Origin of the sequence: Salinigranum sp. (assembly GCF_041641895.1) — an archaeon.
GTDB lineage: Archaea > Halobacteriota > Halobacteria > Halobacteriales > Haloferacaceae > Salinigranum.
Genome location: NZ_JBEPXO010000007.1, coordinates 1 through 54,958 on the forward strand (window position 1 = coordinate 1; position 54,958 = coordinate 54,958).

A 54,958-nucleotide genomic window follows, 5' to 3' on the forward strand; every position below is an offset into this window, starting at 1 on the left:
GGCCGGCCGCCGCCGAGGAGTGCGATGGCGAGGAAGCCCGGGACGTACTCGAACGCGAGCAGGAGGGTCGGGGAGACGGCGAGCGCCGCGAGGTAGACGGCGAGGCCGAACGCGGCCACCAGACGGGTGCCGAAACCGAACAGCAGGAGGAAGCCGACGGTGATGCCGAACAGCCGAACCAGGGTGGGCGACGCCGGGGCGAACATCGGCGTGAACAGGTAGCCCGCGAACCCGGCGCCGACCAGCGGGAGGCCGACGCTCAGTCGGAGCAGCCACGGGAGGAGGTCACGGTAGCCGGCGAGCAACTGCCGTAGCAGGAGGATGTCCCGACGGACAGGGCGAACGCGGAGGTACGCGAGGAGTCCGACGACACCCACGGCGCCACCACCGGCGAGCAGCGTCGCGTTGAGCGGGTCCACGAGCGTCGAGAGCAGGAACGCCAGCGGGTCTACCTCCTCCCCACCGGGGGTGACGTACTGCACGTGTGCGCTGACGGGGGCGGCGAACAGGGCCGCACAGACCGCGGCGACGGACGCGATCACCGCTGTCCGGACCGGCCGACCTCGGAGAGAACTCATTACTCGTAGCTGAGTACCCGAGCGTCCTAAGCGACACGGCTCCTTCTCGGTCGCCGGGAAAAATCACGAACGTTCGGGCGCGTCAGACGTCGAAGACGACGTACGCCTCCCAGCCCACCTCCCCCTCTTCGAGCCGCATCTCCGAGTACGTCACCGCCTTGACGTCACGGGCGTCGACGCGGTCGAACGGGATGCCGCGAGCACGGCCCTCGACGCGCCACGGTCGGTCGGCAGCGGCGGACGCTGATTCGGCCGAATCGGGGCCGGTGACGACCGCCTCGTTGTCCGCCGGGAGGACCTCCCGGACGTCGCGCTCGTAGATGAGCTGGTCGAGGTAGTCGAACAGCAGCGCCTCCCGGGACTCGGCCTCGACGGTGAACGTCAGCCACTCGTCGTGCTCGTCGGGCGGCGGGACGTCGTCGCACATCGCCGCCGTGAGGCCGTCGCCGACGGCGGCGAACGCTCCGGACAGCGTCTCTGCCTCGGCCTCCACGGCGACGTCGGCCGTGTGGTCGCGGAGGTGGAACGTCACTCTCTCCCCTCCCGTTCGCCGGCGGGGTCACGGGTACGACCGGCCCGTTCGGCCGGGGGGCCGTCCGTCCCGTCTCGCTCTCCGGGGTCGCGGCCGGCCCGTTCGGCCGGGCGGTCGTCGGTCCGCCCGCGGGCCTCGCGGACGCGGTCCGCCTCCCGGGCGGGCCGGGTCGAGTCGGCGTCGCTGTCCCCGTCGCGTTCCCGTTCGGCGATGTCCTGCGGGCGGCCGGCGTGTGCGGGGTCGACGTCCGCACTGTACCGCGCCGTCCGGTCGTGGCCGGTCCGTCGCTCGAACGACGTCGCCCGCTCGGGCCGCGTCCGGCGGTCGACCGCCTCGTTCGCGGCGAGCGTCCGTATCTCCTCACCGGAGAGGCCGCTCTCGAGGTCGGAGTCGGCGATGGCGACGCCGCTCGTGACGATGGTCTGGACGCCCTCCTCGACGGTGAGGTCGACGTCCATCACGCGGTCGACCGGCAGGTGGACGAGGTGGCCGCCCATCACGGGGTTCGGCGCCATCGGGAGGAACATCGTCACCATCTCGTCGTGAGGCGTCGGTTCGGCGAGCGACTCGGGCGTCTCGGTCGTGACGAACCCGAGCGTGTACGACCCCTCGTGGGGGAACTCGACGAGTTTTACCTCGCGGAAGCTCTCGGTGTCCGACGAGAGGACGACGTCGGACATCTGCCGGAAGCTCTCGTAGATGGAGCCGAACCCGGGGACGCGCGTCGCCGCGCTGTCGAAGTAGTCGACGGCCCGTTCGCCGTACCGCGACCGCTCGACGACGAAACCGACCCCGACGACGCCACAGAGCACGAACGCGGGGATGGTCAGTTCGAGCAGGAGTTCGCCCGAGACGGTGACGAGACCCGGGAGGAGGGTGATGCGGTCCGAGACGGAGAAGAGGGCGGAGACGAACGCGAGGTAGCGGTAGAGCGTGTTGAACAGGAAGGCGAAGACGAGTGTCGTGACGAGCACGGGGACGACGACGGCGACCCCCGTGATGAACGACTCGCGGACGACGTCGGTCACCGAGCGGGCGGGCGTCCTCGTCTCGGACAGCGGCGCCATGTCTCGTTCTGTGTCGGGTGACTACCAAAGCGTTCCGGGACGTGGGGCGTGCGGACGTGTCGACCTGTCGGGGTGTCGACGTGTGACCGACGACGATGTCGACCGTGTGTCGTCGCGCCGCCCTCCCGACGCGAACCGACACCTCTTATTCCTCGCCTCCGAAGCCGAAGCCGTGCAACCCGTCGAACGCTCTGACCCCGACGGTGTCGACTTCGGGTGGGTGATGCAGACGACGTTCGTCGTGACCATCCTGGTCGGGTCGCCGGTCGTCGCTGTGCTGTCGACGACGACGACGCTCCCGACGTGGGGCGCGCGCGCGTCCTTCGCAGTCCGGGTCGGGGCGGTCATCTGGTTCCTGACCGCCGTCGTCGTCTACCTCTACGCCCGACGGACCAACGCCGGCGACGGTGGCGTCGGCCGACCCGACGCCGACCCGAACACCGAAGACTGAGTCTGGCCCGAAGCCGTTTTCCCCGCGTCCGCCGCACGTCCCGGTATGATCGACGAGACCATCGAGGAGATACGGGAGATGCAGACCCACAGCTCCTCGGTCGTCGCCATCAAGGCAACCCGCGCGCTCGCCGAACTCACCGAGCGGGAGTACGCCGCTATCGACGACTTCGAGCGCGCGCTCGAACACAACGTCGGCGCTCTCCGCCGGTCGAACCCCTCTCACGCCTCGCTGCACAACGCGATGCGCCGCGTTCTCGAGGAAGTCATCGGCGCGTCGACGACCGTCGAGGGCTCGATGGCCACGCTCGAGCACACCATCGAGGCCGTCGTCGAGGACATCGAACAGGGCAAGCGCGGCGCCGCCGCGAACGCCGCCGAGACGTTCGAGGCGAACGAGACGTTCCTCACCCACGACTACTCGTCGACTGTCCTCGGCGCCATCGAAACCGCCGCCGCCGACACGTCGCTGACGGCGTACGTCACCGAGGCGCGCCCCCGCTACCTCGGCCGGAAGACCGCCCGTGCCCTGGCGAAACTCGACACCGTCGACCCCCACCTCGTCATCGACGGGGCCTGCGGGCACTTCCTGCCCGAGTGTGACCGGGTCGTCATCGGCATGGACTGCATCGTCGGTGACACCCTCTACAACCGCATCGGGACGTTCCCGCTCGTCACCACGGCGAAGCAGGTGGGCGTCCCCGTCACCGTCGTCGGGTCGAGCACCAAACTCATCGACGAGTTCCGCTTCGAGAACGAGGTCAGGCCCGCGACGGAAGTGATGCTCGAACCCGCCGAGGGCATCACCGTCGAGAACCCCGCGTACGACGCGACGCCCGTCGACCTCATCGACGAAGTCGTCACCGACGAGGGCGTCCGCGAACTGTAACGACCGCCCGCCGCCCGCCGCCCGCCGCTCAGTCGCCGTCGCCCGGGAGGTCCACCCACTCGCCCCGCTCGTCAGACCGTTCGATGGCGTCCAGCACCTCCTGCACGCGGTACGCGTCGGCGAACGAGGGGTGGAACTCCCCGCCCTCGGCGACTGCCGAGAGGAACTCGTAGTTCTCGTGGACGAACGTGTGTTCCCAGCCGATGACGTGGCCCGGCGGCCACCAGTGGTCGACGTACGGGTCCGAGCCGTCCGTGACGAGGATGGTCTCGTACCCTCTCGACTCGCTGGACTTGTACTCGAGTTCGTTCAGCCGCTCGAGCGAGAACCTGAGGCTCCCCTCCGAGCCGTGTATCTCGACGGTGTGATCGTTCTTGTGCCCCGTGGCGAACCGCGAGGCCTCGAAGCTCCCCACGGCGCCGTTCTCGTACTCGGCCTGCGCCGTGTAGGCGTCGTCGACAGTCACGGGCTTCGTCTCGCCGTCGCCGGTCGGCCGCTCGTCGACGAACGTCTGCAGGTGGCCCGACACCCGGACCAGGTCGCCCGCCACGTCGCCGACGAGGAAGCGCGCGAGGTCGATCGTGTGTGCGCCCAGGTCGCCGAGCGCACCCGACCCCGCCAGTTCCTTCGAGTTCCGCCACGACCACTCCGCCTCCGGGTCGACCAGCCAGTCCTGGAGGTAGCGCCCCCGGACGTGGCGTATCTCACCGAGTTCGCCGTCCTCGACGAGTCCCTTCGCGTACCGGATGGCGGGCACGAACCGGTAGTTGAACGCACAGCCGGCGATCCGGCTCGACTGCTCGGCCGCCTCGTGCATCTCCCGGGCCGCCGACAGGGTGGGGGCGAGCGGTTTCTCACAGAAGACGTGTGCGCCCGCCTCCAGCGCCGCGATGGAGGGGTCGGCGTGGAGGTGGTTCGGTCCGAGGTTGTAGAAGACGTCCACCTCGTCGACCACGTCGCGCCAGTCCGTCGCAGTGTGGGAGAAGCCGAACCGCTCGGCCGCCGCGCTGAGCGCCGCCTCGTCGCGCCCGACGAGCGTGTGCCGCTCGACGGCGGGGGCGTCCGGGAAGAACATCGGCAGGCGCGCCAGCGCGTTCGAGTGCGCCTTCCCCATGAACCGGTAGCCGAGGACGCCGACGGTGAGTTCTTCGTTCATTATTCTGCCCAGTACGCCTCGCCGGGGGTGGTCTCGAAGACGGCGCGCTGGAGGACGTCGACGGCCTTCTCCAGCCCCTCGCGGGAGGAGGTGAGCGAGTCCTCGTGTTCGATGGAGAGGGCACCGTCGTAGCCGACCATCCGGAGGGTCGAGACGACGTCCTTCCAGTGCTCCTCGCCGTGGCCGTACCCCACGGTCCGGAAGAGCCACGACCGATCGGACTCGTCGGTGTAGGGGGTGGTGTCGAGGACGCCCTTCGTGCGCGCGTTCGCCTCGTACACTTTCGTGTCCTTCGCGTGGACGTGGTGGATGGCGTCGTGCTCACCCAGGAAGCGGATGGCCTCGGTGACGTCGATGCCCTGCCAGTAGAGGTGCGAGGGGTCGAAGTTCGCACCGACGCGCTCGTTCGTCGCCTCCCTGAGTCTGAGCAGGCCGTGTGGCTCGTAGACGAGCATGTTGGGGTGCATCTCGATGGCGACGTCGACGCCCGCCGACGCCGCGTGTTCGGCGAGGTCACTCCAGTAGTCGGTGGCGACGTCCCACTGGTACTCGTGGGCGTCGGCGTGTTCGGTCGGCCACGGCGCCGTGACCCAGTTCGGCACCTCGTCGTCCGGGCCGCCGGCGGGGAGCCCCGAGAAACACGTCACCGTGTTCACGCCGAGCGCGGCCGCCAGGTCGACCGCCTCGCGGAGTTCCTCGCGCGCCTCGTGTGCGGCGTCCTCGTCGGGGTGGAGCGGGTTGTTGTGAGTCGCGAGCGCGCTCACCCGGAGGCCGTGGTCGTCGAGCGTCGCCGACAACTCGGCGCGGGCGTCCTCGCTGTCGAGGAGGACACGTCGGTCGACGTGGTCCGCGCCGGGGTAGCCCCCGACGCCGAGTTCGACTGCGCCCACGCCGACGCCGGCGAGATACGCGAGCGCGTCGTCGAGCGACTCGCCACCGAGCGGAACGGTAAGTACACCTACGTCCATGCGCCGGGCTACTCCCGAACCGCGAATAAAATTTCCGTCGACTCAGCGGCGCAAGAACTCCGAGAGCTTCTCCCGGAAGGAGGCGTCCTGTCCGAGACGGAGGTAGTACGCGTCGCCGCCGTCCTCGTAGTAGTTGTCGATTCGCCGCCTGACCTCGAACCCGATGTGCTCGTAGAACCGGAGGGCGCTCTCGTTCGTCGATCGGGCGTGACAGGTCACTGACCGGTGGTTCTGTGCGACTTCGGCGACAAGTCGCCGGCCGAGTCCCTGTCCGCGGGCCTCGGGCGCGACGGCGAGAAAGAGGATGTAGCCGTCCCGCCGGACGGAGACGAACCCGCGGAGTTCGTCGTCGTCGAAGAGGAGGTGCGTCGTCGACCGACGGTAGGCGTCGACGAAGAAACCCCGTCGCTGTTTCAGGACGCCCTCGGCTCGTCTGATCCGCTCCTTGAGCGCCCACGCGGCCTCGACGTGCGTGGCGTCGTTGGGCCTGTCCACTCGTTTCTCGATTGTGGCACTCACTGGCGTGCACATACACGAGTCTGGAATATAACTCCACCGTCGTCGGGCGACGCGTCCCCCCGTCTCGGCCCCGGTGACGCGGAGGTGGAGACGCGTGTCCCGACTCAGAACGACTCCACCGACCGGTAGGCCGTCCCGGCACGCTCCGCCGTCGTGCGGTCGCGGGGGGAGTCGCCGACGAACACCGCACGCTCGGGCGGGACGTCGACGCCGCGGAGCGTCGCCAGCAACGGTTCGGGGTCGGGCTTCCGGGTCGCGACGGTGTCCCGGCCGACGACGCTTGCGACCCACTCGGAGAGGCCGTGCGTCTCCAGCGCGATGCGGACGCTCGCCTCGCAGTTGAGCGAGCAGACGCCCACGGGCACGTCGTGAGTCGACACCCGGTCGGCGAGCGGCAGACGGTCGGAGATTCGCGCCCCCTCGCGTTCGTGGCCGGCGATGACGGCCTCGAGTTCGTCCCGCAGGCCCGCCTCGTCGGCCAGGTCGAGCATCGCCCAGAGGTCGTAGCCGGCGGCGTCGACGCCGTGCTCGTCGAAGCGGTCGACGGCGTCGCGCGCGACGGCGTCCCAGTCGACGACGAGGCGGACGAGCGTCCCGTCGAGGTCGTAGACGACGGCGTCGTAGCTGTCGAGCGTCGGAGTGGCGGTGTCGGTCACTACGCGAGAGGAGAGGCGACGCGACCAAGAGCGCTTCGCCCCTCGACCCGCGTCGTCGTTCAGGCCGTGTCGGTCACCGCGGGGCGCCCAGTGGACGTCGCTCAGTCGACGACGCCGCGAGCGATTACCTCCTTCTGTATCTCGGAGGTGCCCTCGTAGATGGTGAGAATCTTCGCGTCACGGTAGAACCGCTCCACCGGGAAGTCGGTCGTGTAGCCGTAGCCGCCGTGGACCTGCACGGCCTCGTTGCAGACGTCGACCGCCGCCTCGCTCGCGAAGTACTTCGCCATCGACGCCTCGGTCCGGGGGTCCGCCCCGGCGTCGGCGCGTTCGGCGGCCGCTCTGACGAGTTGCCGGGAGGCGTGGACCTGCGTCGCCATGTCCGCGAGTTTGTGCCTGATGGCCTGGATGTCGGCGATGGGACTCCCGAACTGCTCGCGGTCGTTCGCGTAGGAGACGGCCTCGTCGAGCGCCGCCTGCGAGAGACCGACCGCCTGCGCCGCGATGCCGATGCGGCCACCCGTGAGGATGTGGAACGCCGCCGAGAGTCCCTTCCCCTCCTCGGTGAGACGGTTCTCCGCCGGGATTCGGACCTCGTCGAACGTCAGCCCCGTCGTGTCGGAGGCCCGGAGGCCGAGTTTGTGTTCCTTCTTGCCGACCTCGATACCGGCCGACTTGGGGACGAGGAACTGCGTGACAGACCCGGGGTCGTCCGGGTCGGTCTTGGCGAAGACGATACAGACGTCGCCGCGCTCGCCGTTCGTGATCCACTGCTTCTCGCCGTCGAGGACGTACTCGTCGCCCTCCCGCCGGGCGGTGGTCGACATCTCCGCGGGGTTCGACCCCGCACCCGGTTCCGAGAGGGCGAACATCCCGATGGGGCGACCGGCGGCCATGTCGGGCAGGTACTCCTCCTTCAGCGCCTCGGTCCCGAACTCGGCGATACAGGAGGTAGCGAGACAGTGGACCGACAGCGCCGTCGCGACGGCGAGGTGGCCGTAGGCGACTTCCTCGTTGACGACGCTGTAGGTGAGGCGGTCGGCGTCGTACCCCCCGTACGTCTCGGGGGTTGTCAGGCCGGTCAGGTCCAGTTCGGCGAGGGAGTCCCACGCGTCCTCGGGGAACGTCTCGGACGCGTCCGCCACCGCCGCCCCTGGACGGAGTTCCTCGACGGCGAACTCGCGGACGACGTCACGGACGGCTCGCTGTTCCTCGGAGAGCGAGTCCGACGCTGCAAGTGCCATACTCGGTCGACGGGGGCTGAGGAAGAAAAAGCTGCGCCGACGCGCCCCGCTCGGCCGGAGCGTCAGTCGTGTCCCTTGTACGCGTGGATGCGGTCGTACGCCGCCTGGACCAGTCGGTTCGAGAGGCGGTCGTCGATACGGGGCTCGACGCGGCCGTCGCGGATGGCGTCGACCACCGCCTCGGGTGTGAGTTCGTCCGCGTCCACCGCGGTGTAGGCCCGGCCGACCTCGAACGGGTAGTGGGCGTCGCTCCCACCGACCAGCGGCAGGTCGAGTTCGGCGGCGAGTCGCTCGACCATCTTCCGCCGGCCCGGGTGTTTGCCGTTGACCTCGACGGCATCCATCGCGGCCGTGGTGTCGGCCACCGTACTGTTCCGGTACGGGTGCGCGAGGATGGCCGCACAGCCCCGGTCGTGGGCGGCCTCGGCGACGGCCGTCGGGGTGAGCGTCCCGGGTTCTGTGCGCGTGGGCGGGTCGGGCCCGACGACGAGGACGTGCCCGCGGGTGGTGGAGACTTCGATGCCGGGGACCGAGACGACCGTCTCGTCGTCGCCGAAGGGCTGGTAGTAGTCGTGGTTCGTCAGCGCGACGCCGTCGAGGTCACGCCGGGCGGCGACTGCCTCGTGCAGGCGCGCGCCGACCGGGTCGTACCGCGTCGGCGTCCCCTTCTGCCAGTGGAAGAACCGCGTGTGGGTGTGGAGGTCGAGTGCGTACACGCGTCTCACGCCCCCCCGACGGGGTTCGGTTCGTACCCCGGGCCGACGGCGAGTCGGAGCGCCCGCGAGCGGGTCTCCAGCGAGAGGTGGCGACGCTGGAGTATCTCCCCGTCGAGGCTGAACGCGACCGGTTCGTGCCCCTTGACGTCGATGTCGAGCGAGGAGACGGTGTAGCGACTCGTGCGGTCGGTGTCCCGTTCGAGGACGTGCTCGGCGAGCGTGGTCCCGACGAGGCCGACCGAATCGGTGTCGTGGACGACGACGACGTCGAAGCGGCCGTCTTCGACGTCCGCCTGCTCGCTCCCGCCCGGGGGGAACCGACGCCCGTTGCCGACGAGGACCGCGAGCGCGCTCCCCGCCCAGACCGTCGCGTCGGTCTCGTCGTCGTACAGTTCGACCGTCACGCGGACCGAGTCGAACTCCGAGATGGTCCGCAGCGTGTTGAGGACGTACGCGACGGTTCCGAACCGGTCTTTCTGTTCCGGGTTGGTCTCGGCGCTCGCTTCGGCCGTGAGGCCACAGATACAGGAGTTGAGGAACGGGCGGTCGTCGGCGACGCCGAAGTCGACCCGTCTCCGCTCGCCGCGGTCGAGCACCTCGAACGCCTGTTCGATGCCGGTGATGCCGACGTTCCCCGCGAAGTCGTTCCCGGTCCCACAGGGGACAATCCCGACGGTGACACGGTCGAGCGCCGTCGCGCGCACGACGCCGCGGACCACTTCGTTGACCGTCCCGTCGCCGCCGGCGGCCACGACAGTCGTCGCGCCCGCCGCCGCGGCCTCCGCCGCCAGGTCGACACCGTCGCCCGCCGATTCGGTCTCGCGGACCGCGTAGCCGGCTTCGCGTGCCCGGTTCCGGACCGTCTCGGTGTGGTCGCTGTCCCCGCTCACCGGGTTGAGGACGACGACCCGTTCGTCGGCGTCGCCGCTCGGAGCCTCAGTCGACATCGTGCACTCGTCTCCCGCCCCGGACGGTGAGACCCGCCGGCGGCACGTCGGCGCAGGTGTGTCCGTTCATCCGCGGACTACGGCTCCCGGTGCTCCTGGGGGACCCGCCCGTGCGGTTCCTCGGCCATCCGCTGGTTCTTCAGGTCGAGGACGTTCCGCTCGAGCGTCTCCAGCGCCGTCGACAGCGCGTCCGCCGCGCCGTACCCCTCGGCGGTCCCGGCGACCTGTTCCTCGTCGGTGAACAGTCGGATCTGACACCGGAACAGCGACTGACCGCGGAGTTCCTCGTCGTGTTTCTGGAGGTCGACCTGCGCCTCGATGACGTCCAGTTCCTGGGCCTTCGCGGTGACGGCTTCGATGCGCTCGGCGACCGACTCGCGCTCCTCCGTTCGGAGGTATCCGGGGTTCGTCATCTGGACGTCGAGTCGGTTCGACTCGGCGACGACGAGCGCGCGGAGCACGTCCGTCTTCGACACCACGCCGACGAGGTCACCGTGGGTGTCGTCGTCGACGACGGCGAGGCCGTCGTACCCCGTCTCCAGCATCCGCTCGACCGCCGACTGCACCGGCGTCTGGGGCGTGACGGTCTCCGCGGGACGGCTCATGACGTTCTCGACCGGCAGTTCGAGCAGGTCGGGTTTCTCGCCGCCACGGTCGCCCGCCGACGGCGCGGTGGTGCTCCGGGTGACGAACTCGACGAGGTCGTCGGTCGTCGCCACGCCGACGAGGTCACCGTCGTCGAGGACCGGAAGCCGCGTGACGTCGTTCTCGCGGAGGTCGTTGACGAGTTCGCCCATCGCCGTCTTGCGATCGACCGTCACCGGGTCGGTCGTGTAGACGTCCTCGACGTCGATCACCGAGAGGTTCTCTTCGACCGTCCGGAGCAGGCTGTCGCGGGTGACGACGCCCCGGAGCGTCCCCCCCTCGACGACCGGTGCGACGGTGGTCTCGTTCTCGACGAGGAGGCGGGCCACCTCGCGGACGTCCGTCTCGGTGTCGACCTCCGGCACGCGTCGCAGCAGCGACTCGACCGCGGCGTCGTCGCTCAGTCGCGAGCGGAGCAGGTCCCGTGGATGTACCGCCCCTACCACCGTCTCGTCGGCGACCAGAACGGCGTCCGTCGTCGCCGACTCCAGTTGCGAGCGGACCCGTCCGACTCGCGTCTCTGGTTCGACTGTGTCGTACTCCTGAGTTACCATCGACTGGTCCATCAGTAGGTCACCGTCGGGGAGGACGAGGAATCAACCGTCGGCCTGCACGCGAAAGCAGTCGCAGCGGTGACCAGACATATTACCTCTCGTGACTGTACTCCCCCACGTATGCAGCGGACCGCGCTCATCGTCGCCGTCGTCGTACTCACCGCGTCACTGGCCGGGGCCCCGGGACCGGCGTCCGCCCAATCGAACGACGAACTGGTCACGTTGACCATCGAGGTGGTGAACCCCTCGTCGAACCAGCGCCTCGGGGACGTGACGCTGGTGGTGAGTTGGGACGGCGGTCAGGAGCGGGTCACGACGGCGTCGAACGGGCAGGCGCTCGTCGACGTTCCGGAGGCAGCGTCGGTCGAAATCACCACCGACGACGACCAGTACACCCGTAACGCGCCGTACCGTATCCGCGTCGCCACCGAACGGTCACACACTATCGAGGTGTCGCGCAAGGCCGACCTCGACGTCGTCGTCACCGACGCGGAGGGGACCGTCTCGGACGCGCGCGTGACGCTCGCACAGGACGGCATCGAGGTGGTCACCGGACGAACCGACGACGAGGGCCGCTACCAGTCGGGGACGGTGGCCCAGGGCGAGTACACTCTCTCGGTCGTGAAGCCCGGCTACTACCGCACCACCCGGACCGTCATCGTCGCCGGGTCGCCCGAGGAGAGGGTGTCGATAGAGCGCGGCCGAGTCGACTACGACGTCATCGTCGAGGACCCGCGGTTCGACCCCGCCGAGCCTGTCGCGGCCGCCACCGTCTCGATCGAGGGTGTGGGCGAGGTGACCACGGACGACAACGGCGCGGCGACGCCGCTGCTCCCCGTCAACAGCCGCCTCGAGGTCACCGTCTCGAAAGAGGGGTACGGGACGATCACGGAGACGGTCACGACTACCGAGAGCGAGGGCTCGCTCGTCTTCGAGCTCAGTCGCGAGCCGAGTCTGTCGCTCACCGCGGTGAACGAACGGGTCGTCGTCGGTGAGGTGGTCCCCGTCGAGGTGACGGACGCGTACGGTGACCCCGCGGCCGGCGTGACCGTCCGGCTCGACGGCGAGGCGGTCGCACAGACCGACGAGAACGGCCGCGCGACGGTCCGAATCGAGTCCGCGGGTGACCACGAACTGACGGCACGGGGCCAGGGAGTGACGTCCGAGGCCGTCTCCGTCCGCGGTGTCGGCGAGGGTGGGGAGACGGCGACTGCGGACGCACAGCGGACGGAGGCAGAGGAGACGGCGACAGGGACGACTGCCCCCGGCGACGACGCCGGTTCGTCCCCGCTCACCACGTTCGGACCGGTCGTCCTCGTGCTCCTCCTGGTCGCCGTCGGTGCTGCGTACCTCTACCAGCGGCGACGGGCCGACGCGTCGAACCCGTGGGCCGACGAGGAAGAGGAGGAAGCGGACGCCGACGCCTCCGAGACGGGCGACGACGAGGAGCAGTGGTAGTCGGCCGGTCGAGCCGCACTACTTGCTGTGTCCGTCGCCTTCGCGGAGGAACGTGACCACCTCGTCGGGGGTGGCGTCGAGTCCCCCGCCCTGCGCGAACGGCGGGCCACCGCCCCCGCCGCCGCCGAACTCCTCGGTCACCCGGTCGACGACGTCGCCCGCGTGGACACTCGCCGAGGACGCGACGACGAGGAACGGTCGCCCCTCGCCGCCGACGGCGGCGACCACCTCCTCGTCGCTCGCGACGCGCTTCGCGGCCTCGCCGACGGCGTTCGCCTCGAAGCCGTCGACGCTGCCGACGCGCCAGGCGACGCCGTCCCGGTCGACCGCCTCGAACGACCGGAGCCGACCGTCGAGGAGGTCACCGCGGACGTCCGCCAGTTCCGCCGAGAGTCGGTCGTTCTCGGCCTGGAGGGACGCGACGCTCTCCGGGAGGTCGCTCACGCCGACGCCGAGTTCGCGCGCGACGTCGAGCGCCGCGCCGTGGACCGTCGCGCGGTAGTCGATGCCGGCGTCGCCGACGGCGAACTCGACGCGGGTGAGTCCTTCGCCGGGGTTCGACCGGTCGAGCACCGAAACGGGGCCGACGACGGCCGTGTTCGAGACGTGTGTCCCACCGCAGGCGGCGACGTCCCAGCCGTCGACGGTCACGACCCTGACCGTGTCGGAGTCGGCCATCACGCCGCCCTCGGTCTTGGTGTTGAACGCGACTTCCTCCCGACTGCGAGCCTCCTCGGTGGGTATCTCTTCCCACGAGACGGCGTGGGAGTCCCAGACGGCGCGGTTGACGAGTCGTTCCAGTTCGACGAGGACCGCGTCGTCGATGTCGGTCGAGGTGGCGAAGTCGACGCGGACCTTCTCGTCGGTGATGCCGAAGCCGCCGTACCCCAGGTCGTCGAGGAGCCGTCGGCCGGCGCCGTAGAGGACGTGGCTCGCGGTGTGTGCGCGCATGCAGTACGTCCGGAACTCGTCGTCGACTGTCGCCTCGACCGTCTCGCCGACCGAGAGGGCGTCGGGAGCGGCGGCGAGCGTGTGTTCGACCCGGCCGTCTCGGGCCTGGACGTCCACCACGTCCGTCCCGGCGAGCGTCCCGCGGTCGGCCGGTTGGCCGCCACCCTCCGGGTAGAACCAGGTCCGGTCCAGCACGACGGTCGACCCCTCGACTGCCGTCACCTCGGCTTCGAACGTCCTGACGTCGGGTTCCTGTGGGGCTCGTGAGTGCACATCCGCCGTGGCACGCCGCTCGTGAAAAAGACTTCCGCCCGGGGACGAGGTGCTCGTGAGCGTCCACCGTCGGGAGGAGCGGCCACACGGCCGCCACCCGGTCGAGCGGTCAGCAGCCCGGGTCGGTCAGGTCACTCGTCGACCAGTCGGACGTCGAGTCGCTTCTCCAGCGCCCGGACGACCGACCCGCCGACGCCCGCCCGCGACGCCCGCCCCTGTTCGACGGCGAGCAGGTCGGCCTCTTCGACGTCGAGTTCCGCCGCGAGTTCGCCGAGTTGGAGCCCCTCGGCCTGTCGGGCCTCCTCCGCGATGTCGCCGTAGCCCGACACCAGGTAGGGGAGCCGGTCCTTCTCGTAGTTCGTCCCCTCCTTCTCCCAGTGCGTCGGGTCGCCTTTCTGCTTGTCGTACAGCTTCGCCGCTCGCTGTGCCGCTCGTTTCTTCCGGTTCCCCTCGAACGCGGAGTCGTCGTCCGAGTCACCGGAGCCACCTCGCTCTCGTCCCCCGCGCTGTTCACCGTGTGGTGCACAGGAGCCGCAGACGAGGAGGTTGGCGCCCGCGACGTTCGCCCGTCGCAGGTCGCCCGTCTCCTTCCCACAGAGCTCGCAGGCGTCGCCGGCGTCGCCGCCGCCACCCGAGCCTGTCGAGTATTTAGCCATAACCCCCGTACTGGTTCCAACCGTTTAAATTCGCGGACGTCCCGCCGCTCACGTCGCCGGGTTCGCGCCACGGTGGGTGTGGCCGGACCCGGCCGTGGCTCGCCGGGTAGCGTTCGGAAGGATTGTGCGTGGGTGTTGTCCGCAGAGGGACGACACCTGCATCGGTGTGGTGGTCGGTTCGACCACCCGTGCGATGCGTGGGACCGGATTTGAACCGGCGGACCCCTATGGGACAGCGCCCTCAACGCTGCGCCGTTGGCCTGGCTTGGCTACCCACGCTCGCAGTGGCGTGTGCAACACTTCGTATCCCGCCCCCGATTAAATGACTTTCCTTTCGGGGGCGGGGTGTCGGGCGTTCTCACGAGGCCGATGGTGGGGGGACTCGGGTCGGTCGATCGGTCCGTAGACGGTGGCTCCCGACACACGACGGTCGGACCGACACCGCTCGCACGAAGTCCAAACGGTTTTTTCCGCGCTCTCCTACCTCCACGACATGGAACTCCGCGCCCGTGCACGCGGTCACGTCCGCGAACTCACCGCGCTGCTGACTGTCGTCTCGCTCGCCCTCGTCTTCGGCGCGGCGCTCGGCGCCGTCCCACGGACGATTCTCCCGCGAGCGTCCGACGCCGTCTTCGCCGCCATCCCGCACGTCAACGCCGTCATCAGCACGGCCGCCATCGCCACTATCGTCCTCGGCGTCCGGGCCATCCGGACAGGTAACTGGCGGCGGCACCGGGCGTTCATGCTCGCGTCGCTCGGCCTGTTCGTCGCGTTCCTCGCGCTGTACCTCTACAAGGTGAGCATCCAGGGCCCCGCGCCGTTCCCCGGTCCCGACGTGATATATCGGTTCGTCTACCTCCCGACGCTCGCGATTCACATCGTCCTCGCCATCGTCTGTCTCCCGCTCCTCTACTACGTCGCGCTGCTCGCGCTCACCCACTCCGTCGCCGAACTCCGGAGGACGGCCCACGCGCGGTTCGGGCGTATCGCCGCGGCGCTGTGGCTCGTCTCGTTCGTCCTCGGCAACGTCGTCTACGCGATGCTGTACCTCGTCTACTGACCGTGCCCGACACGGCCGACCGTGGACGACGGGCGGCCGTCGTCAGTCGGCCGTCCTCGTCTCGGAGCCCGGGGCGGGATCCCCGGCGGCCCCGGCGTCCCAGCCGTCGGGGACGTACGGACACAGCGGGTCGCTCCCGAACGGGTCGCCCGAGTGGGCGTACGCCCGCGACCGACTGCCGCCACACCGGTCGCGGTACTCGCAGGCGCCGCACTTCCCCCGGAGGTTCGAACGGTCTCTGAGCTCCGAGAACAGGTCCGAGTCGCGGTAGAGGTCGACGACCGACTCGTCACGGACGTTCCCGGCCGACTTCGGGAGGAAGCCAGAGGGGTAGACCTCGCCGACGTGCGAGACGAACGCGAAGCCGTCCCCCGCGAGGACGCTGGGTCTGCCGCCGCGCGCCTCGTCGGGTGAGACGCCCGCGCGTTCCATCCCGACGCGTCGGAACTGCGGGGCCTCGGTCGTCTTGACGTCGAACCGCTCCTCGTCGCGCACCTCGTGGAGCCAGTCCATCACACTGTCGGCCCGCTCGGGCGCCACCGGTTCGAGGAGTCGCCCCCGGCCGACCGGGACGAGGAAGAAGACGCTCCAGCGGTCGACGCCCAGTCGGGACAGCCGGTCACGGATTCCGGGGAGTTCCCCGACGGTGTCTGCACAGACCGTCGTGTTCACCTGGAGGCCGACGCCGGCGCGCCCGGCGTCGCGAGCGGCCCGGAGCGTGTCGACGAAGCTCCCCTCCTCTCCGCGGAACCCGTCGTGGGCTTCAGGCGTGGCGCCGTCGATGCTGAGCGCCATCCGCGACAGGCCCGCGTCGGCCAGCGCCTCGACTCGCTCGCGAGTCAGCGAGGCTGTCCCGCTCGGCGTGAGCGACATCCGGAGGCCCTGGTCGGTGCCGTGGTCGACCAGGTCGACGAGGTCGGGGCGCTTCAGCGGGTCGCCGCCGGAGAGGACGACCAGTTGTCCCTTGCCGAACTCGCGCGCCTCGTCGAGGAGTCCCTTCCCCTCCGTGGTGGTGAGTTCGTCGGGGTGTCGACCGGGTTTCGCGTCCGCCCGGCAGTGGTCACACGCAAGGTCACACGCCTGCGTGACCTCCCAGATGAGCACCAGCGGTCGTTCGGACGTGTCGAACATCGCGCCTCACTCCACGACGACGGCGCCCTTCATCCCGACCGCTCGGTGGGGCGTACAGACGTACTTCACCGTCCCCGACTCCTCGAACGTGTGCGAGAAGGTGTGGCCCTCGTCGGCGACGAGTTCGCTCTCGAAGGAGCCACCCTCGTCGACGACGTTGTGCGTGCTCCCCTTCCCGGTCCACCGCCAGACGACCGTCGTGCCCGAGTCTACCCGGACCGCGGCCGGGGCGAACGCGAAGTTACCGCCGTTGCCCTCCGCGCCGACAGTCACTTGCACCTCCGACTGGCCGGTCCGGTCGACGACGCCGTCGAAGTTACCGACGTCTTCGAACCAGCCGTCGAACGAGGGCTCCGACCCCGAACCGGAGTCCGACCCCGAGTCACCGCCGTCACCGCTCGGCGTCCCCGTCGGTTCGGGAGTGCTCTCTCCCTCACCGTCGCCGGACCCACTGGTTCCACTTCCACCGGCGTCACCCTGCGGGGCCGACCCCGAACACCCGGCGAGCGCACCCGCAGCCGCGACACCGAGCGTCTTCAGCACGGTTCGGCGGTCGACGTCGACCGACGTGAGACGGTTTCGAGTCATCACCCGCGGCTTAGCGGTTCGGGGAAAAGTGCTCGCTCCCGATTTTCACGCGGTGAAAACCATCGGCACGTGTTCGTATCGGTCGGAAGAACGGGTACCCATGAACGACGGCGAGACCGTTCGCTCGCGGGTGAACGAGCCGCGACACGACGGCGTCGACGCGTGGGAGGTGTTCTTGCGGACTGACTCCGCCGAGCCGCTGACCCACGCCGGGAGCGTGACCGCACCGACCGCCGAGGCAGCACACGAACACGCCGGCGCCCTGTTCGGGGACGCCGGGACCATCTGGCTCTGTCCGACCGACGAGGTCGCCCGGTTCACGTCGCGGACACTCGACGCGGATGAACGCGCAGCGGACGAGACCGACCGGTCGACGGAGGCCACGTCATGATCTCGGTGAGCAAGTTGCTCTGTGGCGGCGTCGCCGAGGGGGACGGCCTCCGGTACGACGCGGCCGCGGAGGCGGACGTCGAGCAGATTCGCGAGGAGCGACAGCAGCGGCCCGTGGTCGTCTGGAACGTCACCAAGGGGTGTAACCTCGCCTGCCAGCACTGCTACGCCGACGCGGAGGTCGAACGGGCACCGGGTGAACTCACCACGGCGGAGGGGAAGGGGCTCCTCGACGACCTCGCCGAGTACGACGCTCCCGTCGTGCTCTTCTCGGGCGGCGAACCGCTCGTCAGAGCCGACCTCACGGAACTCGTCGCGTACGCGGCCGACCGGGGCATCCGTCCGGTCCTCTCGACGAACGGGACGCTCATCACGCCCGGGCGCGCACGAGAACTGAAGCAGGCGGGTCTCGCGTACGCCGGCGTCTCCGTCGACGGCCTCCCCGAACGCAACGACGAGTTCCGCGGCCAGGACGGGGCGTTCGAAGCCGCCGTCGACGGCATCGAGGCGTGTCTGGACGCGGGGTTGAAGACGGGGCTCCGGTACACGGTGACGGAGGCGAACCGCCCCGACCTGGAGGGGGTCGTCGACCTCCTCCACGACGTCGGCCTCGACCGCTTCTGCTTCTACCACCTCGACTACGGCGGCAGAGGCGCCGGTATCCAGGAAGTCGACCTCTCCCCCGGTCGGCGCCGCGAGGCGGTCGAAGCCGTCTGTGACCTCACCCGCGAGTACCACCGGCAGGGCGAGGAGATAGAGACGCTGCTCGTGGGCAACTACTGCGACGCCGCCTTCCTCGTCGAGTACGCCCGCGACCACCTCGGCCGCGAGCAGGCCGAACGGGTGCGTCGGTACCTCGAGGTCAACGGCGGCGACCCGACCGGCGAGCGCGTCGCCGACATCGACTATCAGGGGAACGTCCACCTCACGCAGTTCTGGCAGGGCTACTCGCTCGGCAACGTCCGAGACCGGCCGTTCGGAGCCATCTGGGACGACGAGTCGAACCCCCTCCTGTCCAGACTCCGCGAGCGCGAACAGCACCTCACCGGGCGCTGTGCCGACTGTCGGTACCAGGACGTCTGCCGCGGGGCCTCGCGATTGCGGGCGCTCGCGGTCCACGGCGACCCGTTCGCGCCCGACCCGCAGTGTTACCTGACGCCCGAGGAGCGCGGCGCCGACACCGGTGACGCGGACGCGTCGGGCCGCCGCGTCGACGCGGACTGACTGACGCCTCGCCGGCCCCATCGACCTCGTCCGCCTCCCACGCCGACCACAAGACATGTCACGCCGCCGGTCGGGTTCCCCGACGATGCCCTCCAGACGACGTCTCCTCGCGGCGGTGGCCGGGAGCCTCGCCGCCGTGGCCGGCTGTACGACGCGGACGCAACCGTCGACCGGTGAGTCGACCACCGCGTCGCCGCCGTCGACATCGACGGCGACACCGCCGTCGGTCTCGCACTCACCCACCGAACCGGGCGGAGGGTCGCCCACCGACTCGTCGACCCCCGTCGAGCACGTCGCCGTCGACGACATCGTGGTCCGCAAGGCGGCCCACTACGAGTCGGCGATGGGGTCGGGTGGCGTCCTCGCCGGCCGGGACGAACAGTACGTCGTCGCGTCGGTTCGCGGGGCGAACGAACTCGATTCGGCCACGTTCACGTTCGAGGCCGATGGTCGGTCGTGGTCGCCGGGGCTGCCCCGGACGCGGGGGGCGACGAACGTCGCCGTGGCCGGTCACGAGGGCCCACCGGTCGGACGGTGGGACCTCGGTGGGGACGGGCCCTCGGTGCTCGCGTTCACCGTCCCGTCACCGCTCTCTGCGGAGAACCCGCGGATACGGTTCGACGGAGGCCCCTCCCGCGAGGCCCGCGAGTGGCCGGTTCCCGCGGAGGAACGGAACCGACTCGCCGCTCCCGCCGCCCGGTTCGAACTCGACTCGCTGTCGGTTCCGTCGTCGGTCTCACAGGGCGACCCACTGTCGGTGTCGCTCTCGGTGACGAACGTCTCCGAGACGGCAGGGCGATTCCTCGCGGCGCTGTACTGGCCGACGGACACCATCGCGGACGACGACGAGTCCCACATTCTCGAACGGGTGGTCGACGCCGGTGAGACGGTCTCTGTGAGTCGAGACGTCGACACCGGGTACACGACGTACGAGCCGAGAACGGTGACGCTCGAAGTGCGGGGGCACGTCAGGGCCGACCGGGAGGTAGCGGTAAAGAACGTCTCGACGCCGTCGTGACGGTGCTGGGAGTACCCGGTCACCCGGCCGCGCAGTTGTTCGGGCCGAGTTCCAGCTCGAACGACTCGTCGTCGTCGACGTCCTCGCGGCCGAGGTTCGCCGCGATGATGCGCTGGTACTCGTTCGGCTGCGGCGGGAGGTCGTCGGTCACGCTTGCGACGAACGCCTCCTCCTCCATCGAGAACGCGGCGAGCGATTCGCGAAGGTCGCCGACGCGGGCGGTGTACGTCCCGTCCTCGGTGCGGGGGGTGTGCGGCCCGGCGTGGTTCGACGCGACGACCGTCTCGTCGGGCATCGACGCGACTGTCTCGAGCGTCTCGTACAGCGCCCGAGCGGCGCACTCGACGGCCGCCTCGTCGGCGTCTTCGAGGTCCGGTCGGGCGACGCTGTCGACGAACACCGAGTCTCCCGCGAGGAGGACGTCGTCGACCAGGTAGCCAGTCATCTCCGTCGTGTGCCCGGGGAGCGCCACCACGTCGACGGTCGTCCAGCCGACCCGGACCTCGTCGCCGTCGGAGAGCAGCGTCGCGTCGAACGCCAGCCCCCGTTCGTCCGCGCCCGCAGGGAGCAGTATCTCGGCATCGGTCGCCGAGGCGACGTCGCGCACGCCGCTGACGTGGTCGGCGTGGACGTGGGTGTCCGCGACGGCGACCACCTCGGCCCCTCGGTCCCGAGCGTCTGCGACGTACCGCTCCGCGAACGCCCGGAGCGGGTCGACGACCAGCGCCTCCTCGCCGGAGACGACGAGGTACGCGAGACAGCCTGAGGAGGGCCGCTCGTACTGGAGCACCGTCGCGTCGCCGCCCGCGTCGACCTCGCGAGACTCGTACAGCCGCGCCCACCCCTCCATGCCGTCGCGCAGTCCGTAGACGTCCCACCCCTCGCGGGTGAGGAACTCGGCGACGTAGAGGCTCGAGATGCCCTTCGCACAGCAGGTGACGAGCGGGCGGTCGGACTCCTTCGGAGGGACGCCCTCCGGCACCCCGCCGGCCGGGTCGTCGCCGTCGAGGAAGGCCGTGAACGGGACGTTCACGGCGTCGAGGTTCGGGTGCGTCACCTGCCACGCGGCGAAGTCCGCCGGGCGACGCGTGTCGAGCAACGTCCACTCCTCGCCCGCGTCGAGTCGCCGCTTCAACTCCGCGGCGCCGATTTCGGGCACCTCGTGTCCGAGGTCGGGGAACTGCTGGGACATGTGTGGAGTGATGGAAAAGACGCACATAATCGTTTCTCCCTCTCACTCCCCCGGGTCGACGGGCGGCCGGGACTTATTACGATCCGCCGAACACGTTCGTCGGGGCTGTCGGCGCCTGAGAAGCGGCGTGGGGGAGGTAAACCACGCCCGTGAACGGTCGACCGTGATGAAGATACGCAGACGAACCATCGCGCGCGTACTGGTCGCCGTCTTCGTGTTCAACCTCGTCGTGATGGGTGCGGGGGCGTACCTCGCGTACGAACAGGCCCCACCCATCCCCGAACGCGTCGAGGGACCCGACGGCGAGACAGTAGCCACCGGCGCGGACATCTCCGCGGGAAAGGCCGTCTTCCAGCAGGACGGCATGATGAACCACGGCTCGATACTCGGTAACGGCGCGTACTTCGGAGAGGACTACACCGCCGACGCGCTCGACCTGAAGACCGAGTACATGAAGGCGTACTACGCCCGCGAACGGTACGGGGCCGAGTACGAGTCGCTCCCGAGCGAGGAGCGTGCCGCCGTCGACAGCCTCGTCGAGAGTGACCTCGACCAGCGGTACGGCGGCGGCCCCATCGAGTACTCCGCGGCCGAGGCGTACGCGCACGAACGCGTCCGCGAGACGTACGTCGAGCGCTACCACGAGGGGGCGGCCGAACGCGGCGTCCCCGCGGGGATGATTTCCTCGGAGGAGGAGGCGCGCGACTTCGCCGACTTCGCGCTGTGGACCGCGTGGGCCGCCCACACGGAACGGCCGGGGTCGACCCACACCTACACGAACGACTGGCCGTACGCACCCGACGCGGGGAACGAACCCACTGGTGCGGCGATGACGTGGTCGGTCGTCGCGATGATTCTCCTCGTCGGTGCCGCGGGGCTGGGTATCTGGCTCTACCGCTCGGTCGACCTGCCCGAACCCGAGACGGAGCACATCGACGTCCCGCGTCCGGGTGACATCGACCTCGTGCCGAGTCAGATGGCGGCGCTGTCGTTCGTCCCCGTCGCCGCCTTGCTGTTCTGTGGGCAGGTCCTCCTCGGTGGCCTGCTCGCACACTACTACGTCGAGCGCGACGCGTTCTTCGGCCTGGGCGAACTGCTGGGCGTGAACGTCATCCAGTGGCTCCCGTTCGCCATCGCGAAGACCTGGCACATCGACCTCGGCGTGCTGTGGATTGCGACTCTCTGGCTCGGCGCGGGGCTGTTCCTCCCCGCGCTCCTGACGGGCTACGAACCCGACAACCAGGGCCGGTACGTCTACGGCCTCCTCGGTGCGCTCGTCGTAGTCGCCGTCGGCGGTCTCGCGGGCATCTGGCTGGGCGCACAGGGGTACATCGACGGCGCGCTCTGGTGGGTGCTCGGCAACGAGGGCCTCGAGTACCTCGAAGTGGGGAAGCTCTGGCAGGCCGGTCTTCTGGCCGGGTTCCTCGCGTGGGCCGTGCTCGTCGCCCGCGGCTTCAGACCCCTCCTGAAGCGGGAGGCGACCTACGGCCTCGCACACATGATTCTGTACGCCGGCGGCTCGATCGCCCTGCTGTTCGTCGCCGGCTTCCTCTACACGCCGAAGACGAACATCGTCGTCACCGAGTTCTGGCGGTGGTGGGTCGTCCACATGTGGGTCGAGGGCGCATTCGAGTTCTTCATCGTCGCCATCGTCGGCATCACCCTCGTCTCGATGAACCTCCTGAAGCGGAAGTCGGCGGAGAAGGCCGTGATGTTCGAGGCCCTGCTCGTGATGAGCACGGGCGTCATCGGCGTCTCACACCACTACTGGTGGGTGGGCCTGCCCGACCTGTGGGTGCCCATCGGGAGCGCCTTCTCGACGCTCGAACTCCTCCCGCTGGTGTTCATCCTCTTCGAGGCGCTGAACGAGTACCGCTCGCTCGTCGGACAGGGCGAGGCGTTCCCCTACACCCTCCCGTTCATGTTCATCATCGCCTCGGGTGCGTGGAACTTCGTCGGTGCGGGCGTCCTGGGCTTCTTCATCAACCTCCCCCTCGTCAACTACTACGAACACGGCACCTATCTCACCGTGGGGCACGCCCACGCCGCCATGTTCGGCGCGTTCGGCTTCCTCGCCATCGGGATGGCGACGTACATGCTCCGCATCAGTACGAGAGACTGGTCGGGCCGTCGGCTCCGGTGGGCGTTCTGGCTCTGGAACGCTGGCCTCGCGCTGATGGTGTTCGTTTCGGTGCTCCCCGTGGGGTTCCTCCAGCTGGAGACGGCGTTCACGGCGAGCTACGACGCCGCCCGGAGCCTCGCGTTCTACCAGCGCGACACCGTCCAGCTCCTCTTCTGGGCGCGCATGCCCGGTGACACCATGCTCATCGCCGGGACGCTGCTGTTCGCGTACGACGTCCTCGACAAGCTCCGCTCGCGCCGGGAGGTGACCGCGCCCGAGGACGTGCGTCTCCCCGGGCCGGCCCGGTCGTTACAGAGCGACGACTGAGGCTGCCCCCACTCCCGTTCGCTCACCCCGAGCGGTGCTCGGCGACGAGTCCGCCCAGGCCACCTCGCCCGCGGACGCGACGTGGTCGGGACGCGGCGCCTCGCCCTCGAGCACCTCGGCCGGACTCGGCACGTTCGGGTCGAGTCACCCGAGGATGGACGGCAGCACGTTCTCTTCTTCCGGCGGTCCCCGGTGTTCCCGACGCTGAGCCGGGGTACTGGCCCTCGTCGTCCCAGACGACCACCCGGGCTGTCGCGCGACTCGGCACCCGGTCGCCGTCGACGTTCACCGTCCCGCCGGGAGGCCGGTCGCCCGAACCCGAGCCGTCTCGTGAGGTCGTCTATCGTCAGCGACCCCTCTGTCGCCGATAGGCTATCTCGTGAGCTAGCACACCCCTCCACGAAAGACGTGCCAACCGATGAGAGTTACCGAGCCAATCCCCCGTTGGCGACTGGTGGCCGCCCGCGCGAGCAGAGCGGGGCGGACGCCTCGCCTCTAGTTTAAATACGCTTCCCGAACATCTACAGCGCGTTCTCACAGCGTTACAGGCTGAGCCCCGTCTTTAGTCGCTCTCTCTCCTCCTTACGAGTGTAAGGTGAAGACCGATGTCTGGAACCACTCGCCGCTCGGTCCTCGAAGCGCTCGGCCTCGGCGGCGCGGCCGCCGTCGCTGGCTGTACCGCGAACGCACCCACCGCCGCCGAGACGGAGCAACAGCGCCGGGCGATGGAGCAACAGTCGAAGCCGACGGTCGACCGGGTCGCCGCCGACCCGACCGACATCCCCGGTCCCATCCAGCGGAGTTCGCCGGAGACGGTCGAGGTCACGCTTCGCCCCGAGGAGGTGACGGCCGAAATCGAGCCCGGCGTCACGTTCGACTACATGACGTACAACGGGCAGGTCCCCGGCCCGTTCATCAGGGTCAGGCAGGGTGACACGGTCGACCTCACGTTCGAGAACCCCGCCGAGAACGCCCTGCCGCACAACGTCGACTTCCACGCCGTCGCCGGCCCCGGGGGCGGCGCGGAGGCGACGATGACGTCGCCCGGTGAGACCGCACGCCTCCGGTTCAAGGCCACCTACCCGGGTGCGTACATCTACCACTGTGCCGTCCCGAACCTCGACATGCACATCGCAGCGGGGATGTTCGGCATCATCCTCGTCGAGCCGAAGGATGGGATGCCCGCCGTCGACCAAGAACTCTACCTCGGTCAGCACGAGATATACACGGACAAGGAGGCGGGGACGGAGGGCAAGCACCGCTTCGACATGGCGGCGATGAAGAACGAGGAACCGACGTACGTCGTGATGAACGGCGAGCAGTACGCCATGACGCCCGACGTCCACGGGCCGGCGGCGACGGTGTCGACGGGCGACACCGCTCGCGTCTACTTCGTCACCGGCGGGCCGAACCTCACCTCCAGCTTCCACCCCATCGGCAACGTCTGGGAGGAACTGTACCCCGAGGGGTCGCTGACGGCCGACCCGCAGACGCACATCCAGACCAAGCCCGTCGTCCCCGGGTCGACGACTATCGCCACGATGGACTTCCCCGTCCCGGGGAGCTTCAAACTCGTCGACCACGCCCTCTCGCGGGTCGCCCGCAAGGGGTGTATGGCCATCGTGACCGCCGAGGGCCCCGAGAACCCAGAGGTGTTCGACCCGAACCCCGGCGCGTCGGGCGGCTCTGACGGGTCGGAGGCGGAGTCGGGAGGCTAACCGCACACACGTTCCGGGCCGGAGTCACGACGTCTCCGGACCGCTCGCCCGTCCGGGTCGTCGACGCCCTCGCCTCGTGTCCTGTTCGACTCGCTCTCCACCGGATGCCCGTCCCGAACAGGTTCGTGGTAACCCCGAGAGGGGCGGCGTTCGAACCTCCGGACATGCACGTCCCCGACGTCGACACCACCGGCGGGCCGCCGCTTCGCCTCCCACTCGCTCACGTCGTCGTCGGACTCGGCTTCCTGCTCGCGGGAGGCGGACTCGGTCTGCTGGTGCTCGCTGGCCGACTCGACGGTATCGCCCGACTCGCCCCGCTCCACCTCCTCCTCCTGGGGTGGGTCTGTGTCACCATCATGGGCGCGATGGAGCAGTTCGTCCCCGTCTGGTCCGGAGTCGACCTCCACTCGCGGCGACTCGCCGACGCCGCGCTCTGTCTCGTCACCGCCGGCGTCGTCGGTCTCGCCTCGGCCGCCCTGTTCGGTCGCCCGCGACTGCTCGCGTTCGGCCTCTTCGCCGTCGCCGGCCTCTGGGTCTTCGTCTACACGCTCTGCCGGACGCTCCCGTTCGGCGACGTGACCGAGCGCCACTTCGGGTACGCACTCTGTGCGCTGGCGGTCGCCGCGGGGCTCGGTGGACTCCTCGCGGTCGACTACTCGGTTCCGGTCCTGACGCGGGTCGGCCTCTCGCACGTCGCCGTCCGCTCGGCGCACGCGACGCTCGCGCTCCTCGGCGGGGTCCTGCTCACCGTCGTCGGTGCGCTCGTCCAGCTCGGGCCAATGTTCGTCGGTAGTGGTGACCTCGACGCCACCGCCCGTCGTCTCGTCCGCGTCGAGGAGGCGACGCTCCCGGCCGGCGTCGTCGCCCTCGCCGCTGGCCGAGCGGTGGCCGTCGCGTCGGTCGCCCGCCTCGGCGCCCTCTTCGTCCTCGTCGGCGTCTGCTGTCTCGGCGCGGTTCTCGTTCGGGTGTTCCTCGCCGAGTGGACCGAGCCGACCCCGACGGCGACGCGCTACGCCGTGGTCACGACGGGCCTCCTGCTGTGGGTGGTGACCGCGGGCTCGACGCTCCTCGCGGCCCCGCTGGAGACCGGAATCGTCGGCCCGCCGGCGGCCGCGTGGACGTTCGGGCTGGCGCTCGCGGCCGTCCTCGTCGGGACGCTCTACCACGTCGTCCCGTTCCTCGTCTGGGACCACCGCTACGCCGACCGTCTCGGGTACGAACCGGTGCCGATGGTCGACGACCTCTACGACCGGCGGGTCGCCCGCGTCGACTTCCTCGGACTGGTCCTCGGCGGCGCGGCGCTCGTCGCCGGTAGCGGCCTCGGACGCCACGACGTCGTCGTCTGGGGGGCCGTCGTCGGCTGCGCGGCGCTCACACTCGCGGCGCTGAACCTCGCTGGCGTCGTGTGGTCGCACGCGCCTCGCGACTGGCCGGCGACCGGTCGAGTCGGGGGCGCGAGCGAGTGAGCCTGGAGTGTAAACAGGGGGCGGTCCGGAACCGGCTCACTCCTCGTGGACGTGGACGCGGGTGACGTGGCCGCCACAGCCACACCGGTCGACGTACTCCACGGTGAGGGGACGCGTCGTCGCGTCGAGTGCGTCCCACAGGTAGTCGCGAGGGTCGCCGTGTGCCTCGTGGGTCACGAGGTTCACGTGGTAGCCCGCCCGCGTCGCCGCGACGGCCTCGCGGGCGTCCTCGATCACCCGCGCTTCGCTCTCGGCGTGTCGCTCTCCTTCGAGGTTCGCGGACCACGACCCCTCGTGGTCGGTCTCGACTGTGCGCTCGTCGGCAGGGCTGGTGTCGCTCGTCTCGGAGTGACTCATACCCCTCCTACGGTGCGCTCGCGGGTGGCTTCGACCCCGAACAGGTTCGGGGGAACCGACACCGACCTCCGGCGTCGACTGTGGACCGAGATATGAGCCGCCACGAGACCCGACTCGACGTCCGTGACCTCCCGCCCGCCCAGCGCCACGAGCGCATCCACGACGCCTTCGCCGCGCTCGACGCCGGCGAGTCGCTCGTCGTCGTGAACGACCACGACCCCGCCCCGCTGTACTACGAATTCGAGGCCGAAGTCGACACCTTCGACGGCGACGCCTACCGGGTGCGAGAGGAGGCCGAAGACCGCTTCGTCGCGACGTTCCCGAAGCGATGACCGGAACACCGAGCGGCCCGGGGAGCGTCGAACGCGGGTCGTTCGACGGATCCGGGGGGACTACCCGCCCGTTCGAGCGCGACGGGGAACCCGACGTCGTCCGCCTCCGTCTGGACGCGGGCGAGTCCGTCGCGCCGCACAGTCACCCCGAGCGACGCGTCGTCTTCTTCGTCGTCGAGGGGCGGTTCGAGGTCCGTCTCGACGACGACAGCTACCCGGTTGGAGCGGGTGACTGTCTCCGGTTCGACGGTGACGCCGAGATATCGCCGCGAGCGACCGAGGACGGACCGGCGACGGCGCTCGTGGTTCTGGCGCGGACGCGAACGTAGAGTACCGGGCGGTCACTCGCTGACGAACAGTTCGGCGACGGCCGCTTCGGTCCGGTCGCCGGCCTCGGCCGCGGCGACGGCCGGTTCGACGGCCTGAACCGCGATACGAACCGCCATCGTCGAGAGGGCGCGCCGTGCCGTCGTGTCGCCGTCGAAGGCGCGGAGTGCCCGCTCCCGTTCCGCGGCGGCCACCGCTCCCGCCCGGGTCGCGAGGAGTCGACGGAGGTCACCGCTGTCCAGTTCGCCGGCGGCATCCCTGTCACCGTCGTCGCCGTCGTCGTGGTCGGTGTCACCGTCGGGGTGAGCGCCGGACGGCACCGACGTGTCGGCGGCCGCTCGGCGGTGTGTCATGGCTTCCAGATGGCCGTGAGGACCGACGACCCCTGCTCGACCGTCGCGTACGCCGCGCCGCGTTCGTCGAGTTTCGGGAACAGATGCACCGGTTCCCGGTCGTTGACCTGCACGAGCACCTCGTCGTCACCGAGTTCGGCCAAGACACGGAGCGTCCGCGTCAGCGGTTTCGGCGGCGGTGCGGTGGCGACGTCGAGGACTGTCGCCTCGCGGTCGGTCGGGACGGGCGCTTCGAACGCCGAGAGGCTCACGTTCGCTGTCTGGGACATGTGCGAGGGATGGTGCGCCACCCACCCGACGGTTCCCCCGAACACGTTCGGTCACGGACGGGTCTCGAGGCGCCGAAGCCGGTCGTTGATGTCGTCGTGGTCACGGTGCAGCGGAGCGACACGCACTCTGACACGCTCGACGTGACCGAGCACCTCGGGCGGGACGGGCGTCTCCGCCCCGTCCCCGCGGCCGTTCCACGCACGGAACGCCGCCACGGCCAGGGTCTCCGCCTGCGGACAGAACGCCGTCGTCGGCGTGAACTCGGCGCGGAGTTCCCGGCCGTCCAGCGCGTACCGGATGCCGGCGTCGGGGTGACGGCCGTCGAGGTTCAGCCGTGCGAGGTTGTAGCCGAACGTCGCGTCGTAGACGCCCCGTGCCTCGAACGCGTCGCGAGTCCACGCGTGGACGACGGTGTGTTCCTCGCCGTTGAGCACACGCCCCGGTTCGAGAGACGGTCCCGGGTCCGGGAGGTGGTCGGGAACGAACGTCCCCGGGTCGTCGAACGTCTCGTCGGCCGTGCGGAACGGTGAGAATCCCCGCATGGGCGCGAGTAGGTCGTGGCGGCGGGAATCGACTCTCCCGAACACGTTCGTCTGTCGGGTACGACTCCCCCGTTCAGTCCGTCTCCATCTCGGGCTCCGACCGGTCGCTGATGCAGATCTCGCCCGCCCCGCTGACGGTCACCTGCCACCGCTGGTACGGGAAGGTGAGTCGTAACTCGCTCGGTGGGGGACCCGTGCGGGTGGCGAACAGCGCGTCGAGCGAGTCGGTGTCGATGGAGTACGCGAGCGGCGGGAGGTCGATGGCCGACTCCACGACCAGCGAGAGCGCCTCGGCGACGGCCACGGAGACGGACCTCCCCGACGCGGGGTCGAACTGCACACGGACCAGGACCCGCTCCGTCATCGGCGACCCCTCGGCAACCCGCCGTCAAACATCACGTGTCTGATACAACGTGGACGGTGATAAACTGATATGCTAGCCGACCGAGAGAATCTGGTTGGCCACGAGAAATTCACCGACCGGCGGTCGGGTCGTGGGGGTGGTTCGACCCGGGCGGTGACTGCGGCCCCGAGCGGGCCTACCTGTCAGAAGACGGGAATTCTCCGCCGAGCCGGCGTCAGTCGTCGGCCGGCGCCGAGTCGGCGACGACCGGACGTTCGACCGGGCGGTCGGTCTCCTCGCCGTCGATGTCGTACGGGTACTGGCCGGTGACACAGCCGAGACAGAGGTCCGCCCTGGACGACGAGAGCGCCTCGGCGACGGCGTCGATGGAGAGGTACGACAGCGAGTCGGCCCCGATCTCTTCGGCGATGTCCGCCACGGAGCGGTCAGCGGCGATGAGTTCCTCCCGGGTCGCCATGTCGATGCCCATGTAACACGGAGCGACGATGGGCGGGGCGCCGATGCGGACGTGGACCTCCTCGGCACCGGCGTCACGGAGGAGACTCACGAGCTGTCTGGACGTCGTCCCGCGGACGATGCTGTCGTCGATGATGGTGACCGAGCGGCCCTCGATGGTGCTCCGGATGGGGTTCAGCTTCAGGCGGACCGCACGCTCGCGCTCGTCCTGTGTCGGCATGATGAACGTCCGGCCGACGTAGCGGTTCTTCATCAGGCCCTCGGCGAACTCGACGTCGGCACCGTCGTCCTGTGCAGCCTCGGCGTATCCGGAGGCGAACGCCCGGCCCGAGTCGGGGACGGGCATTACGACGTCGGAGTCGACGCCGCTTTCCTCCCAGAGCTTCCGGCCGAGGGCGCGGCGTGCCTGGTAGACGAGCGTCCCGTCGATGCGCGAGTCGGGGCGGGCGAAGTAGACGTGCTCGAAGAAGCAGCTGGCGGTGTGTTCCTGCTCGACGAGCTGGAACGAGTCGTAGCCGGAGCCGTCGCTGTCGAGGAGGACGAGTTCGCCCGGGCGGACGTCCCGGACCAGTTCGCCACCCAGCGTGTCGATGGCGGCCGACTCGCTCGCGAGCACGTACCCGTCCTCGAGCTTCCCGAGACAGAGCGGGCGGTTGCCCTCGGGGTCCCGGAGGCCGAGCACGGTGTCGTCGTGCATGATGGTGAGCGAGTACGACCCGTGGATGCGGCTCATCGTCGCCTTCACCGCGCGGACGAGGTCACCTTCGAGGAGGTTTCGCGCGAGGTCGTGCGCGATGACCTCGGTGTCGCCGTCGGAGGTGAACGCGTGACCTTTCTCCGCGAGCGTGTCGCGAATCTCGTCGGCGTTGACGAGGTTGCCGTTGTGCGACAGCCCGAGCGACCCCGACTTGAACGAGACGGTGAAGGGCTGCGCACAGGACTTGTCGACGCTTCCCGCCGTCGGGTAGCGGACGTGGCCGATACCGGTGGTGCCGTTCAGCCCCGCCAGGTCGGACTCGGAGAAGGCGTCGCCGACCAGCCCCATGTCGACGTGGCTGTGCTGCTGGAACCCGTCGTGCGTGACGATGCCCGCGGACTCTTGCCCCCGGTGCTGGAGGGCGTAGAGCGAGTAGTAGATGGGCCGTGCAGCGGCTCGGTCGGCCAGCGAGAGACCGACGACCCCGCACTTCTCCGTCGGTCCCTCCGGGAGTGTGTCCCGCCCGTGTGCCATACGAGAGTGATGCCGTCCGAGCGATAAAAAGACCCGTGATTGTGCTGTATTCCCGCCTTCCCACCGGAGAGATATGCACAGATGTGTATCACTCACCGTCGTCGACACGACGCGTCCTCGTCGTCGACGCGCCACGCCGGGCGGTGTGTGAGGCGAGCGTCGAGCGAGACGACGCGGACACCGGCGGAAGCGGGACAGCCACCGACCGGTGCCGTCGCTCGGGCGGTGATGACGTGAGAACCGGGTGTGCGTCGTTCGTCGGGCCGGACGAACCGTCGGGCGTCGCGTCTGGACGTCACCGAGGCGACGACCGACAGGACGCGGTGTCGACGCTGTGTCTCAGTTGTCGCCGGCTTTCGACTGCCAGGCGTAGTCGCGGCGCTTGGCCGACTTCCCGAAGCCACAGGACGCGCAGGCCTTCTTCTTCACGTGGTAGGACTTCTCGCCGCAGCGGCGGCACTTCACGTGCGTCGTCTTGTTCTTCTTCCCTTGGCTCGGCGTTCCTGCGCCAGTCATGTTGTTATCGTCACGACGTTGTCGCCGCGTATAATCGTTGTGTCTTGCACTGCAGTCGCGTCCAGGTCGCCGTGGACGTCCGCGTCCACCTCGTCGCTCTCGAGAACCAGGTTCATGTGCTGGTCGTAGCCGGCGAGGATGCCGTGGTAGATGGTGCCGTCTTTGAGATGGACCGTGACGAGTGCGTCGAGCGACGCCTCGAGTACGTCCAGCGGTCGTCCGCTCATACTGCAACACCTTTCGCTCCCACATATAAACGTACCGTCTACGACCGACGAACGGGGGCGTACGCGGGCGTCCACCGGGACGGGACCGACCGAGCGACCAGCGAGGCCAGGTCGCCCGGGGGCGTCGTCGCCGCCGACAACCCGTGTTCTTTTAATACCCGGGCGTGTAGCCTTCAGTACCACACTCCCGCGGGTAAGTACGACGCCGGGTCGTACTGCGGGAACCACCGACCGACAGGCTGTAAGACGCCGGGGCCTGTGGCTTCCGCCACATCCGCTGGGTTTCACGCGTACGCGAACCACGCCAAGAGTCCGCGTTTCAGTGCTACCATGGAAATCGAAATCGCAACAATCGGCGGCTACGAGGAAGTCGGCCGGCAGATGACTGCCGTCCGCGCCGGTGACGACGTCGTCGTCTTCGACATGGGTCTGAACCTCTCGCAGGTTCTCATCCACGACAACGTCGAAACCGAACAGATGCACAGTCTCGACCTGATCGACATGGGCGCCATCCCCGACGACCGGGTGATGTCCGACCTCGAGGGCGACGTGAAGGCTATCGTCCCGACACACGGTCACCTCGACCACATCGGCGCCATCTCGAAGCTCGCACACCGGTACGACGCCCCCATCGTCGCGACACCCTTCACCATCGAACTCGTCCGCCAGCAGATCGAGGGCGAGAACAAGTTCAACGTCAACAACGACCTGGTGAAGATGTCCGCGGGCGAGACGATGTCCATCGGTGAGCGGGTCGAACTCGAGTTCGTCAACGTCACCCACTCCATCATCGACGCCATCAACCCCGTCCTCCACACGCCGGAAGGGGCAATCGTCTACGGCCTCGACAAGCGGATGGACCACACGCCGGTCATCGGCGACCCCATCGACATGAAGCGCTTCCGCGAAATCGGACGCGAGGGGGAAGGCGTCCTGGCGTACATCGAGGACTGTACGAACGCCGGACGCAAGGGCCGCACGCCGTCTGAGGCCGTCGCCCGTCGCCACCTGCGGGACGTGATGACCTCCATCGAGGACTACGACGGCGGCATCGTCGCGACGACGTTCTCGTCGCACATCGCCCGCGTCACCTCGCTCGTCGAGTTCGCGAAGGACATCGGCCGCCAGCCCGTCCTCCTGGGGCGGTCGATGGAGAAGTACTCCGGGACGGCCGAACGACTCGGCTTCGTCGACTTCCCCGACGACGTCGGGATGTACGGCCACCGCAAGTCCGTCGACCGGACGTTCAAGCGCATCATGAACGAGGGCAAGGAGAACTTCCTGCCCATCGTGACGGGCCACCAGGGCGAACCGCGCGCGATGCTCACGCGGATGGGTCGCGGCGAGACGCCCTTCGAACTCGACGACGGCGACAAGGTCATCTTCTCCGCCCGGGTCATCCCGGAGCCGACCAACGAGGGCCAGCGGTACCAGTCCGAGAAGCTCCTGAAGATGCAGGGCGCGCGCATCTACGACGACATCCACGTCTCGGGGCACCTCCGCGAGGAGGGCCACTACACGATGCTGCAGGCGCTGCAGCCGAAGCACGTCGTCCCCGCCCACCAGAACCTCAAGGGCTTCTCGCCGTACGTCGACCTCGCCGAGAACCAGGGGTACGCGCTCGGCCGCGACCTGCACGTCACGCGGAACGGCAACATGATCCAGCTGGTGGACTGATGGCCTCCGACGCGAACGCGTCCGAGGAGCGAGTACTCGCCGCCGTCGAGGAGCGTCGCGCAATCGTCAACGACGCAATCGACGACTACCTCCCGTTAGCGGAGCCAGAGCGGCTCTGGGAGGCGTCGCGGTATCTGATGCTGGCCGGGGGCAAGCGACTCCGGCCGACCGTCTCGCTCCTGGCCGCCGAAGCGCTGCTCGACGTCGAACCGCTGTCCGAGCCGTACACCGACTTTCCCACGCTGTCGGGTGACCGAATCGACATCCTCGCGGCGGGAATGAGCATCGAGGTCATCCAGGCGTTCACCCTCATTCACGACGACATCATGGACGACGACGCGCTCCGTCGTGGGGTGCCCGCCGTCCACGTCGAGTACGGTACCGACACAGCCATCCTCGCGGGCGACACCCTCTACTCGAAGGCGTTCGAGATTCTCACCCACACCGGTTCGCACGCCGAGAACGGCCTCCGCGCCACTCGCAGGCTGGCGACGACCTGTACCCACATCTGCGAGGGACAGGCCCTCGACGTCGACTTCGAGGGCCGGACGGAGGTCCCGCCCGAGGAGTATCTCGAGATGGTCGAGTCGAAGACGGCCGTGCTGTTCGGGGCCGCCGCGGCCATCCCGCCCATCCTCCTCGACGCCGACGACGAGGTGGTCGACGCGCTCCACCAGTACGCCGTCGAGGCCGGCAGCGCCTTCCAGATTCAGGACGACGTCCTCGACCTCACGGTCCCCTCCGAGAAACTCGGGAAGCAGCGCGGGTCGGACCTCGTTGAGGACAAGGAGACGCTCATCACGCTGCACGCTCGTCAGCAGGGTGTCGACGTCGACGGACTCGTCGACGCCGACGACCCCGAGACACTCACCGATGCGGAGGTCGAAGCGGCCGTCGCGACACTGAACGAGGCGGGGAGTATCGACTACGCCCGGACGACCGCACGGGACCTCGTCGCGAAGAGCAAGTCGCGACTGGAAGTCCTCCCGGACAACGAGGCGCGTGGCCTGCTGGGGGACATCGCTGACTACCTCATCACACGCGGCTACTGACCCGGTCGGCTCTCGGTATCACTCGCCGCTCGAACGCGAGAGCCGCAGTGTCCCGAACCGGCGTCCGCTCCCCGTCGGTGTGCACCGGTCGCCACGTTCTCCCGTTCGGCTCCGCGAAACACTCATACGTCTCGGTGTGCTACTCGTTGTCGTACCCCTGCCCGCGTGCCTGTCGCCCTCGGTGGCCAGGAATCCGGGTCTCTTTTGCCGCCGCCACCCACACCGAGAGACGATGGAAGACGAACTCCGCGAGCGCGTCGAACGGGAGGCGGAGGCACACGCCCTGTTCAACGCGCTGAAGCACGACGGCGACGCCGACGTCGGCGCCGTGATGGGACCGCTGATGGGCGAGAACCCCGATTTCCGACCCCACGGGGACACGGTGCCGGGCGTCGTCGCCCCGGTCGTCCAGCGGGTCAACGAGATGGAGACGGCGGAGAAACGCGCGCGACTGGAGGAACTCGCTCCCGAGCGACTCGCGGAACTCGACGCCGACGAGGAGCGCGAGGAACACACCCTGCCCGACCTCCCGAACGCCGAGGCGTACGACGAGGTACGGATGCGCGCCGCCCCGAACCCGACCGGCCCGTGGCACATCGGCCACGCTCGGATGCCGGCGGTCATCGGCACCTACAAGGAACGGTACGACGGCGCGTTCGTCGTCCGTTTCGACGACACCGACCCCGAGACGAAGCGGCCCGACCTCGACGCGTACGACGCCATCCTCGACGACATCGCCTACCTCGGCTTCGAACCGGACGAGGTGGTGAAAGCCTCCGACCGCGTCGAGACCTACTACGAGTACGCCCGTGACCTCATCGACGCCGGCGGCGCGTACACCTGCTCTTGCTCGGGAGCGGAGTTCTCGGACCTGAAGAACGCCGGCGAGGCCTGTCCCCACCGGGACAAGCCAGTCGAGGAAACCCACGAGGAGTTCGACGCGATGGTCGCGGGCGAGTACGCGTCGGGCGGGATGGTACTCCGGGTGCGCACCGACATCGAACACAAGAACCCCGCGCTCCGCGACTGGGTCGCCTTCCGAATCGTCGACACGCCACACCCCCGCGAAGAGGCCTCGACGTACAGATGCTGGCCGATGCTCGACTTCCAGTCCGGCGTCGACGACCACCTCCTGGGCATCACCCACATCATCCGCGGCATCGACCTGCAGGACTCGGCGAAGCGCCAGCAGTTCGTCTACGACTACTTCGGCTGGGACTACCCGGAGGTCATCCACTGGGGCCACGTCAACGTCGACGCGTACGACGTGAAGCTGTCGACCTCCACGCTGAAAGCGCAAATCGACGCCGGCGAACTCGACGGCTGGGACGACCCCCGCGCGCCCACGCTGGGGAGCCTCCGCCGCCGCGGCATCCGGGGGGACGCCGTCGTCGAAGCGATGGTCGAACTCGGCACCTCGACGTCGAACGTCGACCTCTCGATGTCCTCGCTCTACGCGAAGAACCGCGAACTGGTCGACGACACCAGTGACAGATGCTTCTTCGTCCGCGACGGCGTCGAGAAGGCCGTCGTCGCCGGCCCCGAGGCGGGCGAGCCACCGGTCCACCCCGACCACGAGGAGCGGGGGCGCCGACACATCCCCGTGGCCGGTGCGGTGCTGGTCGAACCCGACGACGTCCCGCCGAACGGCGAACGGGTGTGGCTGAAGGGGTACGGCTGTGTCCGGCACATCCGCGACGCGTTCGAGTTCACGGGTGACGACATCGACGTCGTCCGCGAGGGTGACGTGGACGTAGTCCACTGGGTGCCGGCCGACGGCTCACTCCCCGTCCGGATGCGGACGATGGACGGCGACGTGACGGGCCAGGCGGAACCGGGCTTCGCCGACACCGACGTCGACGAGGTGCTGCAGTTCGAGCGAATCGGCTTCGTCCGGGTGGACGAGGTGGCCGAGGATGGCGCCACATCGGGCGACGAGAGTCTGGTGTACTTCGCGCACCCGTAGGCCGTCTCCGGGAACCGACAGTCGTCCCGCTCGCGGGAACTGACCCACGGGCCGCCTGTCGGTGTCCAGTTCCCCCACTCCGGGAGCAATGTTTATGCTTTTACATGTACTCCATCTGTGAGGAAGTTCACCCGACCGCACCACGAACCGCGTCGGTGCGTTCGGGGGGAGCGTCCGAGGAAGAGGGGAGATGACAGCCACCACACCACCGTTCCTGACGAGGATCCGTACCGCATCGACCGAGACGAGTCCACGACACGCACGGCACCGGCCGGTGCCGAGACACACCGCTCGTCGAGGAGTCGCCGATGAGTGACATCGAGGGAATCTTCGTCTCGTTGCAGACGGGGGCACAGTGGTTCGGGACGGACGACCACATCTACCTGGGTGTCGTGGGAACGGTCGGCGGCCGCGAGTTCGCGCTCGCCGTCGACGACTTCGACGACTTCGAACCGGGGGACAGAGCGACGTACTCTATCGGTCCCGCAGCGGAGATTTTCGGTGGACGAGAGCCCGACACCGCCGCCGAGCAACTGGAATCGATGACTATCTGTCTGCCGAACGTTACACACGTCTACCTGCGCAAGCAGGGCGACCGGAGCCACGCGGGCGACGACGCCTGGGAACTCCAGGACTGTTTCGTGTATCTTCTCGGCGGGGGCACGAGAGCGTTCACGTCGACAGGGAGTGCGATACTGGGCAACGAGTACGGCCACAAAGTGTGGCTGGCGGAGGGAATCGACGGGTACGTCGACGCGCGGATTCCGGCCGAGGGCGAAGCCGAGTGTGAGTAGGAGCACCCGACTGCACCGCTCGACGGTCCGTGAAGAGCTACGCCCGGACTCGCGGCGTCAGCGACCCGCGCTCGTCTCGGTTCGTGCCGTTCGTCGCCGTCGTCCCCTGCGCTCTCGTCGTCGGCCACCCCAGAGAGACAACCGCTCTCCGCACCCGACCGCAGACCGACCGGAGAGGGGCACGTCGGCGGGAGCGGGGGAAGCGAAAGGGGGACGAACCGCCGACGCGACGGCGGGTTATCCACGTGCTCACCCCGTCTCGTGGACGCCGCGAACCTCGAACCGCGCACCGCCCGACTCGCTCTCGGTCACGCGCACCGTCCAGCCGTGGCCGTCTGCGACCTCCTGGACGATGGCGAGGCCGAACCCGGTCCCCTCCCGCGCGGTGGAGTAGCCCGCCTCGAACACCCGCTGGCGCTCCGTCGAGGGGACGCCGGGCCCGTCGTCGGCGACGTAGAACCCGTCGGGGAGGTCACCGACAGTCACCCTCGTGCCGCCGTGTGCGACTGCGTTCGTGAGGAGGTTCTCCAGCAGTTGCTGGAGTCGGACCCGGTCGGCCCGGAGGGTCTGTTCAGTCTCGACGGCGAGAGTCGCCTCGTCCGTCGTGGCAGCGTCCCAGCACTCCGAGGCGAGGGCGGCGAGGTCGACGGTGGTGACGTCGCGGACGCGGGCGCCGTCTCGCGCGAGCGTCAGGAGGTCCTCGACGAGGGTCTGACTCCGCTGGACGGCGCGTGCGGCGGGCAGGAGATGCTCACTGTCACACTCTTCCATCGCGAGTTCGAGTCGGCCGTCGGCGACGCTCAGGGGGTTCCGCAGGTCGTGCGAGACGACGCTGACGAACGAGTCGAGCCGTTCGTTCTTCCGTTCGAGTTCCCGTTCGCGCTCTCTGAACGCCGTTATCTCGTGGGCGACACCGATGACGCCCGCGACGTCCCCGTCGATTCGGAGCGGCGTGAGCCGGTACTTGAGAATCTCCGTGCCCTGGTCGCGTAACTCGACCGCGATTTCTCCGTCGACCGCATCGCGCTCCCCGTCGAGGAGTTCCTGGTACCGGTCCCCGTCACCTTCGGTACGGACGTGCGGGACGAGGTTACTCCGGGTGCCTTCGAGCGCCGCCGGGGTCGTCCCGTAGAAGTCCGCGAGGAACTCGTTGACGACGACGAACCGCCCCTCCTCGTCGTAGATACAGGCCGACTCCTGCATCGTGTTCACCATGCTCTCGTAGCGCTTCAGTTCGCGCTCGCGCTCCGTCCGTTCGGTGATGTCGACGGCGACGCCGAACACCGCGACGGGGTCGTCCGGGTCCGAGCGGTCGCCCGTGTCGTATATCGGGACCTTCGTCGAGAGGAACATCCGCTCCTCGCCGTCGACAGTGATCCGCTCCTCGGTCTCGAGCCCTTCGCCCTCCTCCAAGACGACGTGGTCGTTCCGGACCACCTCGTCGGCCATCTCCCGCGGGAACAGGTCGTGGTCGGTGTACCCGACGATTTCCTCGTCCTCGAAGCCGAACAGGTCGCGGTGTCCCTGGTTGACGAACAGATACCGTCCCTCGGCGTCCTTCATGAACATCGGGGTCGTCGTGTTCTCGAGGATGGCCTCGAGTCGCCGTCGCGTCGACTCCAGTTCGCGCTCGCGTTCCGTCCGTTCGGTGACGTCCTGGAACTGCGAGAAGACGGCGACGACCGACCCGTCCTCGTCGGTCACCACGCGGTTGTGCCACTCGCAGACGATGCGGGTCCCGTCCTTGCGGACGTTCTCGTCGACGCTGTGGAACCCGCCGCTGGCCTCGCTGAGTGCGTCGGTGACTTCGTCGACGTTCTGGTAGCTCTCGTCGGTCACGAGCACCTCCCAGGTCTCCCCGCGGAGTTCCGCCTCGGTGTAGCCGAGTATCTCCTCGCCGGCCTCGTTCAGGCGCACGACCTCGAAGTCCTCGTTGTACTCTAAGACGCCGAGCGGCGACTGTTCGATGAACAGCGAGAGTCGCTTCTCGCTCTCTTCGAGCGCGACGCGACTCCGGTACTGGTCGACCACGTTGCGGACGCGGTTCGCGAGGAGGGTGTACTGACTGGTGCCCGACTCCTTCTGGAGGTAGTCGTTCACGCCGGCCGAGATGGCCTCGCTCGCGACCTCTTCGCTCCCTTTCCCGGTGAACAGGACGAACGGGAGGTCCGGGTGCTCCTCGCGCACCGATTCGAGGAACTCGATGCCGTTCGTCACGGGCATATCGTAATCGGAGATGACACAGTCGAACGCTCCCTCCGACAGTCGGTCGAGACCCTCGCTCGTACTCGCGGCCGTCTCGACGTCGAACCGGTCGTCCTCCCGCTCGAGGAAGGCCGCCGCCGTCGCGGCGAAGTCGGGTTCGTCGTCGACGTGGAGCACACGGACCGTGTCGTGGTCCGGTGACATACGAAGGGTCAGTGGGGCACCGATTATAGTTCTACGCGTTGGTCAGAGTCGGAGTCGGGGGTCCCCCGTCGCCGAGCAAACGGCACACTCACTCCGCGAACTGTCGTTCGAGGAACGTCACGAGGAGGTACGCGGCCAGTCGCTGGGTCCCCTCGGTGGGGTCGTACGTCGGCGCGACCTCCATGAGGTCGACCGCACCGACCTCCTCGCGTGCACCGACCGTCTCCATGACCGTCAGCGCCTCGTCGGCGGAGAGACCGCCGGGTTCCGGCGTCCCCGTCCCGGGGGCGACGCTCGGGTCGACGGCGTCGATGTCGAAGGTGACGTACACCGCGTCGGCGCCCTCGGCGACGGTGTCGACTGCCTCTTCGACCACCGAGGCGATGCCACGTTCGGCCACTGCCCCGGCCGTGTACAGCGAGAGGCCGGTCTCCTCGGCGAATTCGAAGAACGCCGGGGACTCGTACCCTCGGATACCGACCTGCGCGACGTGTTCGTAGTCACAGAACACGCTGTCTGCGACGTGGTGCGTGCTCGACCCGTGGAAGTGCTCGCCGAAGACGGGGCTCTCGGCCGCGGTGTCGGTGTGTGCGTCGATCTGAACGACGCCGACCCGGTCGGCGTCGATACCCTCGGCGAACCCCCTCACCGACGGATAGGTACAGTAGTGGTCGCCGCCGAGGAGGACCGGCGTGGTCCCCTGTGCGGCGACAGTCGCGACGTGGGCGGCGACGCTCTCTGCCGTGGTCTCGTGGTCCATCGGGAAGACGGGAACGTCACCGCAGTCGACGAGGTCGAGCGCGTCGAAGTCGACCTGCTGGCCGGTCCGCATGTTCGTCAGCCCACCCTTGTAGCCGGAGAGGTACGCCCACCACGCGCTCGCCTCCCGAATGGCCCCCGGACCGTACCGCGCGCCGGGGCGGTTCGAGACGGCGCCGTCGTATGGAACGCCCAGCACTGCCGCGTCCGCCCCGCCGACGTCGCTCGGCGAGCGGACCTCCGACTTCAGGAACGTCCGGATGCCGGCGTGCGGGAGTTCGACCGAGGCACCCGTGGTTCGCTCGCGGAACGCCTCGGCGCGCGTTTCAGTTCGTCCGTCCATCAGGTCTCACCGTTCATTGTGGAACGTCCTTTCCGCCTCTTCGGGAGTCCGTCGGAACGGTTAATAAAAATTTGGTTCGCACCCGTCACCTGCCGAGTCACCGGGTACGGCGAACTGCGCGCCTGTAGAACGGGTGAACGAGCGCCAGAGAGGAACTGCTCGTCGGTCCTCTGGCGGAGACTCCCTCGCGTTCGTGGGCGGAAACGGTGGCAGTGATATTCCGCACTCGTCTCGTGCGCCGTCGCCTCCGACAGCACCGCGTCTGGACGCGTCGCGGGGCGAACAGCACGCCTATGTGTCCCACCCGAGACGGTGTGACCAACGATGCCCGCCGACCTCGACCGCCGAACGTACGACCTGTTGCGGCTCATCCGGGCGAACGAACCCATCGGGAGCATCCGGCTCGTCGGCCTGTTGCAGCAGCGCGGCTACGACATCAAGGGGCGGACGGTCAGGCTGATGCTCTCGGACCTCGACGAGGCCGGTTTCACGCAGAAGGTCCCCGGCAAGGGCCGACGGCTCACCGAGGAGGGGGACGCGGAACTCGACCGGGGCGACGTGGGAGGGCGTCTGCGACAGGTCCGCGAGCGCATCGCGACCCTCACGAGTCAGGTCACGTACGACCCGACCGAGGACGCGGGCGAACTCCTCCCGTGCACCGCCGAAATCGCTCGTGACGACGCCTCCGAGGCGTTCGACGCGCTGGAGGCGCTCGGCGCGTCGTCGCTCGGCCCGGCGATGGTCGCCGCGAGCGCCACCGACGGTTCGGTGCGGCTGAAACTCCCGTCGAGTATCACGCTCGACGGGGTCCTCCTGTCCCGCGGCATCGACGCCACTCTCACGGCGGCCGGACTCATCGAGTACCGTCCCGGCGACGACACGGTCGTCAGGTACATCGACACGCTGAGCGGCGAGGGGTCGACGATCGACGTGGTGAGCCTCCTCATCGAGGCCGGCCGCACCGACGTCGACGCCGCCCTCGCGGGCGACACGGGGATACTCATCGTCGACAACCGCGAGTTCCCGCTGACCCGGTTCGCCGAGAGCGAGGACCTCGCGGGGGCGACGGCGGCGAACCTGGGGGGCGTTCTCGACATCCGTCGTCCCCGCGAATCCGGGCCGTTCCCGCGTGGCGAACCGAGCTGGGACTTCGCGTCGCTCACCTACGGCGGGGTGGGTGAACTGGCGCTGGCGCTGCTCTCGGAGCGGTCGCTCGTCGACTCGTGGGAGACGCTCGGCGAACCCGTCGCCCGCACCGCGTTCGAACCCGCGTCGGTCGTCCGGGCCGCGCTCGCCGAAGAGGGTGTCGAGGCGGAGTGACGGCCGGGAGGGGCGTCAGGCCCCGACGACGATGAGCAGGACGATGACGAGGAAGAAGCCACCCCACATCAGCAGCGAGTTGCGCGTGAACTCCTTCGACTCCAGCGGCTTGACGTCGCTGGCGGCCCCCTTCTCCTCGTCCGAGAACCCCTGGGTGACGAACCAGTAGACGACCACGCCCGCGAAGGCGAACTCGGCCACCCAGAACAGGGCGATGAGCGCCGTGAAGAGCGTCTCGCCCATCATCGGCGGTCACCTCCCTTCTCGCCCGTGGAGCCACCGTCGGCGAGCATCTCCGACCCCTCCTGGGCGATGTCCTCGAACGCGAAGTCGTCGGGAGCAAGGAGGCTCACCACGAACGTCAGCGACGTCGAGGCGAGGTGACCGACGGCCATAATCTCCCAGAGTTTGAGCGCGATGCCGCCCGAGAGGAGGCCGAACGTCGACGCCAGCAGGAAGCCCGTGACGACCTGGCTGACGAGCACGCCGGTGACGAACCCGGCCGAGGAGGCCTTCCGCCAGAACAGCGAGAGGGCGAACGGCCCGACGAGCGCGGACGCCCCGATGCCGCCGACGAGCAGGAGCTGGATGAAGCCGACGTTGTCGATGGCGAAGACGGTGCCGGCGAAGATGACGAGCGCGAACCCGATGCTGGCGACGCGGGCGACCCGCAGTTGCGCCGCGTCGCTCGCGTCGGTGCTCACGTGGCGGTAGTAGATGTCCCGGGAGGTGAGCGAGGCGATGGCCGTCAGGTACGAGTCCGTCGACGACCCCAGCACCATCAGCGTCACGAGCAGGAAGACGACGGTGGCCCACTCCGGCAGGAGCGACAGCGTCTCCACCGAGAGGTTGCCGGGCGAGACGTCGGTGAAGACGGCGAGGCCGACGAAGCCGATGACGGCGTACATCGCGATGGTAGTGAAGACGCCGATGCCGCCGATGGTGAGGAAGCGGGAGGTCTTGTCGCGGCGGACAGCGAAGATGCGCTGCCACGTCGCCAGGGAGACGACGCCCCAGACGCCGAGGCCGAGCGCGTACGGGAGGAAGAAGTCCTCGATGGGCGCGAAGTTCGCCATCGAGAGGTACGCCGACGCGTCGCCGCCGAGGTTCTGGACCATGTTGGTGTAGACGGCGCCGGGACCGCCGGCCTTGAACAGGAGGATGGGGACGAACACGAGCGTGAGGACGACGGCGGAGACGAACTGGATGAAGTCCGTCGTCATCGACCCCCACAGCCCCCCGAGGAGGATGTAGACGCCGATGACGCCCATCAGCGCGGCCATCACGACGTTCGTGTCGATGCCGGTGAGGCCGCCGATGACCGCGCCACCGACGTACAGCTGGATGACGCCGCCGAGCACCATCGTGTAGAGGATGACGAACACGACGGCGAGGTGTGCACGCTTGTCGAACCGCTCGATGAAGTACTCGCTGTACGTCAACCCCTGCGGGAACAGTTTGCGCATCCGGAGCGCGAAGGGGATGACGATAAACGACGAGAGCACGGCGGGCCCGGCGTACATCCAGATGCCCGCGACGCCGACGAAGCCGACGTACTCGGGGACGCCGAGAATGTCGCCGGCCCACATCCACGTGACGGCGAACGAGGCGGTGGTGAGACCGACCTGTGCCCGTCCCCCCGCGGTGATGAACTCGCGGGTGTCGGTCACCCCCTGCCGCCGGTAGATGTAGTACGTCAGCCCGATCATGAGCGCGCCCCAGAGCGCGAGGAGCGCGAAGCCGCCGGTCTGACTAACCATCCGCTCTCTCCCTCCCCGAGCTCACGACGTAGTCGGCGCGACGAACGGTGGTAACGTTTTGCCACATGTTATCCACAGTCTGCGATGCGACAAATAAGCGTTGTGGTGTCTGTTCACACGGTAAGAGGTAACTCTCGACGGTGAAAGTCGGACGTATGGCCACGTACGACCTGTCGCACCCGCTACAGACGGGCATGCAGACGTACCCCGGCGACCCCGACGTCTCGCTGGCCCCGCACGCCGACTTCGACGCCGACGGCTACCGGGTGACAGCCCTCTCGCTGGGGAGTCACACCGGCACCCACGTCGACGCGCCGAGCCACACCGAACCGGACGGCAAGACGCTGGGCGACTTCCCCCTCGACACGTTCCGGTTCGACGCACAGGTGGTCGACGTCCGGCACGGTGCCAGAGCGTCCATCGACGTCCGGGACCTCCCCACGGCGACGGACGCCGACCTGCTCGTCTTCCACACTGGCTGGGACGACCACTGGGGGACCGACCGCTACCGCGACCACCCGTATCTCACCGCGGCGGCCGCCGAGTGGTGTGTCGAACACGACTACCACGTCGCGACAGACGCGCTCAACGTCGACCCGACGCCGAGTCCGAACGCGTCCGAGGAGGAGCCGTCGGGGTTCGGCGCACACCACGCGCTCCTCGGTGCGGGGAGGCTCGTCTACGAGAACCTGACCGGCCTCGAGCGCCTCCCGTCGCGGGTCGAACTGCACGCCTACCCGCTCGCGCTCGACGCGGACGGTGCCCCCGTCCGCGCCGTGGCGGTCACCCCCGAGTGACCACCCGTTCGGCGGTGTCGGGGTGGCATGTCGATGCCATCGTCCCTACGCCGGCGCCGTCAGAAGAAGACGACGACCACCAGCGCGGCCAGGAGTGAGAGCGTGAGCAGGACCTGGACGACGGCCGAGCCGAGCACCCCGGCCGTCGCGTACAGGGCTGCGCGGGTGCTCGCCTCCGACTCGCCGGTCCGGTAGAGTTCGACGGCGAACGCCGCGCCGGCGACGCCGACGACGAACCCGACGGGACCGGTGACGAGACCGAGCACCAGTCCGGCGACCAGTGCGACTGCGGCGGTGAGCGGCGACGCGCCCCCGGCCCGGACGGCGAGTGCACTCCCGGCGACGTCGACGAGGACCGCGGCGAGCGCGACGAGGGCGAAGCCGGCGAGGACGACGAGCGAGGGGTCGGTGTACCCGGTCGACCACCAGTAGAGGAGGACGCCGGCGAGCGAGAGCGTCGCCCCGGGAACCGCCGGGAGGAGACTCCCGACGACGCCGAGGGTAGCGAGCGCGAGTGCGACCCACGCGAGCGTAGAGACCATCCGTCCGTCCCGTAGATGCGGACGGACAAAACGCTGGCCCGAGAGACACAGCCCGTGCAAGAGTTAAGTGCCCTCACAGTCACGTATGTGTAGCTATGGCAATCGACGCGAACTTCGAGACGAACCGGGACCGCGTGGAGGTCGACGACGACGCCTTCGCCGACGACGTCGCCATCTGGGGACCGTACGACCCACCCGAGAAGCAGGGCATCCACGGCACGCACGTCGCCGTCGACTTCGACATCTGCCTCGCCGACGGCGCCTGTCTGGAGGACTGTCCGGTCGACGTGTTCACGTGGGTCGACACGCCGGGCCACCCCGAGTCCGAAATCAAAGCAGAGCCGACCCACGAGGACCAGTGCATCGACTGCATGCTCTGTGTCGACGTCTGTCCGGTCGACGCCATCGACGTCGACCCCGGACGCGCCGGCCGAATCTGACCTGACCTGACTGCTCCCGGCTCGAGCCGTTCCGGCGGCCGGCCCCAGCCACCGCCTCACCGACCCCGCCACGCCGACACGAACTCGCGACGTGTCGTTCTCTCTCTGTCGTTCTCTCTCTGTCGTTCTCTCTCTGTCTGTCTCTCCTCGCCCGTCGTCTGTGCCTCGCTCCCGTCGTCTGTGCCTCGCTCCCGTCGTCTGTGCCTCGCTCTCGTCGCTTGCGTCTCGCTCCGCTGACGTTCGTGTCAACTGACTATTAAGCCAAAAGATTATTACGAAAACGAGATGAGATGATTGCGGAACAATGGGAGAACTTGACACGGTCGTGTTGACGAAAGGTGTACCCGACTTCCGAGAGGGGCAGGTATCGTTCGACGAGGACGGGCACCTCGAGCGCGGGAAGACACCGACTGTGATGAACCCGAACGACAAGCACGCACTCAGAGCGGCCCTGCAGACCCGGGTTCGACACGGCGGGACCGTCTCCGTGATGTCGATGGGTCCGCCCGGCTATCGGGACGTCCTCCGGGAGGCGATGGAGACGGTGTACGCCGACGACCTGACGCTGGTGTCGGATCGGGAGATGGCCGCCGCCGACACGTGGGCGACGGCCATCACGCTCGCGACGGCGATTCGGAAGCGGGGCGTGCCCGACCTGGTGTTCGCCGGCTTCAAGACGGCCGACGGCGAGACGGGCCACACCGGGCCGCAGACGTGCTGGTGTCTCGATATGCCCATCATCACCCACGTCGTCGCGCTCGACGTCGACGCCGACGAGGGGACCGTCCGCGCGAAGCGCCTCGTCGAGGGCGACATCGAGGAAGTCGAGACCGTCGAGACGTCTCTCCCCGCGTTCATCGTCACTGATCCGGACTTCGAACCGGAGTACCGGACCGCGCGGGACCGCCTCGAACTGAAGTCGCTCCAGGCGGAGACCCGCGAACGCGCCGCGGCACTCGACGACGACGACGTGACCGTCTGGGACCACGCCGCCCTGAACCTCGACCCCGACTACATCGGCCTCGACGGGTCGCCGACCATCGTCTCCTCCGTCGACCCCATCCCGAAGGCGCCCGCCGAGCGCGAGGCGACGATGGTCGACCCACAGGACACGGAGGCGATGCAGCAGGTCGTCGAGGAACTGACGCCCTTCGCGTCGACTCCCGGAGCGGCCGAGGCGGGGGGTGACTGAATATGGATGTCGACCCCACCGAGTACGACATCGCCGAACTCGGCCCGAAGATCAAGGACGTCGACGACCGAGACGAACTGGAGGAGATGCTCGCCGCCGAGGAGGCGGGCGAGGACCGCGTCCCGGTCAAGACGCTCATCCAGTCGCGCATCGACAAACTCTCCGAGGACGACGACGCCGGCGACGGCGACATCGACCTGGAGGAGATGGGCCTGGCGGACCTCGCCAACGCCATCAAGTCGATGGACGACGTCGACCGCCTCCGCACGCTCCTCGAAGAGGAGCGGGAGGGACAGAACCGCGACACCATCGTCAGACAGTTCGAGAACCGCCTCGAGTCGCTCGAGGGCGGCGACGGCGACGAAGAGGTCGAAGACCGGGAGAGTCCCGAGGAGCGGCACCCGGACCTCGACCACCCGACCGAGGACAAACAGTACGTCCACGCGCTGGAGGACGGCGAGTACCGCGACATGTGGGTCTACTGTGAGACGCAGGCCGGGGAACTCATCGACGTCTCGCGGGAGATGCTCGGGAAGGCCCGCGACCTGATGGACACCTACAACGACGACTACGACGAGTCCGAGCGGGTCGTCGCGGTGCTCATCGGCGACGACGTCGAGAAACACACCGAGGAGTGCGTCGCGCTCGGCGCCGACGTCGTCGTCTACCAAGAGGACCCACAGCTCTCGCGGTTCCAGCACAAGCCGTACACGCAGATATTCTGTGACATGGCCCGCGCGGCCGACCACCCGTTCGGCCGGGAGAAGGAGCCAGAGGAGTGGCGTGACTACGACGAACCGCGGTACGTGCTGTTCCCGGCGACGAACAACGGCCGGGACCTCTCCGCACAGGTCCAGGCCGAACTCGACTCGGGGCTGGCGTCGGACTGCTCGGGCCTGTACATCGAGGACACGGTCATCTCCAACCCGGTGAAGACCGGCGAACCCGGGACGAAGAAGACGTTCGAACGGGTCCTCCACATGAAGCGCCCGGACTTCTCGGGCTTCGAGTACTCGACCATTCTCTGTCTGGACAACCCCCACCGCGAGTTCCACCCACAGGGTGGTTCGGTCATCCCGGGGAGCTTCGACGTCCCCGACCCGGACCCCGACAGAGAGGGCGAGGTCGTGCGCCACGAACTCCCCCTCGACGACGACTGGTTCCGCGTCTCGGTGACCGACTTCGAACAGCTCGACTCGGGCGTCGACCTCACGGGGAACGACGTGGTCGTCTGCGTCGGCCGAGGGATCAGCGCCGACCCCACGAAGGGGGTCGAACTCGCGCTCGACCTCGCCGACGCGTTCGAGGAGGCCGACGTCGGCGTCACCCGCGGCATCGTCACCGGGTCGTTCCAGTTCGACGGCCACGTCGAGCAGTATACCCAGGAGGAGCGACAGATCGGTGAGACCGGGCAGGTCATCCAGCCACAACTGTACATCGCCGCCGGCGTCTCCGGGGCGGTCCAGCACAAGGTCGGCTGTGACGAGTCGGAGACCATCGTCGCCATCAACACCGACACCGACGCCCGCATCAAGGACTGGTCGGACTACTTCGTCGAGGGTGACCTCTTCGAGGTGCTCCCGCGACTCACCGAGGCGGTGAAGTCCGGCAGACTCGACGTCGAGGCCGTGGCGGACGGCGGTGCGAGGACGGACGGTGGCGGAGGGACGGACGACACGCGAGCGGACGCGGCAGAGAACGAAGGTGAACACTATGAGTAGTGCGAACACTGATACGACCGAAGTCGACCCGGGCGCGGAGTACGAACACTACGAGGCTGTCGTCGTCGGGGCGGGTCCCGGTGGGGCGGCCGCCGCGGCGACGCTCGCCTCCTACGGCGTCGAGACGCTCGTCCTCGAACGCGGCGTCGACGCCGGGTCGAAGAACGTCTCCGGGGGACTCATCTACGCGGAGGAGAGCGCGCCGTACACCATCGACCGCATCTTCGACGGCTTCCGCGCGGAGGCGGCCGAGCGACCCATCACGAAGTACTACATCCACAACGTCGCCGGGACGAAGGTCGAGTCGTTCGACCTCACCGACCTCCACGAGTCGGACACCGAGTGGTCCGACTCGGTGCTGCGACGGCGGATGGACTCGTGGCTCGCCGAGCGGGTCCACGAACGCACCAGCGAGGCCGGCGGCGGTCTCCTGACCGAAGTCCACGTGAACGGACTCCTGACCGAAGACGGCGAAATCGTCGGGGTGACGTGTGACGAACTCGACCCCATCCGCGCCGACCTCGTCGTCGCCGCCGACGGCGTCAACTCCGAACTCGCCCGACAGGCCGGCCTGATGGACTGGGAGCGACCCGAGGAGTGGTTCCAGGGGGTGAAGGCCGTCGTGGACATGCCGGCCGACGAGGTGAACGACCGGTTCGACATCAGCGACGACGAGGGCGTGGCCCACCTCTTCTCGGGTGACCTCTTCGACGAGGCCCGGGGAGGCGGGTTCCTCTACACCAACGAGGAGTCGCTCTCGCTGGGCACGGTGTTCCACCTCGACAGCATCGTCGAGGGGGAACTCGAGTCGCACCAGTTGCTCGACGCCCTGCTCACCCACCCGCTCCTCGCGCAGTGGCTCGGCGACGAGTACCGCGAGCGGGAGTACTCCGCGAAGCTGGTCCCCGACTCGAAGAAGGTGGCGCTGCGCGAACCGTACCGGGACAACCTGGTGCTGGTGGGCGACGCGGCGGGACAGATGCAGGCGCAGGGGCCCATCATCAAGGGGATGAACCACGCCGTCACCGCGGGTGCGCTCGCCGCGGAGGCGTTCGCGGAGTCGCGGTCGAGAGGCGCCCCCGAGCAGGCGGGGCGGCTCTACGCGAAGAAGCTCCGCGACGAGGGCGTGATGAAGAAGCTCCGGCCGAAGCAGTACGACCTCCTCGGCAGTCTCGGCGAGCGCGAACCGATGGCCGGACTCGTCGACGACGTGGTCGACTCGCCGCTCGGGCGGTTCGGCGTCCGCCTGCTCGGGTCTCGCATCGAGACGCTGTACAACTCGCCGTTCCTCACGTCGATGATTCCCGACACGCGGACGCCGTACGTCACCCTTCCGACGGTCATCGCCGAGGAACTGGGGACGCCCGTCCGCGACGAGAGCCACGTCGAACCGCCCTCCCTGGAGGAGCGCATCGGCAACCTCTCGTACAACACCGACATCGGCAACCCCCACATCGTCGTCGAGGACAACTCCATCGAGGCGTCGGGGGCGGCTGTCTACTCGTGTCCGGTCTCGGCGCGTGACTTCGGCGGTGGCTGCTACCGCGAGGAGACCATCCAGAAGAACGGCCACGAGGAGCGGGTGGTGTCACTCGACACCCAGCCCTGCGTCGAGTGCGGCACCTGTGCTGTCGTCGCCGACACGACGTGGGTCCACCCCCGTGGCGGGAAGGGCGTGGAGTTCAAGCAGGGATGAACGACGTCGACCCCGGAGAGCGGGACGGCGAACGGGAACGCCACTCGGGCTACTACCCCCGTATCGCCGACCTCGCCGAGGCGGCCCGGCACGAGCGCGAGACGTTCGACCCGCCCGCGGACACCGACGAGGAGCGGGCGGTCGAGTACGCTCGCGACGGCTTCGGCGACGTCGTCGCGCTGTACATCGAGGCGCGGACGGCCGCGTGGGACGTCGAGTTCTCCGAGCGCGAACTCCGCCTGCTCCACCGGGCGACGAACGACTACCTCTCGCTGTACGCCCGGTGTCACGGCGTGGCGTTCGACACCGACGTCACGGTCCGCGAGGCCGCCGAGGTGCTGTTGAAGACGCACAACATCGTCGACACCGCACAGCTGGTGACGAAGGTTCCCCCGCGCGACTGACAGCCCGTCGCCGGCGGCCGTCCGCTGGTTCGGCGGACACCCTCTCAACCTCACGAACAACTGTTAAGTATCGGGGTGTGGTACGGGGACGCATGGACATCACCGACAAGCTCAGCTTCTCGCACAAGGACCGCAAGGACCTGTACGACTACGTCGAGAGCCACGGGACGGTCCGGAAGGACGAGGCACGGCGCTACCTCAACATGGAGCCCGGTGCGTTCGGTGTCCACACCACCATCCTCCGCCGGGAGGGGTACATCCGTGAAGTCGGTGACAGGCTCCAGATCGCCTACCAGGAGGAGGCGCCGCGAGAGTACGAGTCCGACGGTTTCGAGTTCGTCATCAGGACGGCCCACGAGGACGACCAGAAGAAGCTCACCGAGACGATTCGCGACGTCGCGAAGGAGGGAGACTACTTCGAAGCCGAGACGGTCGCGGACGTCCTCGACCACGAGGAGGTACTTATCCGCCACAACGAAGTCCGTTCCCGGCTGTTCTTCGTCGCCTGCGTCGGTGACGACGACGAGGTCGCGGGCTGGGTCCACCTCGACCTCCCCGAGACGGAGTTCCTCTCACACACAGCCGTCCTCACCGTCGGGTGCCGGAGCGCGTACCGCGGTCACGGCATCGGTTCGGCACTCCTCGAACGCGGCGTCGAGTGGGCGCGCGACCACGGCTTCGAGAAGCTGTACAACTCCATCCCGGCGACGAACCAGCGCGCCCTCGACTTCCTCGAGGGGCACGGCTGGCAGACCGAGGCGGTCCGGAGCGACCACTACAAGATCGACGGCGAGTACGTCGACGAGGTCATGATGGCAGTCGACCTCGACGAGTAGGTCACCGCCAGTTCTCCTCGGACCCCTCGAGGGGTTCGGCGACGACTCCGTCCTGCTGGACGATGACCCGCGCGTGAGCCGTACAGACGTCTCGGTCCTCCTCCCAGGGGACGTACACCCGAACCGCCGCCTCGTTCTCACACCCCGCCTCGTGACAGGTCGCCATGCGTGAGCCGAGACGCCCGACGGACAAGAGTGTGCGGTCCTCGTGGGAGGACACTCGAGACAGCCTCGAGCGGGGCGAGCGACGGACTCCGCTCCCCCCGGCACAGCCCCCACGTGAACGCCTCGAAATGATATCTGTTCGACGTTTATTTGCCGCCCGCGCCCGGTGTTGGCGGTATGGACGACTCACAGGTCACGGTCGACGTAGCGGTCGAAGTCGAAGTGGACACCGACGAACTCGAGGTCGAAGTCGGCGACGCAGAAGAGTTCGAGGCCGAACTCACCGTCGACGGCGTCGACATCGAGGTAGAAGCCGAAGTCGAGGTGGAGGCAGACGAGAACGGAGACGGGGCCGCGGGCGACGACCACGCGGCCCACGAGTTGACTGCGACGGCGGACGAGACGGAGACGAGCGACAGCGACGACGCGGGCCACGAGGGCGACGACGCGAGCCACAGCGAGCACGCCCACACGGACGACACGGCGGCCGGAGAGGGCGACGACGAGACCCACGACGACGAGGAGTGAGCGTCGGCTACTCGTATCGCCGTCGGTGCGCCGCCGCCGCGTCTGTGCCGGCCCACTCGACGAGCACCTGGTAGGCTCGCCCGAGCGCCTTCATACACTGTCCCGTCGAGACGAAGCCGAGTTCGTCGGCGACGGCGTCCCACGGCCGGGCCTGGAGCACCTTCCGGACGAGCAGTCGCTCCGCAGTCGCGTCCAGCGGCCGTTCCTCGACGGTGAGCGCGCGGAGCGCCAGCCGTCGGAACGGGTGGGGGTTCACGCTGTAGAGACCGGGGCCGAACGAGGCGTCGACGACGACGCGCCACTCACGCTCGGTGAGCGAGCACCGGTACGCGTCGTCGACCGCTCGGAGCGCCGCGCGGACGACGTCGGCGTCGAGGTCACGGAGCGGGTCCGACAGCGTCCCCGCCAGTCGGCCGAGGAACCAGGCGGTGTGTCGCGTCTGCAACTCGCGTCCCCGCCGCGAGAGTGCGTCGAGCATCACCACCGAGTGCTCGCCGCTCGTCTCGTTGCGCGACGTCGAGAGGTAGAGCGTGCGGAACCCGTTCTCGCGCCAGAACGAGACCAGCGAGGGCGTCGCGCCGTAGCCGACGCCGACCCAGTCGACGGGGGTGCGTCGTCCCGCCCCGTCGGACGCATCGGACGAGCCGAGCCGGCCCGCGAGCGGGTCCCCGGCGAGGAGTTCGTCCCGCACCTCGCCCAGGAGCGCAGACCCGAGTCCACGCGACCGGACCGCGTGGTGTGTCGCGATGCGCATCACCCGGTAGCCGACGGGGACGGCGGCGTCCTCGTCGCGGACCTGCGAGGTGAGGACGTCGGGGAGCATGTTCCCGCGGACCCGTTCGCCGTCGTACATACGCGCCCGCAACCCGGCGTCGAGCCCGCCCTCCCGGGCGAGAAGTGCGACCGAGACGACGCGTCCGGCGTGGGTGAGCGCCCGGAGGGTGAGGTTCGGCGCGTCGAGCAGGCGGGCGAGGTCGTTCGGTTCGGTCCGGTAGTGCGCCAGCACGAGGAGGCCGAACACCTCCCGGAGGCGGTGTTCGTCGGCGAGGAGGGCGTCGGGCGTCAGCGTCTCGTACTCGACCGTCTCGGAGGTCGCGTCTTCCACCAGCTGGTCCACCGGGGGTCGCGCGTCGAGGAGGAGCGCGCGGAACGCGAGCGACTCCACGGGGTCGCCGCGGGCGTACCGGATTGGGTCGTCGAGGCGGACGTCCGTCACCGCGTGGTCGCTCGCGTCGAGTCGGTCGCGGAAGCGGACAGTGAAGCCCCGACCCGCGCCCTCGTAGCCGTGAACCGTCGTGAAGAACGCGACCCGGTCCACGTCGAGAAACGAGGTCAGGAGGTGGACCGGGAGCGCCGCGGCTTCGTCGACCAGGAGGACGTCGGCCGGGTCGGTCTCGGCGACGTCGGCCGGCCGACAGAACCGGATTCGCCCCCCGTCGGCGACTGCGAGGACGTGGTCCCCGGCGTCGTGGCTCGCGTCCACCCGGAGCGTCTCGAGGAGTTCGCGCGCCCGGTCGAATCCCTCCTCCGCGTTGCGGTACCGCGGTGCCGTCACGAGGACGTCGTCCCCCTCGCGCGCGAGGCACGCCGCCGCGAGGCCGGCCGCGCTGGACTTCCCCCGCCCGCGGTCGGCTTCGACGACGACGGCCTCGCGGCTCCCCGTCGCACGGAGGCGTTCGAGCGCGGCGAGCGCCCGCGACTGGTCGTGGGTTCGGCACGCCTCGTACGCCGCCCGGGGGAACGCAGCAGTGTCGGGCGTCGTCGGCCCGGCACGCTCGCCCGCGAAGACGCTCTCGTCGGTCCCGCCGGAGCGTCGGACGGTCCCCTCGCCGTCGGCGCGGACGTCGACGACGGCCACGCCCGGATGCGTCCGCAACAGGTCGACGAACCGTTGGCGGAACCGCCCGGTCACCGCCGTCGACGAGAACGGGGGGACCGCGAGCCCCGCGTCGAACTCGGTCGTCGCGTCGGGCCACTCGTCGAGGGGTGGGGTCAGGAGTATCAGGAGGCCACCGCCGTCGACGACGCCGGAGAGCGTGCCGAAGAGGTTCGGCGAGAACCCTTCGTGGGTGTCACAGACGACCACCGTCCGCGTGGTCCCGAGGAGTGAGTCCGCCCGCGCGGGCGAGACGCGGTCGAACCGGACCTCCTCGCGGGTGGAGACGAACGTGACGGCGTCCTCGTCGACGCCCGCTCCCTCGACTGCGTCGAACGCGGCGTCCCACCCGGCGTCCCGGTCGCCGCTCAGCACGAGGAGACGGCGCTGGTCCGTCGCCCCTGCTCGGGCCGCGAGGTCACCGGCCAGTGTCCGGACGGCCGGGTTCGTGCGGGGTGACTCGGACATCGGCGGCCGTTGGACGACTGTGCGTAAGGCGGTTCGGGTTCGCCCTGGTGTGTGCGGCCGTCCGGTCGCGGACGTCGTCCACACCGCGTCGTCCTCGGCATCCGCCCCGCGTCCGTCCCGCGACCGCGAGCGGACCGTGCGTGTGTCCGTATCGCATGGCGTGGCGGGTTTGAAAGCGTTTTTATGGAGTGGTGCGCTACGACTGCGTACACCCCTGTCCGTGGTCGATGACTACTCCTCGCCGTCAGGGATCTCCGCCGGAGCAGCGGACACCGGAAGACCGGTTCGGCGAGGCAGTCGAGCCCCGGGAGGGAGGAGGATACAATGCCAGTTTACGTCGATTACGATGTACCCGCAGACCTCGCCGAAAGCGCCGTCGAGGCGCTCGAGGTCGCACGAGACACAGGAACAGTGAAGAAAGGAACGAACGAGACCACGAAGGCGGTCGAGCGCGGCAACGCCGCACTCGTCCTCATCGCCGAAGACGTCTCTCCCGAAGAGATCGTGATGCATCTCCCCGAACTCGCCGAGGAGAAGGGCATTCCGTACATCTTCGTGGAGACGCAGGACGACATCGGCCACGCCGCCGGCCTCGAAGTCGGCAGCGCCGCCGCGGCTATCGTCGACGCCGGCGAGGCCGAGGACAGCGTCGAGGACATCGCCTCGAAGGTCGAGGAACTCCGATAACCGACAATGAGCGCAGAAGAGAGCGCCAGCGACTCCACCTCGGCGGAGGTCATCGA

At 68.9% G+C, this 54,958-nt stretch carries 56 protein-coding genes, 1 tRNA gene and 2 pseudogenes (1 of these 59 cut by a window edge); 27 read left to right on the forward strand and 32 right to left on the reverse strand.

Annotation, left to right across the window (positions count from 1 at the left end; translation table 11 throughout):
• From ACESK5_RS02375 to ACESK5_RS02385, 3 genes and pseudogenes are all read right to left on the reverse strand, one after another.
• Positions 1-578, reverse strand: a pseudogene (locus tag ACESK5_RS02375) (DoxX family protein); the annotation flags it as partial.
• Positions 579-660: 82 nt separating this feature from the next.
• On the reverse strand, positions 661-1,110 hold the full coding sequence (locus tag ACESK5_RS02380; RefSeq protein ID WP_372909945.1) for an archease: 450 nt from the start codon (positions 1,108-1,110) through the stop codon (positions 661-663).
• Complete coding sequence (locus tag ACESK5_RS02385; RefSeq protein ID WP_372909946.1) at positions 1,107-2,177, reverse strand: DUF502 domain-containing protein; 1,071 nt, start codon at positions 2,175-2,177, stop codon at positions 1,107-1,109. The genes ACESK5_RS02380 and ACESK5_RS02385 overlap by 4 nt, the downstream gene beginning before the upstream one ends.
• A 172-nt stretch (positions 2,178-2,349) precedes the next feature.
• Between ACESK5_RS02385 and ACESK5_RS02390 the strand changes: the two genes are divergently transcribed.
• Together ACESK5_RS02390 and ACESK5_RS02395 are read left to right on the forward strand one after the other, a co-directional pair.
• Positions 2,350-2,628, forward strand: coding sequence for a DUF5822 domain-containing protein (locus ACESK5_RS02390; protein ID WP_372909947.1), 279 nt, complete (start codon positions 2,350-2,352; stop codon positions 2,626-2,628).
• A 45-nt stretch (positions 2,629-2,673) separates the two neighbouring features.
• A complete protein-coding gene (locus ACESK5_RS02395) occupies positions 2,674-3,516 on the forward strand; it encodes a translation initiation factor eIF-2B (protein ID WP_372909948.1) in 843 nt (280 codons plus the stop codon).
• A gap of 28 nt (positions 3,517-3,544) precedes the next feature.
• Here the strand turns inward: ACESK5_RS02395 and ACESK5_RS02400 are convergent, their stop codons facing one another.
• The 8 genes from ACESK5_RS02400 to ACESK5_RS02435 all read right to left on the reverse strand — a co-directional run bounded on the left by ACESK5_RS02400 (position 3,545) and on the right by ACESK5_RS02435 (position 10,933).
• Positions 3,545-4,672 carry a Gfo/Idh/MocA family protein gene (locus tag ACESK5_RS02400; RefSeq protein WP_372909949.1) on the reverse strand — a complete coding sequence of 376 codons (1,128 nt, stop codon included), beginning with the start codon at positions 4,670-4,672 and terminating at the stop codon, positions 3,545-3,547.
• Positions 4,672-5,640: a sugar phosphate isomerase/epimerase family protein gene (locus ACESK5_RS02405; protein WP_372909950.1), complete on the reverse strand. Its 969-nt coding sequence runs from the start codon at positions 5,638-5,640 to the stop codon at positions 4,672-4,674. The genes ACESK5_RS02400 and ACESK5_RS02405 overlap by 1 nt, the downstream gene beginning before the upstream one ends.
• A gap of 42 nt (positions 5,641-5,682) precedes the next feature.
• Positions 5,683-6,159, reverse strand: coding sequence for a GNAT family N-acetyltransferase (locus tag ACESK5_RS02410; RefSeq protein ID WP_372909951.1), 477 nt, complete (start codon positions 6,157-6,159; stop codon positions 5,683-5,685).
• A 104-nt stretch (positions 6,160-6,263) separates the two neighbouring features.
• Complete coding sequence (locus ACESK5_RS02415) at positions 6,264-6,815, reverse strand: HAD family hydrolase (RefSeq protein ID WP_372909952.1); 552 nt, start codon at positions 6,813-6,815, stop codon at positions 6,264-6,266.
• A 101-nt stretch (positions 6,816-6,916) separates the two neighbouring features.
• Positions 6,917-8,059: an acyl-CoA dehydrogenase family protein gene (locus ACESK5_RS02420; protein ID WP_372909953.1), complete on the reverse strand. Its 1,143-nt coding sequence runs from the start codon at positions 8,057-8,059 to the stop codon at positions 6,917-6,919.
• Positions 8,060-8,121: 62 nt separating this feature from the next.
• Positions 8,122-8,775 (reverse strand): PHP-associated domain-containing protein, encoded by a 654-nt coding sequence (locus tag ACESK5_RS02425; protein WP_372910015.1) that lies wholly within the window; start codon positions 8,773-8,775, stop codon positions 8,122-8,124.
• 5 nt (positions 8,776-8,780) lie between these two features.
• On the reverse strand, positions 8,781-9,722 hold the full coding sequence (locus tag ACESK5_RS02430; RefSeq protein WP_372909954.1) for a diacylglycerol kinase family protein: 942 nt from the start codon (positions 9,720-9,722) through the stop codon (positions 8,781-8,783).
• Between the two features lie 77 nt (positions 9,723-9,799).
• On the reverse strand, positions 9,800-10,933 hold the full coding sequence (locus ACESK5_RS02435; protein WP_372909955.1) for a CBS domain-containing protein: 1,134 nt from the start codon (positions 10,931-10,933) through the stop codon (positions 9,800-9,802).
• Between the two features lie 108 nt (positions 10,934-11,041).
• Between ACESK5_RS02435 and ACESK5_RS02440 the strand changes: the two genes are divergently transcribed.
• On the forward strand, positions 11,042-12,379 hold the full coding sequence (locus ACESK5_RS02440) for a carboxypeptidase-like regulatory domain-containing protein (RefSeq protein WP_372909956.1): 1,338 nt from the start codon (positions 11,042-11,044) through the stop codon (positions 12,377-12,379).
• 18 nt (positions 12,380-12,397) lie between these two features.
• Here ACESK5_RS02440 and ACESK5_RS02445 read toward each other — a convergent pair whose 3' ends face one another.
• The 3 genes from ACESK5_RS02445 to ACESK5_RS02455 all read right to left on the reverse strand — a co-directional run bounded on the left by ACESK5_RS02445 (position 12,398) and on the right by ACESK5_RS02455 (position 14,538).
• The gene (locus tag ACESK5_RS02445; RefSeq protein WP_372909957.1) at positions 12,398-13,603 is read right to left on the reverse strand and encodes an alanyl-tRNA editing protein; all 1,206 of its coding nucleotides are present in this window, start codon (positions 13,601-13,603) and stop codon (positions 12,398-12,400) included.
• A gap of 131 nt (positions 13,604-13,734) precedes the next feature.
• Entirely contained in the window at positions 13,735-14,259 is a 525-nt protein-coding gene (locus tag ACESK5_RS02450) for a multiprotein-bridging factor 1 family protein (RefSeq protein ID WP_372909958.1), read from the reverse strand.
• A 194-nt stretch (positions 14,260-14,453) separates the two neighbouring features.
• Positions 14,454-14,538: transfer RNA gene (locus ACESK5_RS02455), tRNA-Leu, on the reverse strand.
• A 214-nt stretch (positions 14,539-14,752) separates the two neighbouring features.
• On the opposite strand from ACESK5_RS02455, the gene ACESK5_RS02460 reads away from it, so the two are divergent.
• Complete coding sequence (locus tag ACESK5_RS02460; RefSeq protein WP_372909959.1) at positions 14,753-15,319, forward strand: DUF420 domain-containing protein; 567 nt, start codon at positions 14,753-14,755, stop codon at positions 15,317-15,319.
• Positions 15,320-15,361: 42 nt separating this feature from the next.
• Here the strand turns inward: ACESK5_RS02460 and ACESK5_RS02465 are convergent, their stop codons facing one another.
• Positions 15,362-16,450 (reverse strand): radical SAM protein, encoded by a 1,089-nt coding sequence (locus tag ACESK5_RS02465; RefSeq protein WP_372909960.1) that lies wholly within the window; start codon positions 16,448-16,450, stop codon positions 15,362-15,364.
• Between the two features lie 6 nt (positions 16,451-16,456).
• Positions 16,457-17,038, reverse strand: a complete 582-nt coding sequence (locus ACESK5_RS02470; RefSeq protein WP_372909961.1) for a halocyanin domain-containing protein — start codon at positions 17,036-17,038, stop codon at positions 16,457-16,459.
• A gap of 100 nt (positions 17,039-17,138) precedes the next feature.
• Between ACESK5_RS02470 and ACESK5_RS02475 the strand changes: the two genes are divergently transcribed.
• The 3 genes from ACESK5_RS02475 (at position 17,139) to ACESK5_RS02485 (ending at position 19,670) form a co-directional block, all read left to right on the forward strand.
• Complete coding sequence (locus ACESK5_RS02475) at positions 17,139-17,429, forward strand: Htur_1727 family rSAM-partnered candidate RiPP (protein ID WP_372909962.1); 291 nt, start codon at positions 17,139-17,141, stop codon at positions 17,427-17,429.
• A complete protein-coding gene (locus ACESK5_RS02480) occupies positions 17,426-18,652 on the forward strand; it encodes a TIGR04347 family pseudo-SAM/SPASM protein (protein WP_372909963.1) in 1,227 nt (408 codons plus the stop codon). Before ACESK5_RS02475 ends, ACESK5_RS02480 begins: the two co-directional genes overlap by 4 nt.
• An 85-nt stretch (positions 18,653-18,737) precedes the next feature.
• Positions 18,738-19,670 carry a hypothetical protein gene (locus tag ACESK5_RS02485; RefSeq protein WP_372909964.1) on the forward strand — a complete coding sequence of 311 codons (933 nt, stop codon included), beginning with the start codon at positions 18,738-18,740 and terminating at the stop codon, positions 19,668-19,670.
• Positions 19,671-19,689: 19 nt separating this feature from the next.
• On the opposite strand, the gene ACESK5_RS02490 is transcribed toward ACESK5_RS02485, so the two are convergent.
• Positions 19,690-20,862, reverse strand: coding sequence for an MBL fold metallo-hydrolase (locus ACESK5_RS02490; RefSeq protein ID WP_372909965.1), 1,173 nt, complete (start codon positions 20,860-20,862; stop codon positions 19,690-19,692).
• 166 nt (positions 20,863-21,028) lie between these two features.
• On the opposite strand from ACESK5_RS02490, the gene ACESK5_RS02495 reads away from it, so the two are divergent.
• From ACESK5_RS02495 to ACESK5_RS02505, 3 genes are all read left to right on the forward strand, one after another.
• On the forward strand, positions 21,029-23,311 hold the full coding sequence (locus ACESK5_RS02495) for a nitric-oxide reductase large subunit (protein ID WP_372909966.1): 2,283 nt from the start codon (positions 21,029-21,031) through the stop codon (positions 23,309-23,311).
• 605 nt (positions 23,312-23,916) lie between these two features.
• On the forward strand, positions 23,917-25,029 hold the full coding sequence (gene nirK / locus ACESK5_RS02500; protein ID WP_372909967.1) for a copper-containing nitrite reductase: 1,113 nt from the start codon (positions 23,917-23,919) through the stop codon (positions 25,027-25,029).
• Between the two features lie 125 nt (positions 25,030-25,154).
• Positions 25,155-26,495, forward strand: coding sequence for a hypothetical protein (locus tag ACESK5_RS02505; protein ID WP_372909968.1), 1,341 nt, complete (start codon positions 25,155-25,157; stop codon positions 26,493-26,495).
• 36 nt (positions 26,496-26,531) lie between these two features.
• Here ACESK5_RS02505 and ACESK5_RS02510 read toward each other — a convergent pair whose 3' ends face one another.
• Positions 26,532-26,852 (reverse strand): CGCGG family rSAM-modified RiPP protein, encoded by a 321-nt coding sequence (locus ACESK5_RS02510; protein ID WP_372909969.1) that lies wholly within the window; start codon positions 26,850-26,852, stop codon positions 26,532-26,534.
• 92 nt (positions 26,853-26,944) lie between these two features.
• On the opposite strand from ACESK5_RS02510, the gene ACESK5_RS02515 reads away from it, so the two are divergent.
• Complete coding sequence (locus ACESK5_RS02515; protein WP_372909970.1) at positions 26,945-27,184, forward strand: DUF2249 domain-containing protein; 240 nt, start codon at positions 26,945-26,947, stop codon at positions 27,182-27,184.
• A complete protein-coding gene (locus ACESK5_RS02520) occupies positions 27,181-27,513 on the forward strand; it encodes a cupin domain-containing protein (RefSeq protein WP_372909971.1) in 333 nt (110 codons plus the stop codon). Before ACESK5_RS02515 ends, ACESK5_RS02520 begins: the two co-directional genes overlap by 4 nt.
• Before the next feature lie 12 nt (positions 27,514-27,525).
• Here ACESK5_RS02520 and ACESK5_RS02525 read toward each other — a convergent pair whose 3' ends face one another.
• The 7 genes and pseudogenes from ACESK5_RS02525 to ACESK5_RS02555 form a co-directional block, all read right to left on the reverse strand.
• Positions 27,526-27,864: a hypothetical protein gene (locus ACESK5_RS02525; protein ID WP_372909972.1), complete on the reverse strand. Its 339-nt coding sequence runs from the start codon at positions 27,862-27,864 to the stop codon at positions 27,526-27,528.
• Positions 27,861-28,133, reverse strand: coding sequence for a DUF2249 domain-containing protein (locus ACESK5_RS02530; RefSeq protein WP_372909973.1), 273 nt, complete (start codon positions 28,131-28,133; stop codon positions 27,861-27,863). The genes ACESK5_RS02525 and ACESK5_RS02530 overlap by 4 nt, the downstream gene beginning before the upstream one ends.
• Before the next feature lie 57 nt (positions 28,134-28,190).
• Positions 28,191-28,676, reverse strand: a pseudogene (locus tag ACESK5_RS02535) (hypothetical protein); the annotation flags it as partial.
• A gap of 73 nt (positions 28,677-28,749) precedes the next feature.
• A complete protein-coding gene (locus tag ACESK5_RS02540; RefSeq protein WP_372909974.1) occupies positions 28,750-29,040 on the reverse strand; it encodes a HalOD1 output domain-containing protein in 291 nt (96 codons plus the stop codon).
• A 214-nt stretch (positions 29,041-29,254) separates the two neighbouring features.
• The gene (gene purF, locus ACESK5_RS02545; RefSeq protein WP_372909975.1) at positions 29,255-30,727 is read right to left on the reverse strand and encodes an amidophosphoribosyltransferase; all 1,473 of its coding nucleotides are present in this window, start codon (positions 30,725-30,727) and stop codon (positions 29,255-29,257) included.
• Positions 30,728-31,066: 339 nt separating this feature from the next.
• Entirely contained in the window at positions 31,067-31,243 is a 177-nt protein-coding gene (locus ACESK5_RS02550; protein ID WP_152041963.1) for a 50S ribosomal protein L37e, read from the reverse strand.
• On the reverse strand, positions 31,240-31,470 hold the full coding sequence (locus tag ACESK5_RS02555) for an LSM domain-containing protein (RefSeq protein WP_103426004.1): 231 nt from the start codon (positions 31,468-31,470) through the stop codon (positions 31,240-31,242). The genes ACESK5_RS02550 and ACESK5_RS02555 overlap by 4 nt, the downstream gene beginning before the upstream one ends.
• Positions 31,471-31,800: 330 nt before the next feature.
• Between ACESK5_RS02555 and ACESK5_RS02560 the strand changes: the two genes are divergently transcribed.
• The 4 genes from ACESK5_RS02560 (at position 31,801) to ACESK5_RS02575 (ending at position 36,959) form a co-directional block, all read left to right on the forward strand.
• Positions 31,801-33,147, forward strand: coding sequence for an RNase J family beta-CASP ribonuclease (locus tag ACESK5_RS02560; protein ID WP_372909976.1), 1,347 nt, complete (start codon positions 31,801-31,803; stop codon positions 33,145-33,147).
• Complete coding sequence (gene idsA3, locus ACESK5_RS02565; protein WP_372909977.1) at positions 33,147-34,199, forward strand: geranylfarnesyl diphosphate synthase; 1,053 nt, start codon at positions 33,147-33,149, stop codon at positions 34,197-34,199. The genes ACESK5_RS02560 and idsA3 overlap by 1 nt, the downstream gene beginning before the upstream one ends.
• 232 nt (positions 34,200-34,431) lie before the next feature.
• Entirely contained in the window at positions 34,432-36,165 is a 1,734-nt protein-coding gene (locus ACESK5_RS02570; protein ID WP_372909978.1) for a glutamate--tRNA ligase, read from the forward strand.
• A 308-nt stretch (positions 36,166-36,473) separates the two neighbouring features.
• On the forward strand, positions 36,474-36,959 hold the full coding sequence (locus ACESK5_RS02575; RefSeq protein WP_372909979.1) for a hypothetical protein: 486 nt from the start codon (positions 36,474-36,476) through the stop codon (positions 36,957-36,959).
• A 249-nt stretch (positions 36,960-37,208) separates the two neighbouring features.
• Here ACESK5_RS02575 and ACESK5_RS02580 read toward each other — a convergent pair whose 3' ends face one another.
• Both ACESK5_RS02580 and speB read right to left on the reverse strand, forming a co-directional pair.
• Positions 37,209-39,368 (reverse strand): PAS domain S-box protein, encoded by a 2,160-nt coding sequence (locus tag ACESK5_RS02580; RefSeq protein ID WP_372909980.1) that lies wholly within the window; start codon positions 39,366-39,368, stop codon positions 37,209-37,211.
• A gap of 88 nt (positions 39,369-39,456) precedes the next feature.
• Positions 39,457-40,470: an agmatinase gene (speB, locus tag ACESK5_RS02585; protein WP_372909981.1), complete on the reverse strand. Its 1,014-nt coding sequence runs from the start codon at positions 40,468-40,470 to the stop codon at positions 39,457-39,459.
• Between the two features lie 324 nt (positions 40,471-40,794).
• Here speB and ACESK5_RS02590 point away from each other — a divergent pair, with 324 nt between their 5' ends.
• On the forward strand, positions 40,795-41,790 hold the full coding sequence (locus ACESK5_RS02590) for an NrpR regulatory domain-containing protein (protein ID WP_372909982.1): 996 nt from the start codon (positions 40,795-40,797) through the stop codon (positions 41,788-41,790).
• Positions 41,791-41,805: 15 nt separating this feature from the next.
• Here ACESK5_RS02590 and ACESK5_RS02595 read toward each other — a convergent pair whose 3' ends face one another.
• Both ACESK5_RS02595 and ACESK5_RS02600 read right to left on the reverse strand, forming a co-directional pair.
• A complete protein-coding gene (locus ACESK5_RS02595) occupies positions 41,806-42,036 on the reverse strand; it encodes a hypothetical protein (protein ID WP_372909983.1) in 231 nt (76 codons plus the stop codon).
• On the reverse strand, positions 42,033-43,550 hold the full coding sequence (locus ACESK5_RS02600; RefSeq protein ID WP_372909984.1) for a sodium:solute symporter: 1,518 nt from the start codon (positions 43,548-43,550) through the stop codon (positions 42,033-42,035). The genes ACESK5_RS02595 and ACESK5_RS02600 overlap by 4 nt, the downstream gene beginning before the upstream one ends.
• 155 nt (positions 43,551-43,705) lie before the next feature.
• Between ACESK5_RS02600 and ACESK5_RS02605 the strand changes: the two genes are divergently transcribed.
• The gene (locus ACESK5_RS02605; protein WP_372909985.1) at positions 43,706-44,347 is read left to right on the forward strand and encodes a cyclase family protein; all 642 of its coding nucleotides are present in this window, start codon (positions 43,706-43,708) and stop codon (positions 44,345-44,347) included.
• A 59-nt stretch (positions 44,348-44,406) separates the two neighbouring features.
• On the opposite strand, the gene ACESK5_RS02610 is transcribed toward ACESK5_RS02605, so the two are convergent.
• Complete coding sequence (locus ACESK5_RS02610) at positions 44,407-44,889, reverse strand: DUF456 domain-containing protein (protein ID WP_372909986.1); 483 nt, start codon at positions 44,887-44,889, stop codon at positions 44,407-44,409.
• A 95-nt stretch (positions 44,890-44,984) separates the two neighbouring features.
• Here ACESK5_RS02610 and ACESK5_RS02615 point away from each other — a divergent pair, with 95 nt between their 5' ends.
• The 6 genes from ACESK5_RS02615 to ACESK5_RS02640 all read left to right on the forward strand — a co-directional run bounded on the left by ACESK5_RS02615 (position 44,985) and on the right by ACESK5_RS02640 (position 51,178).
• A complete protein-coding gene (locus ACESK5_RS02615) occupies positions 44,985-45,329 on the forward strand; it encodes a ferredoxin family protein (RefSeq protein WP_372909987.1) in 345 nt (114 codons plus the stop codon).
• Positions 45,330-45,633: 304 nt separating this feature from the next.
• Positions 45,634-46,521 (forward strand): electron transfer flavoprotein subunit beta/FixA family protein, encoded by an 888-nt coding sequence (locus ACESK5_RS02620; protein WP_372909988.1) that lies wholly within the window; start codon positions 45,634-45,636, stop codon positions 46,519-46,521.
• Positions 46,522-46,523: 2 nt separating this feature from the next.
• A complete protein-coding gene (locus tag ACESK5_RS02625; protein ID WP_372909989.1) occupies positions 46,524-48,242 on the forward strand; it encodes an electron transfer flavoprotein subunit alpha/FixB family protein in 1,719 nt (572 codons plus the stop codon).
• On the forward strand, positions 48,235-49,938 hold the full coding sequence (locus tag ACESK5_RS02630; protein ID WP_372909990.1) for an FAD-dependent monooxygenase: 1,704 nt from the start codon (positions 48,235-48,237) through the stop codon (positions 49,936-49,938). Before ACESK5_RS02625 ends, ACESK5_RS02630 begins: the two co-directional genes overlap by 8 nt.
• Positions 49,935-50,342, forward strand: a complete 408-nt coding sequence (locus ACESK5_RS02635) for a hypothetical protein (protein WP_372909991.1) — start codon at positions 49,935-49,937, stop codon at positions 50,340-50,342. Before ACESK5_RS02630 ends, ACESK5_RS02635 begins: the two co-directional genes overlap by 4 nt.
• A 92-nt stretch (positions 50,343-50,434) precedes the next feature.
• A complete protein-coding gene (locus tag ACESK5_RS02640; protein WP_372909992.1) occupies positions 50,435-51,178 on the forward strand; it encodes an N-acetyltransferase family protein in 744 nt (247 codons plus the stop codon).
• Between the two features lies 1 nt (position 51,179).
• Here the strand turns inward: ACESK5_RS02640 and ACESK5_RS02645 are convergent, their stop codons facing one another.
• On the reverse strand, positions 51,180-51,344 hold the full coding sequence (locus ACESK5_RS02645) for a hypothetical protein (protein WP_372909993.1): 165 nt from the start codon (positions 51,342-51,344) through the stop codon (positions 51,180-51,182).
• Between the two features lie 176 nt (positions 51,345-51,520).
• On the opposite strand from ACESK5_RS02645, the gene ACESK5_RS02650 reads away from it, so the two are divergent.
• The gene (locus tag ACESK5_RS02650) at positions 51,521-51,871 is read left to right on the forward strand and encodes a hypothetical protein (RefSeq protein ID WP_372909994.1); all 351 of its coding nucleotides are present in this window, start codon (positions 51,521-51,523) and stop codon (positions 51,869-51,871) included.
• A 7-nt stretch (positions 51,872-51,878) separates the two neighbouring features.
• Here ACESK5_RS02650 and tmcA read toward each other — a convergent pair whose 3' ends face one another.
• Positions 51,879-54,215, reverse strand: coding sequence for a tRNA(Met) cytidine acetyltransferase TmcA (gene tmcA, locus ACESK5_RS02655; RefSeq protein WP_372909995.1), 2,337 nt, complete (start codon positions 54,213-54,215; stop codon positions 51,879-51,881).
• A gap of 324 nt (positions 54,216-54,539) precedes the next feature.
• Between tmcA and rpl7ae the strand changes: the two genes are divergently transcribed.
• Together rpl7ae and ACESK5_RS02665 are read left to right on the forward strand one after the other, a co-directional pair.
• Positions 54,540-54,902 carry a 50S ribosomal protein L7Ae gene (rpl7ae, locus tag ACESK5_RS02660; RefSeq protein ID WP_372909996.1) on the forward strand — a complete coding sequence of 121 codons (363 nt, stop codon included), beginning with the start codon at positions 54,540-54,542 and terminating at the stop codon, positions 54,900-54,902.
• A gap of 6 nt (positions 54,903-54,908) precedes the next feature.
• On the forward strand, positions 54,909-54,958 hold the start of the coding sequence (locus ACESK5_RS02665; protein WP_103426021.1) for a 30S ribosomal protein S28e. Its footprint extends 175 nt past the window's final position; the window shows 50 of its 225 coding nt (coding positions 1-50); its start codon is at positions 54,909-54,911; its stop codon lies off the right edge, out of view.

Coding starts and splice junctions, on each gene's coding strand:
- ACESK5_RS02385 (WP_372909946.1), bottom strand. CDS start 2,177: ATGGCGCCGCTGTCCGAGACGAGGACGCCCGCCCGCTCGGTGACCGAC.
- ACESK5_RS02395 (WP_372909948.1), top strand. CDS start 2,674: ATGATCGACGAGACCATCGAGGAGATACGGGAGATGCAGACCCACAGC.
- ACESK5_RS02400 (WP_372909949.1), bottom strand. CDS start 4,672: ATGAACGAAGAACTCACCGTCGGCGTCCTCGGCTACCGGTTCATGGGG.
- ACESK5_RS02405 (WP_372909950.1), bottom strand. CDS start 5,640: ATGGACGTAGGTGTACTTACCGTTCCGCTCGGTGGCGAGTCGCTCGAC.
- ACESK5_RS02420 (WP_372909953.1), bottom strand. CDS start 8,059: ATGGCACTTGCAGCGTCGGACTCGCTCTCCGAGGAACAGCGAGCCGTC.
- ACESK5_RS02430 (WP_372909954.1), bottom strand. CDS start 9,722: ATGTCGACTGAGGCTCCGAGCGGCGACGCCGACGAACGGGTCGTCGTC.
- ACESK5_RS02435 (WP_372909955.1), bottom strand. CDS start 10,933: ATGGACCAGTCGATGGTAACTCAGGAGTACGACACAGTCGAACCAGAG.
- ACESK5_RS02440 (WP_372909956.1), top strand. CDS start 11,042: ATGCAGCGGACCGCGCTCATCGTCGCCGTCGTCGTACTCACCGCGTCA.
- ACESK5_RS02450 (WP_372909958.1), bottom strand. CDS start 14,259: ATGGCTAAATACTCGACAGGCTCGGGTGGCGGCGGCGACGCCGGCGAC.
- ACESK5_RS02460 (WP_372909959.1), top strand. CDS start 14,753: ATGGAACTCCGCGCCCGTGCACGCGGTCACGTCCGCGAACTCACCGCG.
- ACESK5_RS02465 (WP_372909960.1), bottom strand. CDS start 16,450: ATGTTCGACACGTCCGAACGACCGCTGGTGCTCATCTGGGAGGTCACG.
- ACESK5_RS02470 (WP_372909961.1), bottom strand. CDS start 17,038: ATGACTCGAAACCGTCTCACGTCGGTCGACGTCGACCGCCGAACCGTG.
- ACESK5_RS02475 (WP_372909962.1), top strand. CDS start 17,139: ATGAACGACGGCGAGACCGTTCGCTCGCGGGTGAACGAGCCGCGACAC.
- ACESK5_RS02480 (WP_372909963.1), top strand. CDS start 17,426: ATGATCTCGGTGAGCAAGTTGCTCTGTGGCGGCGTCGCCGAGGGGGAC.
- ACESK5_RS02485 (WP_372909964.1), top strand. CDS start 18,738: ATGCCCTCCAGACGACGTCTCCTCGCGGCGGTGGCCGGGAGCCTCGCC.
- ACESK5_RS02490 (WP_372909965.1), bottom strand. CDS start 20,862: ATGTCCCAGCAGTTCCCCGACCTCGGACACGAGGTGCCCGAAATCGGC.
- ACESK5_RS02495 (WP_372909966.1), top strand. CDS start 21,029: ATGAAGATACGCAGACGAACCATCGCGCGCGTACTGGTCGCCGTCTTC.
- nirK (WP_372909967.1), top strand. CDS start 23,917: ATGTCTGGAACCACTCGCCGCTCGGTCCTCGAAGCGCTCGGCCTCGGC.
- ACESK5_RS02510 (WP_372909969.1), bottom strand. CDS start 26,852: ATGAGTCACTCCGAGACGAGCGACACCAGCCCTGCCGACGAGCGCACA.
- ACESK5_RS02515 (WP_372909970.1), top strand. CDS start 26,945: ATGAGCCGCCACGAGACCCGACTCGACGTCCGTGACCTCCCGCCCGCC.
- ACESK5_RS02520 (WP_372909971.1), top strand. CDS start 27,181: ATGACCGGAACACCGAGCGGCCCGGGGAGCGTCGAACGCGGGTCGTTC.
- ACESK5_RS02525 (WP_372909972.1), bottom strand. CDS start 27,864: ATGACACACCGCCGAGCGGCCGCCGACACGTCGGTGCCGTCCGGCGCT.
- ACESK5_RS02530 (WP_372909973.1), bottom strand. CDS start 28,133: ATGTCCCAGACAGCGAACGTGAGCCTCTCGGCGTTCGAAGCGCCCGTC.
- ACESK5_RS02540 (WP_372909974.1), bottom strand. CDS start 29,040: ATGACGGAGCGGGTCCTGGTCCGTGTGCAGTTCGACCCCGCGTCGGGG.
- purF (WP_372909975.1), bottom strand. CDS start 30,727: ATGGCACACGGGCGGGACACACTCCCGGAGGGACCGACGGAGAAGTGC.
- ACESK5_RS02550 (WP_152041963.1), bottom strand. CDS start 31,243: ATGACTGGCGCAGGAACGCCGAGCCAAGGGAAGAAGAACAAGACGACG.
- ACESK5_RS02555 (WP_103426004.1), bottom strand. CDS start 31,470: ATGAGCGGACGACCGCTGGACGTACTCGAGGCGTCGCTCGACGCACTC.
- ACESK5_RS02560 (WP_372909976.1), top strand. CDS start 31,801: ATGGAAATCGAAATCGCAACAATCGGCGGCTACGAGGAAGTCGGCCGG.
- idsA3 (WP_372909977.1), top strand. CDS start 33,147: ATGGCCTCCGACGCGAACGCGTCCGAGGAGCGAGTACTCGCCGCCGTC.
- ACESK5_RS02570 (WP_372909978.1), top strand. CDS start 34,432: ATGGAAGACGAACTCCGCGAGCGCGTCGAACGGGAGGCGGAGGCACAC.
- ACESK5_RS02575 (WP_372909979.1), top strand. CDS start 36,474: ATGAGTGACATCGAGGGAATCTTCGTCTCGTTGCAGACGGGGGCACAG.
- ACESK5_RS02580 (WP_372909980.1), bottom strand. CDS start 39,368: ATGTCACCGGACCACGACACGGTCCGTGTGCTCCACGTCGACGACGAA.
- speB (WP_372909981.1), bottom strand. CDS start 40,470: ATGGACGGACGAACTGAAACGCGCGCCGAGGCGTTCCGCGAGCGAACC.
- ACESK5_RS02590 (WP_372909982.1), top strand. CDS start 40,795: ATGCCCGCCGACCTCGACCGCCGAACGTACGACCTGTTGCGGCTCATC.
- ACESK5_RS02595 (WP_372909983.1), bottom strand. CDS start 42,036: ATGATGGGCGAGACGCTCTTCACGGCGCTCATCGCCCTGTTCTGGGTG.
- ACESK5_RS02600 (WP_372909984.1), bottom strand. CDS start 43,550: ATGGTTAGTCAGACCGGCGGCTTCGCGCTCCTCGCGCTCTGGGGCGCG.
- ACESK5_RS02605 (WP_372909985.1), top strand. CDS start 43,706: ATGGCCACGTACGACCTGTCGCACCCGCTACAGACGGGCATGCAGACG.
- ACESK5_RS02610 (WP_372909986.1), bottom strand. CDS start 44,889: ATGGTCTCTACGCTCGCGTGGGTCGCACTCGCGCTCGCTACCCTCGGC.
- ACESK5_RS02615 (WP_372909987.1), top strand. CDS start 44,985: ATGGCAATCGACGCGAACTTCGAGACGAACCGGGACCGCGTGGAGGTC.
- ACESK5_RS02620 (WP_372909988.1), top strand. CDS start 45,634: ATGGGAGAACTTGACACGGTCGTGTTGACGAAAGGTGTACCCGACTTC.
- ACESK5_RS02625 (WP_372909989.1), top strand. CDS start 46,524: ATGGATGTCGACCCCACCGAGTACGACATCGCCGAACTCGGCCCGAAG.
- ACESK5_RS02630 (WP_372909990.1), top strand. CDS start 48,235: ATGAGTAGTGCGAACACTGATACGACCGAAGTCGACCCGGGCGCGGAG.
- ACESK5_RS02635 (WP_372909991.1), top strand. CDS start 49,935: ATGAACGACGTCGACCCCGGAGAGCGGGACGGCGAACGGGAACGCCAC.
- ACESK5_RS02640 (WP_372909992.1), top strand. CDS start 50,435: ATGGACATCACCGACAAGCTCAGCTTCTCGCACAAGGACCGCAAGGAC.
- ACESK5_RS02645 (WP_372909993.1), bottom strand. CDS start 51,344: ATGGCGACCTGTCACGAGGCGGGGTGTGAGAACGAGGCGGCGGTTCGG.
- ACESK5_RS02650 (WP_372909994.1), top strand. CDS start 51,521: ATGGACGACTCACAGGTCACGGTCGACGTAGCGGTCGAAGTCGAAGTG.
- tmcA (WP_372909995.1), bottom strand. CDS start 54,215: ATGTCCGAGTCACCCCGCACGAACCCGGCCGTCCGGACACTGGCCGGT.
- rpl7ae (WP_372909996.1), top strand. CDS start 54,540: ATGCCAGTTTACGTCGATTACGATGTACCCGCAGACCTCGCCGAAAGC.